Here is a 57,671-nt window from a genome sequence, read left to right on the forward strand (position 1 = left end):
GGGCTGGGGCTATGCCGTGTTCGGCAAGGTCATCAAGGGAACCGACGTGGTGGACAAGATCGCTGGCGTGAGCACCGGTCGTCGCGGCTTCCATGATGATGTGCCCAAGGAAGACGTGGTGATCGAGAAGGCTGTGCTGCTGTAAACAGCCCTCCGCTCTCCCATCCAGCCATGCCGCTTGCCTGCGCGTCATGGCTTTTTTGTTGTGCATTCCGCCAGCGCATGTCGCCGCTGTCCCCATGCACAGGACTCCTCCCCGGATCGCTCCCATGGCTCCTCTCGACCTGATCTCCGCTCCTGCCACCTGGAATACAGTGGACTTCGTCTCCGACCTGCATCTGCAGCAGGAAGACGCCACGGCACTGGCCTTTCGCCGCTACCTGACAGAAAGCCCCGCCGATGCGATCTTTCTGCTCGGCGACATCTTCGAGATGTGGGTGGGAGACGACGTGCTCGGCACTCCCGACCACCGGTTCGAGACGGACATGGCCGCCTGCCTGCGCGCACGCACAGGGCGTTCTCCGGTGTACTTCATGCCCGGCAACCGCGATTTCCTGGTGGGTACGGCCTTCTGCGAGGCAGCGGGCGTCCAGATGCTGGCAGACCCCTGTGTGCTCGACACCTATCCCCAGTCCCCCCATCCGGCCACGCGCATTCTCCTGAGCCATGGCGATGCGCTGTGCATCGACGACCGGGAATACATGCAGTTCCGCACCCAGGTGCGCAGCCCCGCATGGCAAGCCGGCATTCTGGCCCGGCCACTGGCCGAACGCGTGGCTCTGGGCCGACAGCTCCGCGAGCAGAGCGCGTCCCGCAAGAATGCACTGGGAGTGGAAGGCTATGCCGATGTCGACCACCCACTGGCCCTGGAGTGGCTGGCACACCATGATTGCGCCACCCTGCTGCACGGGCACACGCACAAACCAGGCCAGCACCAGATGCAGGAAGGAGCTCGTCAGGGCTTGCGGCTGGTGCTCTCCGACTGGGATCTGACAGATACGGCACGGCCGCGTGGCGATATTCTGCGCTGTCACCTCTCGCCCACCCATGCTCCGACATGGGACCGTGTGGCGGCCCTGCATGCCTGAATCAGTTCTCGTCGACATGCTCTCTCTCCTGGCAGCACGCAGGAGACATCGAGCCCACCGGCGGCCTGTCAGGATATGAACGACATCATGAAAAAAGCCACCTGAAACAGGTGGCTTTTTGTGCTTGCGAAGCAGAAGCGCGGGGCTTCTGCCTGCTGCGCGAGTGCTTACTTGGAAGCAGCGTCGGAAGCAGCGGAAGCAGCGGTGTCAGCAGCGGAAGCAGCGTCAGAAGCGGCAGCAGCAGCAGCGGAAGCGCCGGTGTCAGCAGCGGAAGCAGCGGAAGCGGACATGTCAGCAGCGGAAGCAGCAGCGGAGGCAGCGGAAGCAGCGTTGGCAGCGTCATCCTTCTTGCCGCAAGCAACCAGAGCAGCAGCAGCGATCACGGAAGCCAGAACGAGAGACTTTTTCATTTTCAAAATTCCTAACAGGTGGAGAAAAACAATTTCCGGAAACTGTTTTTTGCATTGAGCCAAAAACAAGAAGGAAAGGACTCGAGCTCTTTCCTTCGCTGCCTATTGTAGGGACAAACCAGCAAAAGCTGACGAAAGCTGACAATGCCCCCGCCTTTTTCTCGGAAATTTACAGCGTAGTGTCAGGAAACTGTTGCCATTTGGGAACGCCCATCCTGTCTCAGGCGGCGTCCATGGGCTCCAGCCAGCCTTCCTCGATCCAGGCATGCAGCAGCTCGCGGGCTCCCTTGCTGGCCCGGCGTACCTGCACAGCCGGCAAGCTGCGGGCATCGGCCAGGACGCGCATGAGCTCGGCATCGACACCGGCGGCTCGGTAGCTCTCGCCATTGAGATAGACATGGCTCGCGTCATAGAGCATGCGGGACCTGCGGTGCAGCCGCACGGCACCCAGAATCTCCGGCAGCGTCTCGGGCGCATCGAACCAGACATTGGCCTTGGGCTCCGTGAGGTATTCGCCCAGGGCGCAGGCCAAGCTGCCCTCATCCTGCAGGGCAGCATGGACTGCCTGCTGCGCAAAGGCTGCGAGCGCGGCCGGAATGGCGGCTGGCGATTCGACGGCGGGCTGGGAGGCGTCGCGATAGAGTCTTTCACCGAGCGACTCGGCCGCCCCATCGGCCATGCGCAGAAGCATTTCACGGGCGAGATCGCCCTTCTGCGGCACCCGGAAGCCGATCGAGTAGGTCATGCAGTCGTTGCCCATGGCCACGCCGTCATGCGCCCATCCGGGCGGCAGGTACAGCAGGTCGCCCGGCTCCATGAGGTATTCCTCCTCGGGCTGGAAATCGGCCAGAATGCGCACCGGAAGCCCAGGCACAAGCGTGCGGTCCTTCTGCCGACCGATGCGCCAGCGCCGGGTGCCGTGGGCCTGCAGAAGAAAGACGTCATAGCTGTCGAAATGCGGCCCCACGCCTCCGCCATCGGTGGCATAGCTGATCATGACATCGTCGAGCCGCGCATCGGGAATGAAACGGAACTGCTCCATGAGCTCTCGCACCGCATCGTCATGCAGGTCGACTCCCTGCACCAGCAGCGTCCACTGGGATTGCTTGAAGGGAGGAATGCGCGATCGCGAAAAAGGCCCTCTTGCAAAGGTCCAGCCCTTGGCGGTGCCGGAGGTGATGAGCCGTGATTCCACCTCGTCGCGCGCAGCCAGCGCCACGAGGGCACTGCGGCTGAGCAGCGGGCCGAAGCCAGGAATGGCCTGCCGCACGACCAGGGGAGCACGCTGCCAGTGGCGGCGCATGAATTGCCGGGGACTCAGATACCCCAGCAGTGGCAACGGATAATCGATGTTCATGGGAGAATTGTGCAATGGAAAATGCACAGGAAAAGGCACTGGTGACAGACCAGACCGTGGTGGCTCTGACATGGGTCATGAAAGACATGCTGGGCGAGGTGCTCGACGAGCTGACCGAGCCGGTGGAGTTTCTGGTGGGGGGAGACGATCTGCTGGATGCGATCGACAAGGCCCTCATCGGCCGCCGGGTGGGCGAGTCGTTTTCGCTGCATCTGGAGCCCGAGCAGGCCTTTGGAGACTATGACGAGGACAAGGTGTTCCTGGAAGAGCGCCGCAATTTCCCCGCCGAAACCGAGGAAGGCATGGTGTTCGATGGCCATGCACTGCCTGCAGGCTGCAGCAGTGCGCTGCCTCCGGATGAGCTCTACATCGTGACGGATCTGTACCCCGAGCATGTGGTGCTCGACGGCAACCATCCACTGGCCGGCATTGGACTCGATCTGCGCCTGAAGGTGCACGGTGTCCGGGAGGCCACACCCGATGAGATCGGTTCCGGCACTGCAGGCACAGGCTTCTTCCGCATCGAGCCGGGCACGCATCTCCTGCCGGGCAACGACACGGTGCACTGATCCACACCGGGTCGATCGACCTGGTCTTTCTTCTTTCCCATACCGCAAACACAAAAGGGGCTCCGCATGCACGGAGCCCCTTTTTTGCGAGGAAGATTTCTGCGGAAGGCTGACGCGGCGATCAGGAACGGTAGTCGGCGTTGATGGTCACGTACTCGTGGCTGAGATCGCAGGTCCAGATGGTGTCGCATGCATCGCCGCGACCAAGCTGTACGCGCACGAGGATCTCGGGCTTGCGCATGACGCGCTGGCCATCCTCCTCGCGGTAGGCCGGGTTGCGCCCTCCTCCTGCAACCACATGCACCTCGTCGAGATAGAGCTCGATGAGGGTCTGGTCCAGGTCGGCAATGCCGGCATACCCCACGGCAGCCAGGATACGGCCCAGGTTGGGGTCGCTGGCGAAGAAGGCGGTCTTGACGAGGGGCGAGTGGGCAATGGCATAGGCTACCTGCCGGCATTCGGCTGCGGTACGTCCCCCTTCGACAGTGAGAGTGATGAACTTGGTGGCGCCTTCGCCATCGCGCACGATGGCCTGTGCCAGGTGCAGGGCGACCTGCCGCATGGCAGCGCGCAGGGCCTGACCTTCCGGGCTATCGAGATCGGTGATTTCGGAGTGTTCCGCCCGGTTGGTGGCAATGACGACGAAGGAATCGTTGGTGGAGGTGTCGCCGTCGATCGTGACGCGGTTGAACGATCCTTCGGCGAGCTCGCGGGCCAGGGTCTGCATGAGGGACGGGCTCACGCGGGCATCCGTGGCCAGGAACCCGAGCATGGTGGCCATATTGGGCCGGATCATGCCTGCCCCCTTGCTCATGCCGGTCACCGTGACCTGGGCACCGCCGACGGTGGCCTGCACGCTGAAGGCCTTGGGCACCGTGTCGGTGGTCATGATGGCCTCGGCGGCTTCGGCCCAGCCGTCCGCCCGGGCCCGGGCCGTGGCGGCCGGCAGACCTGCCACGATGCGATCGACCGGCAGCGGCTCCATGATGACACCGGTCGAGAAAGGCAGCACCTGTTCGGCCTGCACGCCCAGGGTTGCGGCCATGGCGGCGCAGGTCTGGAGGGCGGCATCGAGTCCCGGCTGGCCCGTGCCGGCATTGGCATTGCCCGTGTTGATGACCAGGGCACGGATGTCCGGGTGCCCGGCCGACAGATGGGTTCGGCAGACCTGCACCGGAGCGGCACAGTAGCGGTTCTGCGTGAAGACTCCCCCGATGCTGGCACCTTCATCGAGCAGGATGACGGTCAGGTCGCGGCGTCCGGCCTTGCGCACCCCGGCTTCGGTCACACCGAGTCGCAGGCCTCGCACGGCATGCAGGGCCTCGGGTGGGGTGGCTTGCAGATTGACGGACATGGCATGACTCCTGGAAGAATGAAGTTCCGAAAGGGGGGGTGAAAAACGGGATGGAAAAAGACGGGCACGGGCCCGTCTGGAAGAGATGCGCGGCTCAGCTCAGCTTGCCGTGGCATTGCTTGTATTTCTTGCCGCTGCCGCAGGGGCAGGGATCGTTGCGCCCAACCCCGACGAAGCTCTCGGGATTGAGATTGCCTGCCGCCGTGGCTGCCCCTGCGGCCACGGCATCGAGCACCGGGGCAGGAGCGGCGCCATCGGCACCGGCTTCCTCGGGAGTGGCCGGGACCGTGTCGTCCGGGGTGCGGTAGGTGATGTTGATGTAGCCGCCGCCCTCGCCGCCGTAATCCTGCATGTCCTCTGCAGCCTCGTCGAGCTCCTCGCCCGAAGCGACGTTGACGGTCATGAGGATGCGGGTGACGTCGTTCTTGATGGCGTCGAGCATCTGGCCGAACAGCTCGAAGGCTTCGCGCTTGTATTCCTGCTTGGGTTGCTTCTGGGCATAGCCACGGAGGTGAATGCCCTGGCGCAGGTAATCGAGCGCGCTCAGGTGCTCGCGCCAGTGGGTGTCCATGCTCTGCAGGAGCACGGCCCGCTCGAAGTTGAGGAAATGGTCCTCGCCCACGACGGCCAGCTTGTCGTTGAATGCTTCGTCGGCCTTCTTGGTGACCACATCGAGCAGGTCTTCGTCGGTCACGCTGCTCGACGCCTCCACCATGTGGCGCAGGTCGAGCTCGACTCCCCAGTCCTGGGACAGGGTCTTTTCCAGCCCGGCCAGATCCCACTGTTCTTCCATGGAGCCCGGAGGAACGTAGGCGTGGACCAGGTCGGCAAAGCAGCTGTGGCGCAGGCCGTCGATCTGTTCCTGCAGCCCGTTGGATTCGAGCACCTCATTGCGCTGCTGGTAGATGACCTTGCGCTGTTCGTTGGCCACGTCGTCGTATTCGAGCAGCTGCTTGCGGATGTCGAAGTTGCGGGCTTCGACCTTGCGCTGGGCGCTCTCGATCGACCGGGTGACCATGCGGGCCTCGATGGCCTCGCCTTCGGGCATCTTGAGGCGGTCCATGATGGCGCGCACGCGCTCGCCCGCGAAGATGCGCATGAGCGGATCGTCGAGGCTGAGGTAGAAGCGCGAGGAGCCCGGATCGCCCTGGCGTCCCGAACGGCCGCGCAGCTGGTTGTCGATGCGGCGCGATTCATGGCGCTCGGTGGCAATGATGCGCAGGCCACCCAGGGCCTTGACCTTGTCGTGGTCTGCCTTCCAGTTGGCGCGGAGCTCGTCGATGCGGGCCTGGCGAGTGGCTTCGTCGAGGGTGTCGTCTGCCTCGATGGCCGCCACCATTTTCTCAAGGCTGCCCCCGAGCATGATGTCGGTGCCGCGGCCGGCCATGTTGGTAGCAATGGTGATCATGCCGGGACGACCGGCCTGCACCACGATTTCGGCCTCGCGCTCGTGCTGCTTGGCGTTGAGCACCTGGTGGGGCAGTTTTTCCTTTTGCAGGAGGTTGGAGATGATCTCGGAGTTCTCGATCGAGGTGGTCCCGACGAGCACCGGCTGGCCGCGCTCGTAGCAGTCCCGAATGTCGGCAATGGCGGCGCGGTACTTTTCGTCGGTGGTCTTGTAGACGCGATCGAGCTCGTCCTTGCGCAGACTGGGACGGTTGGGCGGGATGACGACGGTTTCGAGGCCGTAGATTTCCTGGAACTCGTAGGCTTCGGTATCGGCCGTGCCGGTCATGCCGGAGAGCTTCTTGTAGAGGCGGAAGTAGTTCTGGAAGGTGATGGACGCGAGGGTCTGGTTCTCGGCCTGGATGGGCACGCCTTCCTTGGCTTCGACGGCCTGGTGCAGCCCGTCGCTCCAGCGACGGCCAGCCATGAGACGGCCGGTGAATTCGTCGACGATGACGATCTCGGGGCCGTTCTCGCCCTGCTGCACCACGTAATGCTGGTCACGGTGGTAGAGATGGTGGGCCCGCAGTGCTGCATACAGATGGTGGATGAGCATGATGTTGGCCGGATCGTAGAGGCTGGCCCCCTCGGGCAGGAGGCCCAGCTTCTGGAGGATGTCCTCGGCATGCTCGTGACCCTGCTCGGTCAGGTAGACCTGATGGGCCTTTTCGTCGATGGTGAAATCGCCCGGCTTGATGACGCCCTCGCCGGTGAGGGGGTTCTCCTCGCCCTCCTGCCGGGTGAGATAGGGCACCACCTTGTTCATGGCGATGTAGAGATCGGTCTGGTCCTCGGCCTGGCCGCTGATGATGAGCGGGGTACGCGCCTCGTCGATCAGGATGGAGTCCACCTCGTCGACAATGGCGAAATTGAGCTGGCGCTGCACGCGTTCGCGCACATCGTAGACCATGTTGTCGCGCAGGTAGTCGAAGCCGAATTCGTTGTTGGTGCCGTAGGTGATGTCGGCGGCATAGGCCTGCTGCTTGAGCTCGCGCGACATCTGCGGCAGGTTGACCCCCACGGTGAGCCCAAGGAAGTTGTAGAGGCGCCCCATCCACTGGGCATCGCGGTTGGCGAGATAGTCGTTGACGGTGACGACGTGCACGCCGTTGCCGGAAAGCGCATTGAGGTACACGGGCAGCGTGGCAGTGAGGGTCTTGCCCTCGCCGGTACGCATTTCAGCGATCTTGCCCTCGTGCAGCGCGAGGCCGCCAACCATCTGCACGTCGAAGTGCCGCATCTTCATGATGCGCTTGCTGGCCTCCCGGACCAGGGCGAAGGCCTCGGGCAGGAGGCTGTCGAGCGTGGCGCCGTCAGCGACCCGCTGGCGGAATTCTGCGGTCTTGGCGGGAATCTGCTCGTCGGTGAGCTTTTCGAAATCCTTTTCCAGCGCATTGATGCGCGCAACGTTTCTGCGATAGCCGGTGATGAGGCGCTCGTTGCGGCTGCCAAAGATTCTGGTCAAAAAATTAGCCATGCGATCAGATGGCTTCCGGACCACACCGCGGCAGAACGCCTCCTGGAGGAGGGACGGCGGTCGGGAACGGAAGCTTCTTCCTTGTGTTGATTGCGAAAAGGTGTTGCGGCAGATGGGGGCACTCGGGCCCGTATCAACTCCGCACGCGCAGGCACGGCCTCCTGCAGGCCGTGTCCGCATCTGTGTCAGGACAGGTTAACGGGGCATTTTACCCTTGGGGGTTTCCCAGGGCTTCATGCAGGCGTGTACTTTTTGGGCATGTGTGTATCGGCATGCAGCGCAGAGGGTGCCCGATAATGCGGACATGACGCTGCGCCACCACCAAGCCATTCCCCTGAGTCAGGCCGCCGAGGAAGCCCCCGTGCTGGGGAGCCTGATGGCGCGGGTGCGGCTGTCCCAGTCGTGCGGAGAGGCCATCCGCAAACTCATTCCGGTCCCGATGCGCAGGCATATCGCGTTCGGCGCGGTGGAGGAAGGCGAGTGGTGCCTGATTGTCTCGAACAACGCAGCAGCCGCCAAGGCACGTCATCTGCTGCCGGTCTGGGTAGCGAGCCTGCAGCGCCAGGGGCTGCCGGTGAACCGCATCCGGCTGCATCTGAACGGCAACGACTGGGGCCGATAGCCCGGCGCCCCTGCTGCCACCCTGCCCTGCGGCAGCTCCGTGGAGGGCGCTCTTTGCTGCTCAGCAGCGGGAAGCAAGCAGAGGAAAACGCGACGCAAGGGCGGCAGTTCCCTTGCGCCATGCGCCGTGCACCCTGGAGTGCCTGCCGAGTCACTGGAACTGCAGGAATTCCTCGCTGACGGCGAGGCCCACGGCGTGGACCCGTTCGAGGAAGTGCGTGAGATAGGCATGCAGGCCGGTAGCCAGGATTTCCTGGATGTCCCCATATTGCAGGTCGGCCTGCAGGCGCCCGGCCAGACGACGGGAGTGGCTGGCATCGACGCTCGCGCCGATGCGTTCCAGATTGGCCACCACCTCGTTCATGCAGGCCAGCAGCGAGCGGGGCATGTCGTGCCGGAGCATGAGCAGCTCGGCCACCCGGGGCGGAGTGATGACGTCGCGGTAGACGCGGCGATAGATCTCGAAGGCCGAGACGCTGCGCAGGATGGCACTCCAGTGGTAGAAGTCCAGCTCCTCCTGGGTGTTGGCGGCCTCGGGGTCGGCCGCGAAGAACTCGGGGGAGAGATGGGCATGGAACTTGACGTCGAGCAGGCGTGCGGTGTTGTCGGCCCGCTCCAGGAAGGTGCCCAGGCGCATGAAAAAGACCGACTGGTCGAGCAGCATGGTGCCGAGGATCACGCCCCGCGCCAGGTGGGAGTGGAGCTTGACCCACTCGAAGAAGGCGCTGGGATCGGTCTGCAGGATGCCCTCGCGCAGCTGGCGCCGGGCTTCGAGCCAGATCTGGTTGTAGGTCTCCCACACCTCGGTGGTGAGGCTGCCGCGCACGGCCCGGGCATTCTCGCGCGAGGCCTGGATGCAGGCGATGATGGAGGAAGGGTTGTCGGCATCGGCCGCCATGAAAGTGATGACCTTGTCCGGCTGGATGTCGCCATACTTGACGCGATAGGCAGGGAGCAGCTCGCAGATCGAGAGCATGCCTGCCCAGCCCTGCTCGGCCTGCAGCGCGGACTGGGGCAGCATGCTGGTCTGGTAGTTGACGTCGAGCATGCGGGCGGTGTTTTCGGCCCGCTCGATGTAGCGGGACATCCAGAGAAGGTGGTCGGCAGTACGGGAAAGCATGATATGTGGCGATGTAATGGTCTGTCTGCCTGTATCGGTCCGCGCCATGGGAGACGGCACGTCCGGCATCCGGTGGAAAGCCCTGCTCGGCAGCATCCGCAGGGCTCCCTGAAAGGGGATGGAGCGCCCGCGGCTCAGACCACCCAGGTGTCCTTGGTTCCCCCGCCCTGCGACGAGTTGACGACGAGCGAGCCTTCCTTGAGCGCCACGCGGGTGAGGCCACCCGCCACCATCTGCACGGTCTTGCCGCTGAGCACGAAGGGGCGCAGATCGATGTGGCGGGGTGCCACGCCCGCATCGACCAGCGTGGGACAGCTCGACAGGCTGAGGGTAGGCTGCGCAATGTAGCCCTCGGGACGGGCCTTGAGCACGGCCCGGAATTCCTCGATTTCGGCCTTGCTGGCCGTGGGGCCGATGAGCATGCCGTAGCCGCCGGCACCGTGCACTTCCTTGACGACCAGCTCCTCCAGGTGCGCGAGCACGTAGGCGAGGTCGTCGGGCTTGCGGCACATCCAGGTGGGTACGTTGTGCAGAATGGGCTTTTCACCGAGGTAGAACTCGATCATGCGGGGCACATAGGGGTAGATGGACTTGTCGTCCGCAATGCCGGTGCCGACTGCGTTGCAGATGGTGACACGGCCGGCGCGGTACACGTCGAGCAAGCCTGCACAGCCGAGTGCGGAGTCGGGCCGGAAGACCTTGGGATCGAGGAAGTCGTCATCCACACGGCGGTAGATCACATCGACACGCTCGGGTCCCCGGGTGGTGCGCATGTAGAGGAAGCCGTCCTTGACGAAAAGGTCCTGCCCCTCGACGAGCTCCACCCCCATCTGCTGGGCCAGGAAGGCATGCTCGAAGTAGGCGCTGTTGTACATGCCGGGAGTGAGGACCACCACCACCGGGTCGGGCACGCCGGTGGGGGCGCTTGCCCGCAGGGTTTCGAGCAGCAGGTCGGCATAGTGGGCCACGGGGGCCACCTGGTAGCTGCGGAAGAGCTCGGGGAAGAGCCGCATCATCATCTTGCGGTTTTCCAGCATGTAGCTCACGCCGCTGGGCACGCGCAGGTTGTCTTCGAGGACGTAGTACTCCCCTACCCCTGCGGCATCAGGAGCCCGCACGATGTCGATGCCGCTGATATGCGAATAGACCTGGTTGGGAACATCGACGCCGACCATTTCCTTGCGGAACTGCGAGTTGTGCAGGATCTGCTCGGCTGGCACGACGCCGGCACGGACGATTTCCTGGTCATGGTAGATGTCGTGCAGGAAGCGGTTGAGCGCCGTGACACGCTGCGTCAGGCCGCGTTCGAGCAGATCCCACTCGGAATGGGGAATGATGCGGGGAATGAGATCGAACGGGATGAGACGTTCGGTGCCCGATCCATCGGCATCCTTGTCGCCGTAGACGGCGAAGGTGATGCCGACGCGACGGAAGATGAACTCGGCTTCCTCCCGCCGGTGGAGCATGGTCTGCATGGGCTGATGGGACAGCCATTGCGCGTAGCGCTGGTATTGCTGCCTGGTCGGGGCATCCGCATATGGGACCGAGGCATACATTTCGTCGAATGCGAGCATGAACCAATCTCCTGTAGTTGTCCGCAGGTCCGTGACGGAGGGTGTGGCTCGGGCGCCCCAGACTGCCCACGCACCTGTTTGTGGGCAGTGCAGCAAGTTTGATGCCGACTTGCAGAGCCCATGCCGAAAAGACATGCACACGACAGGAAAATGCAGGGGGCGCCCACACCGTTTGCTCTGCTCCAGAGACAGGAGACCCCGGACGGGACGGCTCCATTTTCGCGCGGACACAGGCCGGTACAGCGGCCCTGCGCAGGAATCTGCAGGGTTTCAGGGAGGCGTGGGCACCTCGTGCTGCCAGTAGTGCCGGTGGACTTCCCTCTCGCAGCGGATGGCATTGGTGGCCGAACTCCACCACCCCGCACCACATTGGTCCGTCTGCACCACGATGGTGCCCACGCTGTGCAGGCGCGCCAGCACCTGCGGATGGGGATGGTGATAGGTGTTGCGGTAGCCATGCTGGATGAGGGTCCAGTGCGGCGCCACGGCCTGCAGCCAGGGCTGGCTGCTGGACGTTTTGCTGCCATGATGCCCCGCCACGAGCACATCGGCCCGCAGCCATTCAGGGGGCGTGCGGGCCAGCATGGCGGCTTCCTGGGGCGCTTCGGCATCTCCGGTGAGCAGCACGGTGCGGCGTCCGTTGCTCACACGCAGCACGCAGCTCATGGCGTTGGTCTTGGCCTGGGGCACATAGTCGGTTTCGAGCGGGTGCAGGAACCGGAAGTCCACCCCTTCCCACTGCCAATCCTGACCCACGCTGCAGGGTTCGACGGCCCGCAGCTGCTGCAGGGGGTGGTCCGGGGCGATGGATCCGAGCAGGGGCAGGTGCGGATAGGCCTGCAGCAGCGGCTCGATGCCCGCGATGTGATCGGTGTCGGAATGGCTGAGCACGGCCACGTCGGGGGTCTCGTCGAGCGCGCGGAACAGCGGCAGCAGCACGCGGTCGCCCGCATTGCTGTGCGCGCCATAGCGGGGGCCCGCGTCGTAGAGCAGGGTGTGCCGTGCCGTGCGTACCACCAGCGCGCTGCCCTGCCCGATGTCGGTCATGAGGACCTCGAACTCCCCTGCATCCGGCCGTGGGGCCTGCCAGGCCAGCACGGGCACCATCATCAGCGCTCCCGGCCATCGCAAGGGCCAGGGCCCGCGCATGCACAGCAGCACCCCTCCGGCCACGCCCAGCACACCGGCCCACCAGGGCGCCTGTGCAGCCTGGTACTGCGCCCACGGCCACGATGCCAGCCAGCCCAGCAGCGCCATGAGCTGCTGCACGCACCAGGCTGCCGCCAGCCACAGGGGCGAGCACAGCGCCCCGAGCATGGCCAGCGGAGTGACGAGCAAGGTTACGACGGGCACGGCCACCAGGTTGGCCAGGGTACCCACGAGCGAAACCTGCCCGAAGATCATCAGCGTCAGCGGTGTCAGGGCCGCCAGCACCAGCATTTGCTCGCGTCCGAATCCGGCCAGAGTGTGCATGATGCGGGCCCGCCAGCCATCTGCCGGCGCCGTCTGCTCCTGCCCCGCTGCGAACAGAATGCCGACGGCCACGAAGCTGAGCCAGAACCCCGCCTGCAGAAGCGCCCAGGGGTCCCAGGCCACCACGGCGGCAGCGGCCACGGCCCACAGGGCCGGCCAGGGCCATTGCCGCCCGCCGGACCGCAGGACTGCCAGGACCACCAGCATGCACACGGTGCGCTGGGCCGGCACCCCCCAGCCGCTGAACAGCGCATACAGCCATGCCAGCAGCACTCCGCCCCACAGAGCTGCGCGCGGTGCCGGAATGGCCAGGCACAGCGGCCACTTCCAGCGCGCCGTGCGGCGCCAGCCCCAGCCGACCAGCCCCGAGGCCAGCCAGGCGAACATGGTGATGTGGAGCCCGGAAATGCTCATGAGGTGCGCCACGCCGGTGATGCGGAAGATGTCCCAGTCGTCCCGATCGATGGCCGACTGGTCCCCCATGACCAGCGCAGCCAGCACCCCGGCCACCCGCGCCCGCCCTGCACCACCTCCCGCCGGGGGTGCGGCGGCAGCCCGGCCCTGCTCCCAGGGAACGACGCCGGGTGCTACGACCTGGTAGATGCGGGTGCGGACGGCGACACGGGCACGGTCGATCCAGGCGGCAGCATCAAGGGGACGCGCATCGGCCAACCGCTCAGCCGGTGCGCCGGAGCGCCCGCCGCGCACGTAGCCCGTGGCGCCCAGCCCCTGGTCCCACATCCAGAGTTCGCTGTCGAAGGCCCAGGGATTGCGGTTGCCGTGCGGCTGCTTGAGGCGCACGGTCATGCGCCACTGCTCGCCCGGCATGACGCACATGCGGCAGGGCTCGGAAGGGGCTGAGGCGAGTTCCTCGGATACCGGGGCAGCACCTTCGGGTTGCACCTCGCGCCCCCGCCAGGAGCGAAGACGGTACCAGCCCAGTGCCAGCCGTGGCGGGAGCTGCACTGCCGTGCCCTCCTGCAGGGCAGACTCCACCTGCAAGGCAAGGCGCGTGCCGTCCTCCCCCCATTGAGGCAGTCCCACCACACGGCCCACCACGACCAGATCGCGTCCCTGCAGATCCCGGTCCAGTGCCTGCGAGGCCACCTGCACCGCACGCAGACCCGTCAGACTCCACCCCAGCACCGCCAGAGCCAGATACAGCCATAGCGCGGGCAGACGCCTGCGACGCAGCCAGAGCAGCGCCAGCAGCAGGGCTGCGCCTGCACTGCTTGCGTAGGACACCCCCGTCCACAGCCTGGCCTGCTGCAGCTGCACGGCCACCCCCGCGAGCCAGCACAGAGCGGCAGGAGTGACGGAAAAACGGCGCCAAGCCTGTGGCCACCCCAGCGAGCGAAAAGACATGTGTGCACCAGCCATGCACCAAGGACCTCATCGATAGAAAATGGAAAGTACCAAAGTACGCATGCGCATCATGCCATGCGCCCTCTGCCTGTCCGTGGCATGGGCGCATCGTGCAGGGTCTTGCGACATAAAAAAGCGTGCGTATTTGTCGGGCATGCGACAGGCTGTGTGCCATGCGGCCTGCAGGCAGGGCCGGCTGTCGCTAGACTAGCTCCATGAATGCACCCCAAGCCTCTCTCGACGCCGCACCGGTTGCACCTGGAGGTGATGCCGGCTGGACGCTTCCGGGACTCGACGTGCCGTCCACCGCCGGGCACTACAGCGAACTGCTCGGCCGTTCCGTGCCTGAAAGCGCCGGTCCCCTGTCGCCCGCCGACATGGCCCCGCACTGGCGCACCTTCTTCGATGCACTGGCCCGCAAGACGCCGGACGATCTCACCCAGCGGCTGCTGCGCCTGCGGCGCATGGTGCTGGGCAACGGCATCAGCTACAACGTCTATTCCGACAGCCAGGGCGCCCAGCGCCCGTGGGAAGTCGATCTCCTGCCCCTGTTGATTCCCCCCGCCGAATGGGCCACGCTCTCGGCCGGCATCCTGGAGCGCGCGGAGCTGCTGGAGCGCATTCTGCAGGACATCTACGGCCGACAGGAGCTGCTGCGCGACGGTCTGCTGCCCTCGGCCCTGGTGCAGGGCCATCCAGGCTACCTCCGCGCCATGCACGGCATCGCGCAGCGGCATTACCTGCATCTGGTGGCCTTCGATCTCGTCCGGGGTCCTGCGGGGGGCTGGCACCTCATGACCCAGCGCACCCAGGCCCCTTCGGGGCTGGGTTATCTGCTGGAAAACCGCCACCTCGTGCGGCAGCAGTTTCCGGACACCTTCGAGCAGCTCGGAGTGCCCAAGCTGATCCATGCCTATCAGGCCCTGCTTAAGAGCCTGCGTGCCCACTGTCAGCCGCTGGTGGGCGCCGGCGAAACGCCCACGCTGGTGCTGCTCACCCCGGGGCAGATGAACGAAACATGGTTCGAGCAGGCCTATCTGGCCCGTTTTCTGGGCATTCCCCTGGTCGAAGGCGGCGACCTGCGCGTTCACCAGGAAAAGCTCTACCTCAAAACCACCCAGGGGCTGGTGCGCGTGCACGGGCTCCTGCGCCGCGTGGACGACGACTGGATGGACCCGCTGGAGCTGCGCCCCGAATCGGCGCTCGGTGTGGCCGGGCTGCTGCAGGTCCTGCGCGCAGGCAACGTGGTGGTGGCCAACAGCCCCGGCAGCGGATTTCTGGAATCCCCGGCCGTGCTGGGCTTTCTGCCGGCCATTGCCGAACACCTGCTGGGCGCCCCCCTGCAGCTGCCGGCACTGGCAACCTGGTGGTGCGGCGAAGAGGCCGTGCTGCCACAGGCCCTCCCGCGCCTGACCCAGATGGCCATCAAGCCCACCTATGCTGGCAGCGACCTGTACCACGGCTTTGCCTCGGAGCTGGGCGCCCATCTGCGCCCCGATCAGCTGCAGGACATGGAATCGCGCATCCACCAGCATGGAGGAGACTACACCCTTCAGCAGTACATGCCGCTGTCCGAAACCGCCTGCTGGCGGCAGGATGGCGCGAGCGGTGCCGCGCAACTCACCTCGCGTCCCGTCGTGCTCAGGGTCTTTGCCATCCGGGATGGCGACGGCTGGATGGCCCTGCCAGGCGGCATGGCACGACTGGCCATGGGCGATACCGAAATCGCCTCGATGCAGCGTGGCGGCAGCAGCGTGGACGTGTGGATCCTGCCGGAGTCCACAGCCAGCGCTGCCGACCTGCCTGCGCGGGCCCCTGCCGCCGCCGCCCCTGCTCCGGCCCCTTCGGCATCCACCCCGCGCCCCCATGCACGCCACCACGCACCCGAACTGCTCATCAGCCGCATGGCCGAGAACCTGTTCTGGCTCGGGCGCTACACCGAACGCAGCGAAAACACCGTCCGCCTCTCGATCATGGCCTTCGACAGGCTCAGCCATCAGGATGCCCCCGGCCCCGTGCTGCTCGACTGGCTCTGGCGGGTCAGCCTCGACCAGGAACTGCTCGCCCCCGACGCGCCACACCAGGGCACGGCCGCCGCCCTCGAAGCGGCCCTGACCACCTCGCTGTGCCAGGACCACACCGGGCTGGCCGGCACGATCCTGCCCATGCAGAACGTCACCTCCATGCTGCGCAGCTACCTTTCGCACCAGCACTGGCAGCTGGTGCAGGAAGTGCGCCACGGCTTCGACACCCTGCACGACACCGTATCGCCCGCCCCTGCCCCCGACGGCAGCCTCCCTCCGCTGCCGGCCGCGCAGGATGTGGTGAGCCAGCTCGTCGATCTCAGCCATGCCCTCGCAGCGGTGACCGGCGTGCAGTTCGACCGCCTGCCGCGCGGCATCGGCTGGCAGATGCTGATGCTCGGGCGCATGGTCGAGCGCCTGGCCTGCGTGGCCAACACCCTGCAGCATGCGCTCGAACAGGGTGTCCACCACGACGCGCAGGCAAGCATCGCCCTGCTGTCGCTGTTCGACAACCGCCAGCCCCAGCCCCGACTGCATACCGAAGTGCTCCCCACGCTGGAGACCTGGCGGCCCCTCATCGCCAATCCCCGCCACCCGCGCTCCCTGCACTGGACACTCGGCGAACTGCGCGACCTGCTGCACCACCTGCCCGTGACTTCGGGAACGGCCCATCAGCCACCCGCATCGGCACAGGAGCCGCCGGTCACGCCGGCTCCCTCCGCCCTCCAGGACGATGCCATGCACTGGCCCGCGCTGCAGGCCATCTGGCCCGACCTGTCGGCATGGGAACACGCCACCCCCGACACTGCCACCGAGCTCACTCCGGACACCCTGCCAGACAGCACGAGCCTGCAGGCCCTGCTGCAGCAATGCCAGATCGTGGCCGACGCCATCAACACCGCCGTCTCGCAGACGTATTTCTACCCGGCGGCAGACGCCATCAGCCAGAGCATCGGCACCTGATCCCCCCGGAACCGCTGCCCCTGCTGCCCCTGGCCTGACCTCCTTCCCGATTCCGATTTCCGCCCTCTCCGCCATGCATCTGCGCGTCACCCACCAAACCACCTACCTCTACAGCCAGACCGTGCAGTCGGCCCAGCACATGGCCTGGCTGCGTCCGGTGGACACCCTGCACCAGAAAGTGCTCTCGCACAGCCTGGTGATCACGCCCGAGCCAGCCTCCCTGTCCACCTCCCAGGATGTGTACGGCAACCAGCGCAGCTACTTCAGCGTGGCCGCTGCACACCAGCAGCTGCAGGTCACCGCCTGCACCGAAATCGAGACCGTCACGCCCGCCATCGGCTACAGCTATGCCCCCTGGGAACAGGTCCGCGAGCGGTTTGCCTACCGGGCTGGACAGCCGTTCGACGTGGCGGCCGAATTCATCTACCCCTCGCCCTACGTCCCCCGGCACAGCGACTTCAGCGAATACGCCGAACCCAGCTTCACGCCCGGACGCGGGCTGTTCGAGGCCTGCATCGACCTCACCGAACGCATCCACACGGAATGCCGCTACGCCCCGGCCAGCACCGACCTGCAGACCCCGGCACGCACCGCGCTCGCGCAGCGCCAGGGCGTCTGCCAGGACTTTGCGCACATCATGATCGGCTGCCTGCGCTCCCTCGGCCTGCCCGCACGGTACGTCAGCGGCTACCTGCTCACCACCCCGCCGCCCGGTCAGCCCCGCCTCATCGGCGCCGATGCCTCCCATGCCTGGGTTTCGGTCTATCTGCCCGATGCCGAAGTCGACCTGCAGCTCTCCTCCACCCCGCTCAACGATGCCCAGGCCCTGCCCTTCCGGCCCGCCAGCGGCATCACGCGCGGCTACTGGTGCGACTTCGATCCCACCAACAACCGCTTCGGCTGGGGCACTCCAGGAGCCGACTACATCGTGGTGGCCACAGGACGTGACTTCGGCGATGTCACCCCTCTGCGCGGCGTGCTCACGGGGGGCGCCTCGCACTCGCTGCAGGTGGGCGTCACGGTGGAACCCGTCGACAACCCGGCGCAGCCTGCCCCTGCCGCGCCTGCGGTTCCCGCGCCCTGACGACGGCCCTCGGATTTAAGAATGGGCCCTGGGCAGTGCACGATGCCCCCATGGCCACTGTCCACGCCACCCGCTCCTGCCAATCCTCCTACAATGATTCCGCTGCACTGCGCGCCTGTGTGGCGCCTGTGTGGCGCCTGTCTGCACGGTGGCTCCAGCAGGGCCAGCGACACCGCCAGAGGCCCACTCTCCAGCCGTGCCGAGGGGCCCTCCCTGCTGCGGATGCAGAAGGGTGTGGTGCTCTGTGTGTTCTGCGTGTGCTCTGCACACCCCCCCTTTCGTCTGTCTTTTCATCGATCCCCGAGGAGAATCATCCATGTCCGATATCTACGCCCAGCTCGAGCAGATGGGCATTGCCCTGCCCCCCGTTGCCGTGCCCGCCGCCGCCTACGTGCCCTTTGTGCAAAGTGGCAACCAGGTCTACCTCAGCGGCCACATCGCCAAGCGTGACGGCAAGGTCTGGGTCGGACAGCTCGGCAAGGACATGGACACCGCCACTGGTGCCCAGGCAGCGCAGGCCATTGCCGTGGATCTGCTGGGAACGCTGCATGCTGCCGTGGGAGATCTCAACCGCATCCGGCGCATCGTCAAGGTGGTGAGCCTGGTCAACTCCGCTCCCGACTTCACCGAACAGCACCTTGTGACCAACGGCTGCAGCGAACTGCTCGGCAAGGTCTTCGGTGCCGAGAAGGGCGCCCATGCCCGCAGCGCCTTCGGCGTGGCACAGCTGCCCATGGGGTCGTGCGTCGAGATCGAACTGATCGCCGAAATCTGATCCCCTGCCGACGACACCCCTTCCTTCGGGAAGGGGCCCCTCAGCCGGCCTCCACCGGCGCAGGCTCCCCGCCGCCCACGGCCAGCACATAAAGCCCGTAGAACGGCACCCCGGTCCAGAACCGGAACCCCGCACATCCCAGTGCGCTGCTCCAGTCGTATCCTGCCATCACGTCGAACTGTCCTGCCAGCTTCAGGCGCTGATGCGGCGTCTGCAGATCCTCCTGGCGATGCAGCCCCCAGCGGATGCATGCCCCGGTGTGCCGCAGCGACCGATGCCACTGGGTCGGCCCGCGCGCCACCTCCGACAGGGCATCGAGCACCAGCATCGATCCGCCCGGCGCCCGCTCCCCCACCGTGCGCAGCAGTGCCCGTACCTGGGCACGATCCAGATACATGCTCACGCCTTCGAGCAGAATGAAAAGGGGTACCTCCCCGCCCGCGTCCACCCCGGCGGCCTCCCACCATCCCGGCTGGGACAGATCCCTGGCCACCATGCGGTGGCGGTCATTGAGCGGAGGCAGCAGACGCTGCCGCAGCGCCATGACCTCCGGCATGTCGATCTCGGTCATGCGCGCACGGCCATTGTCGAGCCACTGAAAGTACTGGCTCAGGCCACACCCCAGATTCAGCACATGCCCCTGAGGATGCCGCTCCAGAAACGCACGGGCCAGTGTACGCACATACTGCGTGCGCACCAGAGTGCCCCATACACTGGCACGATCCTCCAGCCAGCGCTGTCCATCCTCTCCCAGTGCTTCCAGGGTGCGACGGGCATAGACATCGTCCACCGCCAGCGCCGGATAGAGCGCATCCCCAAACGCCCGCCCCGCAAGCGGAATCAGCAGGGTGGAGGGCACGCACGAGAGCGATGCACACACCCCGCTGCGCCCCTGCCCTGCAGCAGCTTCATCGGCACCGCGCAAGGCAGCAGGGGACTGGGAAAAAGGAGGACCTTCGGCAGACTGCATGGGAGCTCCCCGTAGACAGGCAGGACATGGAACAGCGCAGCAGGAATCCATCACTCGACGGCACCTGCAACCTGTTCCATTCTGGCGCACCTTTGCCCCCTCTGACAAGCCCGTACCGGGCCCGCCAGGCGGCCTGTCCGGCTCCTCACCAGAGCTGCCGTATCAGCCCCGAAATCACCTTGCGGATATGCAGGGGGTAAGTACCCTCCCCCATGAACACATCCATGGTTCGCCCCGCCAGCCGGGGACCAAAGTGCCGCAGCAGGGCATCGCGGATGCGGGGCTGGCCATAGCACCAGCTCGCCAGAGTGCGCGCGGCCCGGTACTGCGGCATGAAGTGCTCCTCCAGATGGGCCTGGTAGAGCCGCTCGGTCTGCGCCGCATCACCCGCCCCCTGCACAAGGGCCTCCGCCGCCCAGATGCCACTCTGCAGCGCCTGCGAGATCCCTTCTGCCGTAAGGGGATCTGCCAGCCCTGCGGCATCGCCGGTCAGCAGCACCCGCTGGCGCGCCAGCACCGGCATGGGCCCCACCGGAATCACATAGCCATGCATCTGCTGCAGATCCATGTCCTTCACCCCCAGCACCTGCGCATAGCGCAGGCAGTGCTGCTTGAGCCCCGGCGAGCCCCCCCGCTTCTGGAACACTCCGACACCGATCGACAGATGCCCCTGCTTGGGAAAGTTCCATCCATACCCATGCGGAATGCTGTCGAAATCGAAGCGCAGCTCCCCGGACAGACGCGCGAAATCGGCGTCCGGCACGCGCACCTCGCATTCGATGGCCGGCAGGAGCGTGCGTGACTCGCTCCACCCCGCCCAGCGGGCAGTCGGCCCGCGCGCCCCGTCGGCCGCCACCACATGGCGCGTCTCCATCACCCCGGCCGTCGTATGCAGGCGGTGCCACTCCGACCCGAGCTCCAGCCCTTCGAGCGCACATCCATCGCGCAGCACCGCCCCGGCCCGAACGGCTTCCCGGGCCAGCAGGTGATCGAACGCATCGCGCATCACCAGCGTCACCGCAGGCGCGTCACGCTGTGCCTCAAGCCGCCCCCGATACTGGTCGTAATACATGGCGATATGGCCAAACTCGCGTTCCACCGCCGGCGTGATGTCGAAGGGCAGCAGCCGACGGCCCCGGTACACCAGCCCTCCGCCGCACACCTTGCTGCGCGGCAGCCGTTCCTTCTCGATCAGTGCCACCCGCATTCCGGCCTCTGCCAGCCGATGCGCGGCCATGGTTCCTGCCGGCCCGGCCCCCACCACCACGGCATCCCATTTCTCCACCATGTCTGTCCCCTTTGTGCTGCCCCTGCATCCATGCAAAACGGGGCACGGCCCGCCCGGTGCGGCCCATGCCCCAGTCCTGGAGTCCGGATCAGGACTCCCTGTTCCGGTATCCGCTCACTTGAGCGCCTTGTAGCGCACGCGCCGGGGCTTGGCACCCTCCTCGCCGAGCCGCTTGATCTTGTCGGCCTCGTACTCCTGGTAGTTGCCGTCGAAGAACACCCACTGGCTGTCCCCTTCGGCGGCCAGGATGTGGGTACAGATGCGGTCCAGGAACCAGCGGTCATGGCTGATCACCATCACGCTGCCCGCGAACTCCAGCAGCGCGTCCTCCAGGGCGCGCAGGGTTTCGACGTCGAGGTCGTTGGAGGGCTCATCGAGCAGCAGCACATTGCCACCCTGCATCAGCGTCTTGGCCAGGTGCAGGCGCCCGCGTTCACCACCGGAGAGCAATCCCACCTTCTTCTGCTGGTCGCCCCCGTTGAAGTTGAAACGACCGCAATAGGCACGGCTGGGCATCTGGAACTTGCCCACGGTGATGATGTCGAGCCCGCCGGAAATGTCCTCCCACACTGTCTTGTCGTTGGCCAGGCTGTCGCGGGTCTGGTCGACGAAGGCCATCTGCACGGTCTTGCCGACCTGCACCTCGCCACTGTCGGGCTGCTCGATGCCCGCCACCATCTTGAACAGCGTGGACTTGCCCGCCCCGTTCGGCCCGATGATGCCCACGATGGCCCCTGCCGGCACCTTGAAACTCAGGTTGTCGATCAGCAGACGGTCGCCAAAGGACTTGGTGACGTTCCTGAACTCGATCACCTCCGTGCCCAGTCGCTCGGCCACGGGGATGAAGATTTCCTGTGTCTCGTTGCGCTTCTGGTATTCGTAATCCGACAGCTCCTCGAAGCGGGCCAGACGGGCCTTGCTCTTGGCCTGACGCCCCTTGGGGTTCTGCCGCGCCCACTCCAGCTCCTTCTTCATGGCCTTCATGCGGGCGTCCTCGCTCTTCTGTTCCTGCTCCAGGCGCGCCTCCTTCTGCTCCAGCCAGGTGCTGTAGTTGCCCTTCCAGGGAATGCCGTGGCCCCGGTCCAGTTCCAGAATCCACTCGGCCGCGTTGTCCAGGAAATACCGGTCGTGGGTAATGGCCACCACCGTCCCGCCGAAGTGGTGCAGGAACTGTTCGAGCCACTCCACCGATTCGGCATCCAGGTGGTTGGTGGGCTCGTCGAGCAGCAGCATGTCGGGCTTGGACAGAAGCAGGCGGCACAGTGCCACGCGCCGCTTCTCGCCCCCCGAGAGATTCTTGATGACGGCATCCCAGGCGGGCAGGCGCAGCGCATCGGCCGCGATTTCGAGCTGGTGCTCGCTGTCCGTGCCGGCCGCAGCGATCACCGCCTCCAGCTCGCCCTGCTCGGCGGCCAGTGCATCGAAATCGGCATCCGGTTCGGCATAGGCCGCATAGATTTCATCGAGCCGATTCTTGGCGGCCAGCACCTCGCCCATGCCGCCTTCCACGGCCTGGCGCACGGTTTCCTCGGGATCGAGCTGCGGCTCCTGGGGCAGATAGCCGACCTTGATGCCGGGCATGGGCAGGGCTTCGCCCTCGATTTCCTTGTCGATGCCGGCCATGATCTTCAGCAGCGTGGACTTGCCCGCGCCATTGAGACCCAGCACGCCGATCTTGGCGCCCGGAAAGAAGGAAAGAGAAATGTCCTTCAGGATCTGCCGCTTCGGCGGCACGATCTTGCTGACATGGTTCATGGTGTAGACGTATTGGGCCATGCGATGTGTTCCTTGTGCCGGCGCGTGCGCGGCATGCTGATAAGGGAGAAAGGGGAAAAACGGGAAGAATGTGCCGTATGTGGCAAGACTGCCACCCGCAGACGGAAAAAACGCTTTTTGCGGGCAGTTGCGACGTGTATTATCCCAGCATGCGACAATACGCGGCGTTGCCAGCCACCAGTATCTGGCAATCAAGCCCGGGGCTCTGAGCCTTCGGGCAGGTCGCATGCGGGCCATGCCCCCGATGCCTTCGGGACGCAAGCATGCCCGCTCCCAGTCTGCCCTTCACTGGTAAGCGCTCCTCGCGCAAAAGGCAGCCCTTGACTGACCCAGCGCCTCCAAGGCGCCCCCAACCATGACATTTGAAGAACTACAACTGGCGCCAGCCATTGTGCAAGCCGTGCAGGAACTCGGCTATACCGCCCCCACCCCCATCCAGCAGCAGGCCATTCCGCTCATCCTCGCGGGCAACGACCTGCTCGGCGGCGCACAGACCGGCACCGGCAAGACGGCTGCCTTCACGCTGCCCATGCTGCAGCTGCTCAGCCAGCGCCCGGCACGTGCCCCCGGCGCCGTGCGCGCGCTCGTGCTCACCCCCACCCGCGAACTGGCAGCCCAGGTCGAGGAATCGGTGCGCGACTATGGCAAGCACCTCTCGCTGTCCTCCACCGTGATCTTCGGCGGCGTCGGCATGAATCCGCAGATCCAGCGCATTCAGCAGGGCGTGGACATTCTGGTGGCCACTCCGGGCCGCCTGCTCGACCTCGAAGGCCAGGGCGTCCTGGACCTGAGCCATGTCGAAATCCTCGTGCTGGACGAAGCCGACCGCATGCTCGACATGGGGTTCATCCATGACGTCAAGAAGGTCCTCCGGCTCCTGCCCCAGGACAAGCAGAGCCTGCTGTTCTCCGCCACCTTCAGCGACGACATCCGCGACCTCGCTGACAGCCTGCTGCACTCGCCCCAGCACGTCCAGGTCACGCCCCGCAACACCACGGTGCAGCGCATCCGCCAGGTCATCCATCCGGTCGGCCGCAACCGCAAGAAGGCCCTGCTCGCCCACATCATCGAGCAGAACCACTGGAACCAGGTGCTCGTGTTCACCCGCACCAAGTTCGGTGCGAACCATGTGGCCGAATTCCTCAACAAGAACGGCATCAGCGCCATGGCCCTGCATGGCAACAAGAGCCAGACCGCACGCACGCAGGCCCTTGCCGGCTTCAAGAGCGGAGAACTCCGCGCCCTGGTGGCCACCGACATCGCAGCCCGCGGCATCGACATCGATGATCTGCCGCATGTCGTGAACTACGAAATCCCCAACGTGTCCGAAGACTACGTGCACCGCATCGGACGCACGGGCCGCGCCGGCGCCGAAGGCCATGCGGTGAGCTTCGTCTGCCTCGACGAGGAAGGCTTCATGCACGCCATCGAGAAGTTCACCCACCAGCAGATCCCGGTGGAATTCGTCGAAGGCTACGGCCCCGAGGAAGGCGAGCGTGCCGAACCCATCGCCATGGGCCGCCAGACCCTCTGGGGAGGTGCCGGCAAGCCTCCGAGCCGCGAGGTGATGGCGGCCGCTGCCAAGGCAGCCCGCCAGGAAATGATGCAGCGCATCCGTGAGAACAAGGCTCCCAAGCCCGCCCGTACCGACGCCGCTCCCCGCCGCGCTTCCGGCCGGCATGGGGCAGACGCCGACATGGGCCACAAGAACTTTGCCACCGCTGCACGTCCAGCCACGAATCCAGCGCCCTACTCCGGCGGACAGGGCGCCGACAACGGTGCCGAACCGCATGCAGGCCGTCGCCGCAACCGCTTCCGCAGCGATGGTGGCAGCAACGGCAACAATGCCGGGCCACGCAATTCGCAGCCACATGCCGGCGGCGAGCAGCGCCCCTACGCCGACAACCGCGCTCCCGGCCAGCAGCCCGGCCGGCCTCCCCGGAACGCCGCAGGCAACCGCCACCCCGCTGCAGCTCCGCAGCGTCGCCCGCGCCCTGCAGCCGACGAGTTCCAGCCCCGCAGCCACGAGAGCGCACTGTTCAAGAGCTCCTACGATGCCTCCCGCAAGAGCACCGGCAACGGCGGCCAGCCCGACCCCCTGCGCACCAGCGTGGACAGCATGCGCCGCAACAACCGTGGCGGTGGAAACCGCAAGGGCGGAAATTCCGGCGGTTTCGGCTGGCAGTGAGCCCCATCTCAGTCCGGGCAGCCATCGCCCGGGCTGTAGCCACCCCAAAGGAAGCCTTCCTGCTGCTGCAGACCCGTGGGCTTCCACAAAAAAACCGACCTTGTGGTCGGCTTTTTGGGGTGTGGAGGGTGCGTGTTCACCCACCCGGCATCTCTCCTCGTGCCGGCGGTGTCTCTCCGCTCAGCACAGATCCTGCATGCAGTAGAGCCGGTAGAGCGTCTCCAGCAGCTTTTGCGCATGCGCATCGGCCACCCGGTAGATGATCTGCTTGCCCTCGCGGCGGGTCTCGACGAGGTTTTCTGCACGCAGCACACCGAGCTGCTGCGACAGGGTGGGCTGCCGGATGCCGAGCAGCTGCTCAAGCTCCCCGACCGATTTTTCTCCCTGGCTCAGCTGGCACAGCAGAAGCAGGCGGTTTTCATTGGCCAGGACCCGCAGGAGGTTCGATGCCTCGTGAGCAGCGGACCGCATGCTGGTGATGTCGATGGTGATGGCGTCCATAAATAGGTGGAAACTGGCTGAGTGGTGGTTTTGACGGGGGCGATTATTATGCGGATCGGCGTGGCTGCAAAATGACGGGCGGCAATGGTTGACTGCATCCCCCGGCTCCAGCCAGCCAACGCCTGGGGTCGAATGCCCGGCAGAGACTGCTGCGCAAACCCGTTGCCGCTGTCTGGATGACCACGAGGAGCTGCGTCACTGCGCGTTCCGCACCATGGCATGGCCTTCACTCAGGCACAGCCCCTGCGGACAAGTGGACGCATTGTTCCACATCCCTCCGGCATCCAGCGCAAGCAATGCTGACCACACCATGACGAATTCTTGATACAGGAGTGATTTTTCCCATGCGCATCCTTCATACCATGCTTCGCGTTGGCAATCTGCAACGCTCGATCGACTTCTACACCGGCGTGCTCGGCATGCACCTGCTGCGCACCAGCGACAACCCCGAATACCGCTACACCCTCGCCTTTCTCGGCTATGAAGCCAATCCGGCCCAGGCAGAGCTGGAGCTCACCTACAACTACGGAGTGGAGCAGTATGACCTGGGCTCCGCCTACGGGCACATTGCCATCGGAGTCCCTGATGCCCGCGCCGCCGTCGAGCGCATCCGCGCGGCAGGCGGAACAGTCACCCGGGAAGCAGGCCCCGTCAAGGGCGGCAGCACCGTCATCGCCTTTGTCGAGGACCCGGATGGCTACAAGATCGAGCTGATCGAGCGCGCCGAACACGACACCATGCACGCCCTCTGAGCACGTGCCGTCCTGTCCGCCGAAGGGATGGACATGCGTTGCAGCAGCGACACCCACCGCCGTGCGGATGCTTGTGTGCCGGTTTTTCCTGCCCTTATAATGTCTGGCTTGCTGGCAAACCCCGTCGGCCTGATCACCTGTAGACGGGGACAATTGTGCGGGCTGTCCCGCAGGCCCGATCTTCCTGCGGCAATCACCTGCAATCATTCGGAAACCATTAGCTAATGACCACCATCCGCGTAAAAGAAAACGAACCCTTCGAGGTTGCCCTGCGCCGCTTCAAGCGCACCATCGAAAAACTGGGCCTGCTCACCGAGCTGCGCGCCCGTGAGTTCTACGAGAAGCCCACGGCCGAACGCAAGCGCAAGAAGGCTGCTGCCGTCAAGCGTCACTACAAGCGCGTGCGCTCCATGCAGCTGCCCAAGAAACTGTACTGATCAGTTTCGCGCTCCGACACGAAAAACCCGCCTCGGGACGCCGATGCGGGTTTTTTCATGGCCGCGCGACGGTGCGTGCCCCGCTGCGGCACCGTCGCGAAGCAGGAGCCCAATCATCCCCTCTTTCATTTTTCCACCAAGCAAGGAGAACATTCCACCATGTCCCTCAAGGAACGCATCACCGAAGACATGAAGACCGCCATGCGCGCCAAGGACACCGAGCGTCTGGGCACCATCCGTCTGCTGCAGGCAGCCATCAAGCAGCGTGAGGTCGACGAACGCATCACCCTCGACGACCCGGCCATCGTGGCCGTGGTGGACAAGCTCATCAAGCAGCGCAAGGACAGCGTGGCGGCCTTCGAGCAGGCCCAGCGTCAGGACCTGGCCGACAAGGAAAAGGCCGAAATGCAGGTGCTGCAGGTCTATCTGCCGGCCCGCATGGGTGCAGAAGAGATCGCTACCGCCGTCCGCGCCATTGCGGAAGCCTTCGAAGCCGACAACGGACACCGCCCTACAGCCCAGGACATGGGCAAGCTCATGGGCGCAGCCAAGAAAATGCTCGCCGGCAAGGCCGACATGGGAGAGGTGTCTGCCGCCATCAAGGCCGTGCTGGCATCCTGAGGCTTCTCAGGACCCTGTCACGCCTTCTGTGCCGGAAGGGGGCGGGGCATGGCGGGTTCCCGCCTCGATGCGGGCCGCCTCCACCAGCTCCTGCAGAACGGGGCATTCGCTGCTCAGGTGTCGTCCGGCGTGTTCCCCCTCCTGACAGCAGCCCTGCAGGGCCTGCAGCTGCCTTTCGAGCGCATGAAGGCTGGCCAGACGGGCGCGCACCCGGTCGAGCTGGGCCTGCACCAGGGCGTCGACCCCTGCCCCGTCTGCCATGGGATTGGCCATGAGGTCCAGCAGGTGGCGAATGTCTGCCACGGACATGTCCAGCGCGCGGCAGTGCCGAATGAAGGCCAGGCGCTCCAGATGGGACGCTCCATAGGCCCGATAGCCGTTGCCCCACCGCGCGGGCGCAGGCAGCAGGCCGATGCGCTCGTAATAGCGGATGGTCTCTACTTCCACCCCAGCCAGTCGCCCCAGCGCCCCGATGCGCCAGGGACCGGCCTCGGGAGTGCCATCAGCAGCAGAATCGGAAGAAGGGATGCGCGACAGAGTCATGCCCCTGATTGTGACAGGGTTCCCCTCTTGACCCTGTAGCTGCTGCAGGGTTTGTAATAGCGGAATGTCCTGCTCCGACTCTTCCCCATCTTCCTGCTCCTGTTCCTGCTGCCACGACGATGAGGCAGCCCCGGCATCCATACGTCCGGCTCCGCCTCCTGCACAGGCCGTGGCCTGTACCGACACCGGGTGCGGATGCGGCCATGGGAACAGCTGCAACACCCCTGCCTCTGCTCCATCGGCTCCGCCCGACGCACCTGCGCCCACGGCCGCAAGCGCCGCATGGCCCCAGCACAGCCTGCACATCCCGGACATGGACTGCGCCGCCGAGGAAAGCGACATCCGCCATGCCTTGCGCCCTCTGGGGGACGACGTGCAGGAGCTGCAGTTCCGCCTGCCCCACCGTGAACTCCGGTTCCGGGCCGAGATGCCGGTGCTGGCACGCGTGCAGCAGGCCATTCATGCCGCGGGCTATCGCACCACGGTGACACCCTTGCGCGACGATGCGCCTTCTGCATCGGCCACCGATGCCCCACAGACCTGTGCTGCCTGTGCGGGCTGGGAGGCCGATGCGTCGACAGCGGAAGCGGGAGCGGACGTCCATGCTTCCGCCTCTGCGGCCGAACTTCCTGCCACCCGCCGGTTCGGCGAAGGGCTGAAGCCCATCGTGGCCGCACTGGTACTGGCCGCAGGAGCCGAGTGGCTCCATGCCGTGCTGGGTGGCACCACGGCCGGTCGTCTGGCCGGCATGGCCGTGGCCGTACTGGCCATTGCGCTCTCCGGTCTGTCCACCTACCGCAAGGGACTGGCCGCCCTGCGCAAGGGCAGGCTCAACATCAACGCCCTGATGACGGTGGCCGTCACGGGGGCCTTCGTGCTCGGCCAATGGCCCGAAGCTGCCATGGTGATGGCACTCTACGCCCTGGCAGAGTGGCTGGAAGCACGGTCGACGGCCCGTGCCCGACAGGCCATCGACCAGCTGCTGCGCCTGGCTCCCGAGACAGCACAGGTTCGGCAGAACGATGGCTCCTGGGCGACGGTGCCTGCCCGCACCGTCGCCACGGGCTCGGTGGTGCGCACACGGGCTGGCGAGCGCATCGCCCTCGATGGCGTCGTGCTGCAGGGGCGCGGCAGCGTCAACCAGGCACCGGTGACAGGAGAAAGCATTCCGGTCGACAAGACCACCGGGGATCCGGTGTATGCCGGGACCATCAATCTCGACGGTGTACTCGAATGGCGTGCCACCGCCCCCGCCAGCCAGAGCCTGCTGGCACGCATCATCGCAGCCGTGGAAGAAGCCCAGGAAAGCCGGGCCCCCACACAGACATTCATCGACCGGTTCGCGGCCCTCTACACACCGGCCATTTTCTTCATCGCCCTGGCGGTGACCCTGGCCGGGCCGCTGCTGCTGGGATGGACGTGGTGGCGCGGCATCTACACCGGGCTGGTGCTGCTGGTCATCGGCTGCCCCTGCGCCCTGGTGATTGCCACGCCTGTCACGGTGGTGAGCGCCCTCACGTCGGCAGCCCGACGCGGCATGCTGTTCAAAGGCGGGGCTGCCCTGGAAAAAGCCGGCACGCTGCGCGCCGTGGCCTTCGACAAGACAGGAACCCTCACCCATGGCTCACCCCGGCTGGTGGACATGGGCGTGGCCGCGGAGCCCGGTGCCCTGCTGCCGACGACCGAGCTGCTGGCACTGGCAGCGGGTCTGGCAGAAGCCTCGGACCATCCGGTGTCCCGCGCCATTGCTGCCGGCCTGCAGGCCCGACAGGTGCCACCTGTGTGCATTCCCTCCGACACCGTGCGCAATCTGCCGGGGCACGGCATGGTGGGGCAGTGGCAGAGCCACTCCCTCGCACTGGGGAGCCTGCGCTGGCTGCAGGGCACATCGATTCCTGCCGCACAGGCCCTGACCATGGCCATGGACCACGAAGCAGCCGAAGGACGCAGCGTGACGGTGCTGGCCGTCGATGGCACTCCCCAGGCGTGGTTCTCGGTCGCCGATCCGGTTCGGCCGCAGGCCATGGACGCCATCGATGCGCTGCACGGTCTCGGCCTGCACACCGTCATGCTGAGCGGAGATCATGCGGCGGCCGTGCAATCGGTGGCCCGGCAGACCGGGCTGGAGGAGGCGCGCGGCGAGCTCCTGCCCGAACACAAGCTCACGGCCATCCGTGACCTGCAGCAGTCGCACGGGCTGACCGCCATGGTGGGAGATGGCATCAACGATGCCCCGGCCCTCGCCCGTGCCGATCTGGGATTTGCCATGGGGCGTGCCGGCACCGATATCGCGCTCGAAACCGCCGATGTGGTCGTCATGAACGACGACCTGCGGCGCATCCCCGAGGCCATCCGGCTCTCGCGCCACATGCACGGGCTGCTGTGGCAGAACATTGCCATCGCGCTCGGCATCAAGCTGGCAGTGCTGGGCTGGGCGCTGGCCGGGCATGCCTCGATGTGGATGGCCGTGTTTGCCGATATGGGTGCCAGCCTGCTCGTCGTAGCCAATGGCCTGCGCATGCTGCGCTGGAAGCCGGCTGAATCCCCTGCCCGAAATTAGGAAAGGTGGGGACAGACACACCACCATGCCCCCAGCGGCGGCCAGACAGAAAAGCGCCCCGCATCGGACGCTGGGCGCGTGGTGTGCCCGGGGACGTCAGGCACCCGGCCGGTGCTGCGGGAATTCATCAGGCAGGGCCCGCGGTGCATGGAACCAGTCCCAGCACCACAGGGTCAGGAACAGGACCAGCCAGAGCCCACCGAAGGTCATCGCATTCGGAGGCAGGGCCACCAGGGGCGCACCACAGCTCACCGCACTGGTGCTCTGCAGAGCCATGCGAATCAGCACCGGGAACGGCATGATCGAGATCGACCCGCACGCCAGAATCGCCGGCGACAGCAGAAAAGCGGCCGCCAGGGACCGCACCAGCGCACGCAGCCACGCGCTGCGATGGCGGGTGATCCACCACACCACGGCCAGCACCACCAGGGCACCCGCGCCATAGACCCACAGCAGAGGCGAATGGCTCCACTGTTCGTTGGCCAGGTGAATGGCCCAGTCCGGTGCCTGCCCCTGTGCCACTACCATGCCCCCAGCGGTGAGGGCGCTGTCCACTGCCATGTCCGTTACCTCGTGTGAACCGGAGAGGGGCTCATTCGCCCGCCACCTTCATGCGGTCGATGAGAATCGACCCGGTCGTCTTGGAACCCAGCGTGTAGGCATCCGCCCCGATGGCCTGGATACCCGCGAACATCTCGCGCAGATTGCCTGCGATGGTGATTTCCTGCACCGGAAAGGCAATCTGCCCGTTCTCGACCCAGAACCCGCTCGCCCCCCGCGAATAGTCGCCGGTGACGTAGTTGACGCCCTGCCCCATCAGCTCGATGACGAAGAGCCCCGTGCCCAGCCTGCGCAGCATGCCGTCGAGATCATCCTCGGGACGGGTCAGGCTGCTGGCGAGTGTCAGGTTGTGACTGCCCCCGGCGTTGCCGGTGGTAGGCATGCCCAGCTTGCGGGCGGTGTAGGCGCTCAGGAAGTAGCCTTCGACCCGGCCATCCGCCACGACCTGCCGGGGCCGCACTCGCACGCCCTCATCGTCGAACGGACAGCTGCCCTTGCCCCGGCGCACAAAAGGATCCTCGGCAATCTGCACATGCCCGGGAAACACCTGCTTGCCGAGACTGTCGAGCAAGAACGTGCTCTTGCGGTACAGGGCTCCGCCACTGACGGCCTGCACGAAGCCGCCCAGCAGCCCCGCCGCCAGCGGGGACTCGAACAGCACTGGACACTGCGTCGTCGGAATCTTGCGCGCCCCCAGCCGGCTCAGCGCCCGGTCGGCGGCGTATTCGCCAATGCGGCGCGGATCCGCCAGCTCGCGTGCATCGCGCATGGAGCTGTACCAGTAGTCACGCTGCATGGCGCTTCCGCTGCCTGCGATCGGGGCCACGCCCATGCTGTGGCGCGAGCTGGCATAGCCGCCACGAAAGCCATGCGTATGCGCGCTGAAGAAATGGCTCTGCTGCGCGGACACGCTGGCGCCTTCGCTGTTGGTGATGCGGGCATCACGCGAGAGCGCAGCCTGCTCGCACTCGCGCGCGATGCGGGCCGCCTCGGCACTGTCGATGTCCCAGGGGTGGAACAGATCGAGCTCGGGCTGCTCCCCCGGCTGTGCAATATCGGCCTCGTCGGGCAGGCCTGCCGCCGGATCATTGGCCGTGAAGCGCGCCACATCGTAGGCAGCCTGCACCGTCTGCTCGATGGCCTTGCGGGAAAAGTCGGACGTGCTGGCGTTGCCGCGGCGCTGTCCCAGGTACACCGTCACACCAAGGGACTTGTCGCGGTTGCGCTCGACCTGTTCGATCTCGCCCTTGCGCACCGACACCGACAGGCCGCAGCCCTCGGACGCCTCGGCCCCCACATCGGTGGCTCCGAGCCGGCGGGCATGCGCCATGGCCATGTCGACAAGCTCTTCGAAAAAGGCTCGGCTGTAGCTGAAGCCAGACTCGGGCGCGTCCTGCGACGCCGCCGCGCGACCGGCCTTCTTGCGGGAAGTGGTTTTCTTCATAGGACAAGTATGATACTTGCCTATCGATGCGCCCGGGGCACGGCAGGTTGCCAGTGCCCGGCTCCTGTCCGACTGCGCGACTGCCACCGACAGGGGCGCCCTTCACCGTTTCCTGCATTCCCTCCCTCCATGTCACGCAAACCCAAACGCGGCTACTTCGTGCGCGGCCATTTCGTCGCCGAAGGCAGCGAACTCGATCTCGAACTCAAGCGCCAGAGCAAGGGCGATACCGACACCAGCAAGTCCGACCTCAAACGCGAGAGCGAAGCCCTGCAGACGCTGGGCAAGGATCTGCTGACCCTGCGTGCGGGCCTGCTCTCGCCCCTGCAGCTGCCGGACCGCCTGCTCGAAGCGCTCGACACCCTGCGGCGCATCACCGACTTCGAGGGGCGGCGACGCCAGCTCCAGTTCGTTGGCAAGCTCATGCGCCAGCTCGATGAGAATACGGTGACCGTCATTCGGGGAGCGCTGCAGCTCCAGCGCGACGGAAGCGCAGCCGACCAGGCTTCCCTGCACGAAGCAGAGCAGTGGCGCACCCGGCTGATCGACGCAGACCAGCACGATGCGGCCCTGGGCGAATGGCTCGCCCGTTTTCCCGATACCGACATCCAGCAGCTGCGCGCCCTGGTGCGCCAGGCCCGCAAGGATGCCCAGGCGCAGCCGGCCGATCGACCGGGCGCTGCCAGCCGGCATGGGCGCGCCTACCGTGAACTCTTCCAGCTGATCCGTGCTGCACTGGCGCCCGATGCCTCGGACACCGACGACGAAGCCGATCCACAGGACACCCTGGCCTGACCGCTGCCCATCCGGTCGCCACAACGGCAGTGCACGGCCTGCCGCTGTGGCCGGAACCCGACGTCTGCCCCATGACAGCCATGTACATATTGGCAACATGTGTGTCGAGTGGCGACAATACGCCCCTGCATTGCCCTTTTTTCACTCGTTCTGCAAAAGGGCAGCATGGTTCGCGGGCCTTGCTCCATCGGGGGGCAGGGCCATGACCCGCTTCGGTGATGTCCCTGCCGCGCGGCCCTGCTTCAGCCGCAGTGTGGGGAATTGCCTTTCCTGCCACTTCCTGCACTCCCCTGCCCCATGATCGCGTTCCCCTCCTCCCTGTCTGCACGCCCGGCTGCCGCCGGACGCCTGTCGTGCCTGCGCCCCATGCGCCCCCTGATCGTGGCAGCCTGCTGCCTGGCCTGTGCGCCCTCCTCCTGGGCCGCTGGTGCGGCAGGCGCCGCCGTTCCTCCCGCTGCCGCCATTCAGTACATGGTGCGGGCCGGTGACAGTGCCGCCTCGATCAGCCACGCCCTCAAGCTCAGCGGCACCCAATGGCAGGAAGTGGCCCAGTACAACCAGCTCGATCCGCACAAACCGCTCACGGTGGGCAGCACGGTGCGCATTCCGCTGTCCGTGCTCAAGTTCCGCGCCGAAACCTCGCGTCTCATCCAGACCACCGGCGGAGTGAAGGTCAATGGCCAGGCCTCCCGTTCGGGGGTCTACCTCAACGAGAATTCCCGCATCGCCACCGATGCCGGCAGCTCGGCCGTGGTCGAGCTGCCCGACGGCTCCCGCGTCAAGGTGCTGCCGCATTCGGTGGCCGATATTTCCCAGAGCCGCTACTACCAGGCCCCCCAGGGCAGCGTGACCGGCAAGGTGGCCGACTGGTTTGCAGGCTCGCTCAAGCTGGTGCAGGGGGCCCTGGAAACTGCTGCCCACAAGCTGGTGCAGCGCGCCAAGCCCCTGGAGGTCGAGACCACCACCTCCATCATCGGCGTGCGGGGCACCGAGTTCCGTGTGGCCAGCGCGGACCAGACCGTGCACAAGGATCGCGCCGAAGTGCTGGAAGGCGTGGTGAACAACGCCAACACCTGGAAGCACACCGACATCACCCTGCATCAGGGACAGGGTGCAGTGGTGGACCCGAACGTGGCCGAAATGCAGGCCGTGACCCTGCTGCCTGCGCCCAAGGTCCCGGCCCCGGGCCAGGTGCTGCGCCTGCCCGAGGCACGCTGGTCCTTCCAGTCCCAGTCCGGTGCCGTGGCCTACCGCATCGTGGCGGCCATGGATCCGAAATTCGAGAGCATTGCCTACAGCGAGAAGATGAGCACGCCGCTCGCCGACTTCAGTGCCCTGCCCCCGGGCAAGTGGTACATCCATGCGCGCGGGGTGGACCAGTACGGCCTCGAAGGCATGGACGCCACGACCATGGTGGTGCTCAAGAACGCCGACTGGATCCTGCAGAACGCAGCCATTCAGGCCACAGACGGCAAGCCGACCCTCGGCTGGTCGGGTCTCTCCTACGGCAATGGCCGCCCCATCCCGGGCACGGCAACGGTGCAGGTGGAAGTTTCTCCGGTGGCAGACTTCAGCCGCCAGGTGGCCCGTGCCGAAAGCGCCCCCGATGCCCGCACACTGGTGCTGCCCGAGGTGCATGCCAATGCCAGCTACTACCTCAGGGTGCATGTGCGCAACGAGGCCCTGGCCAAGGCGGCGGACAATGTCTACCGCTTCACCATGCCGCTCGACATCGGCAACAAGGCCTACAGCGTCCTGCTCGACAAGATGCCCGAGCCGCCCGAACCGATGGAAGCAGCGGCTGTGCACTGAGGCAGAACGCGCAAGAAGGGGCACCCTCTCCGGCACCGCAGCCGGAGATGTGCCCCTGGTTTCCCCTGTCACGCGTAGCCAGCCCCTGACCGGAAAATCCCGGCACGCCACAACACCAGCTCTGCGAAGCGCCCGGCACCGACAGGGCGCACGTCACTTGCCCATCATGCGCCGCAGGGCTTCCTTGGAGAAGTTTTCCTCGAGTGCGGCCTCACGGGGCATGCAGTCACTGTCCTGCAGATGCTGGGAGAGCTTTTCGAGCGCACGCCACAGCAGGGCGATCTGGTGCTCGTGCGTGGCGGCATTGTCGATCAGGCCCCGCATGGCCTGCCCCAGGGGATCGTCGCCCTGGGTGACGGCATAGGCCGAAAAGCCCATGTGGGCGGCCGCCTGCTCGCGCTTGTCTTCTTCCTGCGACAGAAGAATGCGCGCGGGGTTGCCCACGGCCGTGGCGCCCGGCGGAACGGGCTTGGTCACGATGGCTCCGCTGCCCACGCGGGCACCGGCCCCCACCGTGAAGCCGCCCAGAATACAGGCATTGGCTCCCACGATCACGCCCTCTTCCAGCGTGGGATGGCGCTTGATGCCCTTGGCCAGCGATGTCCCGCCCAGCGTGACACCCTGGTAAATGGTGCAGTCGTTGCCGACCTCTGCCATCTCGCCGATCACCACCCCCATGCCATGGTCGATGAACACCCGTTCGCCGAGCGTGGCCCCCGGATGGATCTCGATGCCGGTGAGCCAGCGGGACCAGTGGGAAATCCAGCGACCAAGCCAGGTCCACCCCCGCTGCCAACAGCCATGGGCGACGCGATGGATGACCACGGCATGAAAGCCGGGGTACGAGAACACCACGTCCCATTTGCTGCGTGCAGCCGGGTCACGGTCGAGAATGCACTGGATGTCGGATCGGAGGCGCTTGAACATGGCGCAAGTGTACCTGCAGCCCACCCAGACCATGGGGAGAGAATGGGCTCAATTCCCCTTTGCCTGTCGGGCCGTCCGCTGCATGGCCTTGGCGATGCCGCGGAGGATATGGATTTCCTCTTCGTGCAGGTCGGTGCGCAGCCACATCTGGCGCAGCCGGGGCATGAGTTTCTTGGGCGCTGCAGGGTCGAGATAGCCCACGTCCTCCAGGGCCTGCTGCCAGTGCGCGAGCATGCCCTCGATCTGTGCCGCGTCGGCCAGGTGGGCGGCCTGTACCGAGGGCGTCTGAGCCACATGGAATCCCCCGATGGCCTGCCGCCACTCATAGGCGATCACCTGCACGGCCGCTGCCAGGTTGAGCGAGCCATAGGCCGGATCGGTGGGAATGCTCAGGCAGACATGGCAGCGATAGACGTCCTCGTTGCGCATGCCGTAGCGTTCGCTGCCGAACAAGAAGCCGACGCTGCGCTGCTGCGGCAAGGGCTGCGGCAGGGCGGCGCGTCCTTCGTCCGCGCTGGGTTGTCCCGGCCGCCAATGCGGGGCAGGCGGATGCATGCGCCGTGCGAGTCGCGCCAGATGGTCGCGCGGAGTGAAGGTGGGCGGACCAAAATCGCGCGGCGTCATCGCCGTGGCACAGAGGTGCTCGATGCCCTCCACCGCCTCCTCCCAGGTATCGACCCGGCGCGCCTTGCGCAGGATGTCGTCGGCGCCACTGGCGCGTTCGATGGCTTCCTCGCGCTGCAGCACATCGTCCCAGCGGGGCTGCACCAGCACCAGGTCGTCGAAGCCCATGACTTTCATGGCGCGGGCGGCTGCGCCCACATTGCCGGAATGGCTGGTGTGCAGAAGGATGAATCGGGTATGCATGATGCGCCGCTCAGGTCATGGCCCAGGCGATGGCGGCCCGGGTATAGAACACATGCAGACCTTCCTGGCCGATGCGCTGCAGGAGGGTCTCGGCCCGGTCCGCCGGCAATGCCATGCTCACGATCTGGGGCTCGTCGGCGAGCTCGAAGAAGTGGCTTGCATGCATGCGGTCGTCATGCCCGAACCCTTCGGCCCCGGCCAGCAGCGTGGCTCCGGGTGCTCCGAGCTCGCGTGCCAGCTCCATGAGCCAGCGTGCCACCGGCGTGCCGTGGTGCATGCGGCTCGCCGTGGTGTAGAACTGCAGTTGATAGCCTTCTTGCATCTCTTGTCTCCTTGGAAAGGCAGGCTTGCTGCATCCGTCGGGGCTCGCCTGTGAAGCGGCAGCAAAGCCCCGGCGGGACCATGCCCCTGCACTCCCATCTGTCCATGCGGGATTCATTCAATGCGCCTGCAGGGCCCGCACGGTCATCAGGCCGAGCACGGTCATGCACAGGGAGCCGCTCACGTGCACCAGCACATGCAGCAGGGCCCAGCCATAGCGCTGCCCCTGCAGCAGGGTCACGGCTTCGGCGGAAAAGGTGGAAAAAGTGGTCAATCCGCCCAGGAAGCCCGTCATGATCAGAAGCCGCCACTCGGGGGGAATCTGTGGCAGGAGTGAAAACACGCCCACGGCCACGCCCATCAGGTAGCCCCCGAGCAGATTGGCCGCCAGGGTGCCGAGTGGCAATTCGACCAGCACTCCGTTGAGCGCCAGTCCCAGCCACCAGCGCAGCAGTGCACCGGCCGCGGCTCCGCCGCCAATGGCCCATACCGAATATCCCATGCCTTCGTCCTCGTGCGATCCGGCAGAGAGCCTGTCTCCACCGTCTGGTGGCCATTATAGGAAGCCCGTGTCTCTTCGCCCGAGCGGGAGCCTCATGGGCGAGGCGCGCTGCCTTCGCACAGGGCCTTGAGCCGATAGAGTGCCTCCAGGGCCTCGCGTGGGCTGAGTCCGTCGGGATCGAGCGCCTGGAGCGCCTCCTCCACGGGAGAGGGGCCTGTGTCGTCCGGGGCAGGCTCGGCGAGCGCAGGCGCAGAGAACAGGTCGATCTGGCGCTGCTGGCGATCCTGCTGGGCTTCGAGCGCCTGCAGCGCATGGCGGGCATGGTGGATGACCGAGGAGGGCATGCCGGCGAGCCGGGCCACCTGGATGCCATAGCTGCGGTTGGCGGGCCCGGGCTGAATCGTGTGCAGGAACACGATGTCATGCCCCGATTCGGCCGCGCCCACGTGCACGTTGATGGCGGCGTGGTGCTGCGCAGGGAATTCGGTGAGCTCGAAGTAATGGGTGGCAAAGAGCGTGAGCGCCTCGCTGCGGTCGTGCAGATGGGTGGCAATGCCACTGGCCAGAGCCAGCCCGTCGAAGGTGCTGGTGCCCCGGCCGATCTCGTCCATGAGCACGAGGCTGTGGGGCGTGGCGGCATGCAGGATCTGTGCGGCCTCGGTCATTTCGAGCATGAAGGTGGACTGCGCATTGGCCAGGTCGTCGGCTGCGCCGATGCGGGTCAGGATGGCATCGATCGGGCCGATGCGCGCAGCCTGCGCCGGCACATGGCTGCCCATGCCGGCCAGGAGCACGATCAGGGCGACCTGGCGCATGTAGGTCGACTTGCCGCCCATGTTGGGTCCGGTGATGACCTGCATGCGCTGGCGGGGATGCAGCACGGTGTCGTTGGCCATGAAGGCACTGCCCGTGGTTTCGCGCAGCCGCGCCTCCACCACAGGGTGGCGGCCCGCCGTGATCTCGATGCAGGGCTCCACGGCGAAGGCCGGGGCACACCAGCCCAGGGTAAGACTGCGCTCGGCCAGCGTGCACAGCACGTCCAGGGTTGCCATGGCTTCGGCCAGGGTCTGCAGGTTCGCCACATGGGGCTGCAGCTCCTCGATCAGGGTGTCATAGAGCCATTTTTCGCGCGCCAGTGCGCGATCCTGGGCCGACAGGGCCTTGTCCTCGAAGGCCTTGAGTTCGGGGGTCACAAAGCGCTCGGCATTCTTCATGGTCTGGCGCCGGCGATAGTCGGCTGGCACCTTGTCGAGCTGGCTCGCGGTGACCTCGATGAAGTAGCCGTGCACCCGGTTGAACTGCACGCGCAGGTTGGCAATGCCGGTGCGCTCGCGCTCCCTGCCTTCCATGGCCAGCAGATAGTCCGCGCTGTGGGTCTGGATGCCGCGCAGCTCGTCGAGCTCGGCATCGAAGCCATCGGCAATCACGCCCCCATCGCGCACATTGACGGACGGCTCCGCATGCAGGGTAGCCTGCAGGCGTTCCACCACAGCCTGAGGCGGCGTGAGCGCAGCGGCCACGCGTTCGAGCAGGGCAGGAAGCGACGAAGCTGACTCGGCACGCTCGTCCTGCTGCAGACTGCACACACAGGACCGCAGCTGCTCGGCCTGTCCCAGCGTGCGCAGCAGCCCCGCGAGCTCGCGCGGCCTGCTCTGGCGCAGTGCCAGCCGGGCGCTGATGCGCTCCACATCGCTGATGCCGTGCAGCACGGCGCGCAGATCCTGCAGCCCCCGGTCGCGCAGCACGGCGATGGCGGCCAGCCGTTCACGCGCTGCCGCTCGGTCGCGTGCAGGATGCAGCATCCAGTGGCGCAGCAGGCGGCTGCCCATGCCGCTCTCGCAGGTATCGAGCAGACTCAGCAGCGTCGGACTCGATTCTCCGCGCAGGGTCTGCGTCAGCTCCAGATTGCGCTGCGTGGTGAGCGGCAGATGCACCAGGCTGTCGTCACGCTGCACCTGCAGGGCATGCAGATGGGTCATGGCCCGGCCCTGGGTATGCTCCGCATAGGCCAGCAGGGCTGCGGCGGCGGCATGGGCCTGGGGCAAGTCATCGGCCTGCCACGCGGCCAGATGCGGGGTGTGCAGCTGGTCGGTCAGCATGCGCAGCCCCAGCCCTGCGTCGAAGGTAAAGGCCGGCCGCTCGGTGATGATGAAGTGCTGCAGGGCGCCCTGCTGCTGCCACTGCACCAGCTGCGCCCGCCGGGTCGGCGCCAGATCGGCGCTGCAAAGCACCTCGACCGGCTGGATGCGGCTGATCCACTCGCCCAGCGTCTCGGGAGTGCATTCGGCCAGCTGCATGCAGCCCTGGGTCAGCCCCATCCAGGCCAGCCCCACCCCCTCGGAACGTCCGCGCCCGGAGGCATGGATGGCCAGCAGGACCGCATCCTGCCGGTCCCCGAGCAGGGCCATGTCGGTGAGCGTGCCGGGCGTCACCACCCGCACGACCTTGCGCTCCACCGGTCCCTTGGCTGCCGCCACGTCTCCCACCTGCTCTGCAATCGCCACCGACTGCCCCATCTGGATCAGCTTGGCCAGATAGGTTTCCACAGCATGCACCGGTACCCCGGCCATCACCACCGGCTCTCCGGCCGACTGCCCCCGCTGCGTCAGCGTGATGCCCAGCAGCCGGGCGGCCAGCATGGCATCCTCATAGAACAGCTCGTAGAAATCCCCCATGCGGTAAAACAGCAGCGTATGGGGATGCTGGGCCTTGATCTGCAGGTACTGCTGCATCATGGGCGTATGGCCCGAAAGATCCTGCCCCTCGGCAGACGCAGAGGCAAGCGATACGCGGTTGTCGGAAGAAGAAGCCATCTTGCTCGGTTGATCCATGGGGGACCCGGTCATGGAGCCGGGAGCAGGCCCGATCGGCAGGGCCCGGCACCGCAGTGCGGCGTCCCGTGCGCCCATGCCAGGCCAGCCTGCATTCTAGTAAGGGATGATGCAGGGGTGCGCTGCTGCCGGGCTTCCAGGGGAAAGGAGCCTCGTGCGCGACAGCGCCTGCGTTGTCGTCGACCTGTCGGTATGCCGGAATGTCGACGGGCCGGAGCACCAGCTGCACAGGCACAGACAGTCAGGCATGAAAATGAAAAACCCTGTCCGCAGGGACAGGGTTTGGGCAGTGAGCGAAAAACCGGTGTCTCAGGCTTCCGGGTCGGCGTCTTCTGCCGGAGATTCGGGCTGCGCTTCGGCAGCCGCTGCGGCCTCTTCGGCCAGGGCCTGTTCGCCATAGCGGCTGTACTTGGCGAGCATCTTGACCATGAGGCCATAGATCTTGGGATTGGCTGCGAGGCATTCCTGTGCATACAGGTAGTCGGCTTCGCCGGTGAAGTTGCCCACCAGACCTCCGGCTTCCTGCACCAGCAGCCCACCGGCGGCCACGTCCCAGGCGCTCAGGCCGGTTTCAAAGAAGCCGTCGCTGAATCCGGCAGCCACATAGGCCAGATCCAGCGCAGCCGACCCGGGGCGGCGCACGGCGGAGGTCTTCTTCATGATGTCGGAGAACATCTTCATGAACTGCGCAAAGTCCTGCCCCGGACGGAACGGAAAGCCCGTGGTGATGAGGCAGTCGGCCATGCGGTTGCGACGTCCCACACGGATGCGGCGCTCGTTCATGTAGGCGCCCCGGCCGCGCGTGGCCGTGAAGAGGTCGTTGCGGGTCGGGTCATAGATGACGGCCTGTTCCACCTTGCCGCGCACGGCCAGGGCAATGCTCACGCAATAGACGGGGAAGCCATGGATGAAGTTGGTGGTGCCATCGAGCGGGTCGATGATCCACATGAATTCACTGTCCTTGTTCCCATGCTGCTGGCCGGATTCCTCGGCCAGGATGCCGTGGCCGGGATAGGCGGTGAGCAGCGTCTCGATGATGCAGGCCTCGGAGGCCTGATCCACCTCGGTCACGTAGTCGTTCACCTGCTTTTGCGACACACGCACGGCGTCGAGGTCGAAGGAGGCGCGGTTGATGATGGCGCCAGCGGCACGAGCGGCCTTGACGGCCATGTTGAGCATGGGATGCAGAGCGGAGGACATGGTGAATTGTGGAAAAGAGCGAAACGGGCCGGAACGTCGATGCGGAGCCGGAAAGGGAATGCCGCATTCTAAGCCGTCGCCCCGATTCATGCACTCTTTTCAGGCATGGGCGACAGGGACCCCAGCCGTTTGTGGCCTGCCGGCCACCCTGCTGGCGCAGTGCCCGCCCGGAGCGCAAACATTTGCGCCCCCGCAGCCGAGAGGGTGCGACTTGGCATGAAAATAGCTTTTTCACATTGCCTTTTCTGCACAGCTCATCGAGCTTCTTTCCGAGTTTCGCACCCATCATGACTTATTGCGTCGCCATCAAACTCCGCTCCGGCCTGGTCTTTCTCTCCGACTCGCGCACCAACGCAGGCCTCGACCAGATCAGCACCTTCCGCAAGATGATGGTGTACGAACGCCCCGGCGACCGCTTCATGACCCTGCTGTCGGCGGGCAACCTGAGCATCGCGCAGTCGGTGCGCGAGATCCTGCAGTCCGAGGTGCTGCGCGAAGACACCCCCGAAGGCACCCCCCAGGGCCTCACCATCTGGAACGCCACCAGCATGTTCGACGCCGCGCGTGTGCTGGGCGCGGCCATCCGCCACGTCCACAAGCGTGACGGTGCTGCCCTCAAGGCTGCAGGGGTGGACTTCAATGTCTCGCTCATCTTCGGTGGCCAGATCAAGGGCGAAGGCATGCGCCTGTTCCAGATCTACTCGGCGGGCAACTTCATCGAGGCCACCATGGAAACGCCGTATTTCCAGATCGGCGAATCCAAGTACGGCAAGCCGGTGCTCGACCGCGTCATCACGCCCGACACCCCGCTCGACGAGGCTGCCAAGTGTGCCCTGGTGTCGATGGATTCCACGCTCAAGTCCAACCTGTCGGTCGGCCTGCCGCTCGACATGGCGGTGTACGAGGCCGACAGCCTGGAGTGCAACAAGCTGGTGTGCATCGACGCCGGCAATCCCTACTTTCACATGCTCCACAGCCAGTGGGGCGAGAAACTGCGCGAGGTGTTCGACAGCATCGAGGATCCCATGTGGAACGGCGGAGCCACCGAAGTGCCCCTGCTGACCAACGACGGGCACTATCCCGTGCTGCGCAAGATCCAGTCGCCGAGCGAACGCCTGATCTGACCTTGCACGCGCCTGCCGCTCAGACCATGATGCCCTCCTGCTCCCCGCACGCACAGATCATCTTCTCGCATGGCAACAGCTTCCCGGCAGGCACCTACGGCGTGCTGCTGCGGGCCCTGGAAGCCAAGGGCTACGCCGTGCACGCGCTGGACCGCTTCGGCCACGACCGGCGCTACCCGGTGGTGGACAACTGGGCGCCACTGGTCGATGAACTCATGCAGTTCTGCCATGCCGTGCCACACGCCCCTGCAGTGCCGCGCTACCTTGTCGGGCATTCCATGGGAGGGCTGCTGAGTCTGCTGGCCGCCTCGCGTGACCCCGCACTGGCCAGCGCCGTGGTGCTGCTCGATCCACCCCTGGTCACCGGCTGGCGGGCCATGCTGCTCAAGGCCGGCAAGCGCACTGCACTGGCACACCGCCTGTCACCGGGCGCCACCAGCCACCGGCGACGACAGGAATGGCCCAGCGTAGAGGCGGTGCTGCAGCATTTTTCGAGCAAGCCTGTCTTTGCCCGCTGGCATCCGGAGGCGCTGCACGACTATGCCCAGCATGGCACCCGGCCAGCCCCCACCGCAGAAGCGCCCTCCCGGCGCCTGCTGGCCTTCGACCGGGACATCGAGACCCGCATCTACACCACCCTGCCGGACCACATCGGCGGCTGGCTGCGCCGTCACCCCCTGCAGTGCCCTGTCTCGTTCATCGGTGGCAGCGAATCGCGCGAAACCCGCATGACGGGGCTCTCTGCCATGCGGCGCCTGACGCACGGGCACATGACCATGGTGTCCGGCGGAAGCCACCTCTTTCCCATGGAAATGCCCCAGCTCACGGCCGACCTCATCGACCAGCAGCTGCGGGAAGCGCCCAACCAGTCCCGAAGCGCACCCTGAATCCTGCCCCGCTCGCTGCGGGCAGGGTGGTCGCTTTCCATCCGTATGGACGTATGGACGTATGGAAGGCGGCACCTACTTGGAGGGCTGCAGCACCCCCGTGCGTGCATCGAACCGCAGCACCCGCACCTGACCATTCATCCCTGGGAAGCGGTCGAACGCAGCTTCCATAAGGAGCGGCATGAGGGCCGGCAGGCTTGCCGGGGCCCCCTCATACTCGGCCCGGGATTCGAACACCTGCGGTGCCGGATGCCCGGCCTGCTGCTGCCCCCGATCCGCGATGCGAACGGTCAGGGTGTCGTGCTGCACGGGCTGCAGCACGGTACGGTCGACCAGACACATGCGTCCCCCGGCCCATCCCCTGTCGTCACACAGGTAGGCACTGTCCCAATCCCAGCGTGTCCAGGCCACGGTGTAGGCCGGCACATAGGTGGGCACCGTGACGGGCACCATGGTGCGCTGGCGGCGCAGCTCCCATTGCGCCACGAGGCGGGCCGTGGCATCCGATGCCGCAGGCTTGAGCCCGAGCCGGGTCAGGTGCGTCGTGAGGCTGGCGTCATAGGTGCGGCGTTCGAGATCCGAGACCTCCACCATGCGTCCTTCGGTCGCAGGGACAGCGGTCGAGACTGCTGCGACCTGGGATGCAGCAGGCGCTGTCCCCGATGCAGCGGCAGACGCTGCCACGGCAAAGGTGGCGCCTTCGACCTGGGCCGGCCACTGCGCAAAAGTGGTCACCCGCACGGCCACGGTCTCGGCACAGCCGCCCAGGGCTCCGATCACTCCCAGGGCAGCCCCCCAGAGTGCCGCACGGCACCACCGCGCAGCCGGAGGCGATCCCGCTCCGGTTTGTGTGACTCGCACGCAATCGATCATGTCCGCCCCCTTGTGGTTCAGCCGTTCGCCCCGGGACTCCCCAGGCTCGGAAAACGCATCCGTATCCGCGTCCGCCTCAGTCTCACTCCGCCCAGACGACGGCTCCCGTCCACCAGGTCAGCAGCACCACCACCCCAAAGGCGATGCGATACCAGGCAAAGGGCACGAAGCTGTGCGAGGAAATGAACTTGAGCAGCCAGCGCACACACACCCACGCCGCCAGAAAGGACACCACCAGCCCCACCAGGAACATGGGCAGGTCGCTCATGTGCAGGGCTGCGCGCTCCTTGTAGAGGCTGTAGGCGCCCGCGCCGATGAGAGTGGGAATGGCCAGGTAAAAGGAAAAGTCGGTGGCGACCTTGCGGTCGAGTCCCAGCAGCATGCCGCCGATGATGGTGGAGCCGCTGCGACTGGTACCGGGAATCATGGCAAAGCACTGCACGATGCCCACCTTGAGTGCGTCCCAGGCACTCATGTCCTCGACGCGGTGAATGCGCGCCTCACGCTGGCGCCGTTCGGCCCAGAGAATGATGAACGCCCCAAGGATGAAGGTGGTGGCCACCACCGGTGCGTTGAACAGATGCTCCTTGATCACCTTGCCGAACAGCAGGCCAAGCACCACGGCCGGCAGGAAGGCGATGAACACATTGAGCACGAAGCGGCGCGAGGTCGCCGACTGGGGCAGCGTGACCAGCGTCTCGCGAATGCGCTGCCAGTACACCAGGATGACCGCGAAGATGGCACCGGTCTGAATGGCAATGTCGAAGACCTTGGCCTTTTCGTCGGCAAAGTGCAGCAGCGAACCGGCCAGAATCAGATGCCCGGTCGAGGAAATCGGCAGGAACTCGGTCAGGCCTTCCACCACGCCCATGAGGGCAGCCTTGATCAGCAGCAGGGTATCCACACAAATCCTTGAAACGTGAAGCGCAGAGGATCTCCGCATCCCTCGGACGAGGGAGAAGGAACCACGCGTAAAACAATGCCCTGCAGGAGGGTCCTGCCTGCATTATGCCTGCCGCTTCTGAAGGCAGGCTTCAGATTTCCATGCGCGCTGCGGCTGGATGCAGAACGAAAAAAACCGGGCCTGAGCCCGGTGTGAGGGCCAGGGCACAGGGCCCTGGCATGGCGCATGGTGTGGATGTGCGTGCTCAGTGGCTGGAAGCCTTGGCCGCACCCAGCCCGGTTTCGGAACGCACCTGCTGGGCTTCGAAGGCGGCACGCTCACGACCCGCCTGGGCACTGCGGTCCATGATGGAGAACAGCCAGATCCCGATGAAACCCACCGCCATCGAGAACAGAGCCGGCGAGGTGTAGGGGAAGGGAGAGGATCCCTTGGCATGGCCCAGCACGGCTTCCCACACGGAAGGCGAGAGGATGGTCAGCGCCACGGAGGTGCCCAGCCCCAGGAAACCGCCGATCACGGCGCCGCGGGTAGTGCAGTTCTTCCACAGCACGCTCATGAAGAGCACCGGGAAGTTGGCCGAGGCGGCAATCGCGAAGGCCAGCGACACCATGAAGGCGATGTTCTGCTTCTCGAACAGGATGCCGAGCAGCACGGCGATCACGCCCAGGCTCACGGTGGTGACGCGGGAGACCTTGAGTTCGGCTGCGCTGTCGGCCTTGCCCTGCTTGAACACGGTGGCGTACAGGTCATGCGACACGGCGGAGGCGCCCGACAGGGTCAGACCTGCCACCACGGCCAGGATGGTTGCGAAAGCCACTGCCGAGATGAAGCCGAAGAACACATCGCCGCCGACCATCTTGGCCACCAGCACGGCTGCCATGTTGGCCGTGCCACCGCCGCCCCGGATGACGCCCTTGACGGTGTCGGACATTTCGGGGTTGGTCAGCACCATGGTGATGGCACCAAAGCCGATGATGAAGATCAGGATGTAGAAGTAGCCGATCCAGGTGGTAGCCCAGGCGACCGACTTGCGGGCTTCCTTGGCGTTGGGCACGGTGAAGAAGCGCATGAGCACGTGGGGCAGACCGGCAGTGCCGAACATCAGCGCCATGCCGAAGCTGATGGCGGAGATCGGGTCCTTGATGAAACCGCCGGGGCCCATGATCGACAGGCCCATCTTGGTGGGGTCCATCTTCTGCGCCTTGGCCAGTGCGGACGCGGCGCTGGCTGCAGCCTCAGGCGTCGAGGCCGCGGCACTCGCAGCCGTGGCAGCTGCAATGGCAGCCTCCTTGGCATGCTGGGCGATGGCAGTCTTCACGACCACGCCGTTGGCGAACAGTGCCTCGGGGCTGAAACCATAGTGCGCCATGACCATGAAGGCCATGAAGGTCACACCGGCAAGCAGCAGGCAGGCCTTGATGATCTGCACCCAGGTGGTGGCCGTCATGCCACCGAAGAGCACGTACACCATCATCAGCACGCCCACGATGATGACCGCGTAGATGTAGTCCAGCCCGAACAGCAGCTTGATGAGCTGGCCCGCACCGACCATCTGGGCGATCAGGTAGAACGCCACCACCACCAGCGTGCCGCAGGCGGCAAAGGCGCGGATGGGGGTCTGCTTGAAGCGGTAGCCCGCCACGTCGGCAAACGTGAACTTGCCCAGGTTGCGCAGGCGCTCGGCCATCAGGAAGGTGATGATCGGCCAGCCCACCAGGAAGCCGATGGAGTAGATCAGCCCGTCGAACCCGCTGGCCATGACGGCAGCGGAAATCCCGAGGAAGGACGCGGCGGACATGTAGTCGCCGGCAATGGCCAGACCGTTCTGGAAACCGGTGATGCCGCCGCCGGCCGTGTAGAAGTCGGCCGCCGACTTGGTCTTGGCTGCAGCCCACTTGGTGATCCACAGTGTGCCCATGACGAACAGGCCAAACATCACGATGGCCGTCCAGTTGGTGGCCTGCTTGGCCGTCTGGCCCACGTCGCCACCGGCCGCGAGAGCTGCGCCGGCCCCCAGCAGGGCGGGCAGCGCGATCAGGAAAGAGAGCTTTTTCATTGTGCGGCGTCCTTGAGAATCTGCTGGTTGAGCGCGTCGAACTCGGTGTTGGCGCGACGGACGTACATCACGGTGATGAGGATGGTGAACACGATCACCGCCAGGCCGATCGGGATGCCGAGGGTGGTGACGCCATCGCCCATCGGCTGGGCAAGGAATGCCTTGTCGAAGGCAATGAGGGCGATGAAGCCGTAGTACACGACCATCATCAGGATGGTCAGGATCCATCCATAGCGGTTGCGCCGGGCACGCAGCTCCTGGTATTTCGGATTCGACCGGATCTTGTCTACGACGGGATCAGTCATGGTTGCCTCCTTCTCGTTGGAATAGTGGTTGACGCAGGCATGGTTTCGCCGCAACCCTGCGCCTAACTTACAGAAAGTGCCTCCCGCCCCCATCCTTGCGGGTTCCCCATCATGTCGAAAACCCTGCCCCTGCACGTCAGCACATCGCAAGTGCCTCGGGGCAGACTGCAGGGCATCCCGATCCCGCCGCACCAGCGCCTCCCGGACACGTCCCGCCATGCCCAACGCCTTCCACTTCGACGCCTCCCCCTTCGACAGCCTCAGCAAGCAGGAGCAGACGCTGGTGCGCGACAGCGTGGACATCGCCTACTTCCGCAAGGACGAGGTGATTCTCGATGTGGGCGACGTGCCGCGGCACCTGTACGTCATCATCAAGGGCCATGTCGCCCAGATGGAAGGCAGCGAACTGCTGCACCTCTACGGCCCCGACGACACATTCGACGGACGCGGGCTTGTGGCCGGACGCAGCAGCCACCGCTTCATCGCGCAGGACGAGGTGCTGGCCTACGAGCTCGCGCACGAGGCGGTCATGTCGCTCATCGCCAGCAACACCACCTTCAGCGCTCTGCTCTTTTCCAACCTGGGAGACAAGCTCAGCGCCCTGGGCCGGCGCCACAGCGAACGCGAGATGCAGTCGCTCACCCTGGCCAGGCTCGACGAGGCGGTGCTGCACCCCCCGCACTACGTCGATGCCGACACCGACATCCTGGCCGTGGCCCGCATCTTCGAGCAAGCCCGAACCACCCATGTGCTGGTCCGGGACGACACCGGCACCCTGCCCCGGCTCGGCATCTTCTCCAGCACGGCCCTGCCGCGAGCCATCCTGGACGGTCGCCCCCTGGACGACCTGCCCGTAGGCGATCTGGCCACCTACGAGCTCGTCACCCTGCGGCCGGACGACCTCATGGGCGAGGCCCTCACCATGATGCTGCGCCACCGCATCCACCGCATCGTGGTCGCCGACGGGGACGAAGTCCTCGGGGTGCTGGAATCGCTCGACGTGTTCAGCTTCCTGTCCAACCACTCGCACCTCATCCTTACCCGCATCGACCAGGCCACCAGCCTGCAGGCACTGGCGGACGCCTCGGCCCAGACGCCGCGCATGGTGCAGCAGCTCCACGCCAGTGGCACCGATGTCGGCCTGATCGGAGATTTGGTGCAGGAAATCAACGCACGCCTGTTCGAGCGGGCCTGGCAGCTCATTGCCCCGCCCGAGCTGGTACACAACAGCTGCCTCATCGTCATGGGCAGCGAGGGGCGGGGCGAGCAGCTCCTCAAGACCGACCAGGACAATGGCCTCATCCTGCGCGACGGCTACACCCCGCCGGAGAACCTCGCAGCGCTGTGCGACCGCTTCAGCGCCGCCCTGGCGCAGTTCGGCTATCCCCCCTGCCCCGGCCGCATCATGGTCGACAACCCGGAGTGGCGCGGCAGCGCCGCCGAATGGAGCACCCGCACCCGCACCTGGCTCATGGGCGGACAGCCTCCCCAGCTCATGAACCTGGCCATCTTCCTCGATGCGCACCCTGTCTGCGGCGACGAGCGCCTGCTCGACCAGGTCCGCGAACGGCTCAGGGAAGTCGCCACCGACAACGATGCCACCCTCAGCCGCTTCGCATCGGCCATCGACGCCTTCGGCACCAGCAGCCACTGGCTCGGACGGCTCTTCGGCCTGGGCGAAGACACCGACGAGGCACTGCACATCAAGAAGCACGGCATCTTTCCCATCGTCCACGGCGTGCGCAGCCTTGCGCTGGCCGAGCACATCGAATCCACCGGCACCGTGGAGCGCATCCGTGCCCTGGTGCAGCTCGGCGTGCTCAAGCCTTCCTGGGGCGACAGCCTCATCCACAGCCTGCATTTCTTCATGGGACTGCGCCTCAAGGCAGCGCTTGCCGAAATGGAAACGGGCCGCCCCGTCAGCGGCACCGTGGTGGCCAGCCAGCTCAGCAGCCTCGACCGCAGCCTGCTCAAGGACAGCCTCGGCATCGTCAAGCGCTTCAAGGCCATGCTGCACCAGCGCTTCCGCCTCGACGCCATGTAAGAAGACAGCCCCCCATGCCCATGGCCCTGCCCTCCCCCCCTCTCCACGCCCTGTGGCAGCGCACGCGCCAGCGCTGGGCACGGCGCCAGCTCAGCGATCCCGCCTACGCGTTCCTGTTCGATCCGCCGCCCCCGGACGAATACGTCGCCCTCGACTGCGAAACGACCGGCCTCAACACCCGCACCGACGACATCATCTCCATCGGTGCCGTGCGCATCCGGGGCCGCCGCATCCTCACGAGCGAACGGCTCGAACTGCTGGTGCAGCCACAGTGCCAGGTTCCGGCCGAAAGCATCCGCGTCCACCGCCTGCGCACCATGGATGTGGCCCATGGCCTCCCGGTGCAGGAGGCCATGCACCGGCTGCTGCACTTCATCGGCAGCCGGCCTCTGGTGGGGTACTACCTCGAATTCGATGTGGCCATGCTCAACCGTGCCGTGCGCCCCCTCATCGGCATCCGACTTCCGCAGCCACAGATCGAAGTCTCCCGGCTGTATTACGACTACCGCTTCCGCCAGCTTCCGCCCTACCAGCAGCACGACAACGCAGACATCGACCTGCGTTTCGACACCCTCATGGCCGACCTCGACCTGCCCGTGCGCGAAGCGCACGATGCGCTCAACGATGCCGTCATGGCCGCCATGGCGTTCATCCGGCTGCGCGAGCTGCAAGGCTGACCAGGGTGCCTATCTCTCGCCCACCGGTCCCGCCCTGCACGGGCACTGTCTGATCCACGCTGCCGGTCACTCCCCGTTCGCACCCCTGTGCCCGAGACGGCGGCAACAGGTTCTAAAATCCGTGCATGAACACCCACCATACGCCCACCCAACCCAGCCATGCTGCCAGCGAAGCAGCCGAAGAACCGACCCGCGCCAGCAACTTCCTGCGCCAGATCATCGAAAACGACCTGAGCCAGGGCGCCTACGCCGGCCGCAAATGGTCCGGCACACCGGGAGACGCCGCCCACCAGGCCCATGGGGAGCCCGATCCCGCCCGCATCCGCACCCGTTTTCCCCCCGAGCCCAACGGCTACCTCCACATCGGCCATGCCAAGAGCATCTGCCTGAACTTCGGCCTGGCCCAGGAGTACCAGGGCATCTGCCACCTGCGCTTCGACGACACCAACCCCGAGAAGGAAAGCGTCGAGTATGTCCACAGCATCACGGACGCCGTGCAGTGGCTCGTCGGCCCAGCCTGGATCCATGACGACGTGGGCGGGCACGACGTTCATCTCTACTACGCCAGCCATTACTTCGACGCCATGCACCGCGCCGCGCTCTACCTCATCGAGCACGGACTGGCCTACGTCGACGAACAGAGCCCCGAGGACATGCGGCGCAACCGTGGAGACTTCACCCACCCCGGCGTGGACAGCCCCTTCCGCGCGCGCACCCCGGCCGAGAACCTGGCCCGCTTCGAGGACATGCGCCTCGGCAAGCTGGCCGACGGCGCCGCCGTGCTGCGCGCCAGAATCGACATGGCGCACCCCAACATCAACATGCGGGATCCGGCCATCTACCGCATCCGCCGCGCGCACCACCACAACACCGGCGACACCTGGTGCATCTACCCGATGTACACCTTCGCCCACCCCATCGAGGACGCCCTCGAAAACATCACCCACAGCATCTGCACCCTGGAATTCGAGGACCAGCGCCCGTTCTACGACTGGCTCATGACCACTCTCAGTGCCGGCGGCATCGTCAACGCCCCGCCCCCCCACCAGTACGAATTTGCCCGGCTCAACCTCACCTACGTCATCACCAGCAAGCGCAAGCTCAAGCAGCTCGTCGACGACAGCCACGTCGAAGGCTGGGACGATCCCCGCATGCCCACCATCGTCGGCCTGCGCCGCCGCGGCTACCCCCCCGAGGCCCTGCGTCTGTTCTGCGACCGCATCGGCGTCTCCAAGGCCGACAGCTGGATCGACTACAGCGTGCTCGAAGGTGCCCTGCGCGACACCCTCGACCCTGTGGCCCCCCGTGCCATGGCCGTGCTCGACCCCATCCGTCTCACCCTGACCAACTGGGAAGAGCTCATGGGCGCCGGCACGCTCGACACCTGCCACGCCCCCGTGCACCCCCACCACCCCGAAATGGGCCAGCGCACCATGCACATGGGTTCGCACCTGTGGATCGAGCGCGAAGACTTCATGGAAATCCCCGAAAAGGGCTACCGCCGGCTCTATCCGCCCCACACCAACGCCGCCGGCCAGCCGGTTGACGGCAACAAGGTGCGCCTCAAGTACGGACACATCATCGAGTGCACCGGCTTCGAGAAGGACGCCTCGGGCCGCGTCACCGAGGTCTTTGCCCAGCTCCTGCCCGACACCAAGAGCGGCACCCCTGGAGCCGACCGCATCAAGGTCAAGGGCGTCATCGGCTGGGTCGGCGCCGAAGACGGCGTCCAGGCCGAAGTGCGCCTGTACGACCGGCTCTTCACCGAATCCCAGCCTGACGCGGGCGGCAAGGACTTTCTGGCAGCCCTCAACCCGGACAGTCTGCGCACGGTCACGGCCTGGGTCGAGCCCTCCGTGTCCGGTACGGGCAGCCACTTCCAGTTCGAGCGGCTCGGCTATTTCGCCACCGACCGCGTCCTGTCCCGCGACGGCGAGCTGGTGCTCAACCGCATCACGGGACTCAAGGACACCTGGGGCAAGTAAGGTCGCGCTCCTCCCCCCACCACGCACCGCCCGCCACACTGGGGCACACGGCAATCCGTGCCTCCGTGCGGCGGTGGCGCCCCTCTCCCCGGCACACCACCGGGGAGCACACAGCCCCTCTGACGCCCTTTCCTGCACCGCAGACTGACTGCTTCATGGCCCTCTTTCCCCAGATCTTCGGACGCATCGAGCGCCACTGCAGCAACACCGGCGAGCGCAAGGTGCTGCAGCAGCTGAAGCGCTGCCTGTCGGACGACTACATCGTCTGGCACAACATCCCCATCGGAGACCGGCAGCGCGAGCCCGACTTCGTCATCCTCAATCCCCGCCGGGGAGTGCTGGTGCTGGAAGTGAAGGACTGGAAATTCTCCACCCTGCTGGAGCTCGACCGCGACAAGATCACCCTGCAGACGGAACACGGCCCCACCACCTGCGACCACCCCGACCGGCAGGCCATGCGCTATGCCCGTGAAATCCATGCCGTGCTGGAGCGTGACCCCCAGCTGCAGCAGCAGGGCCCCCTCCACCGCGGGCGCTGCATCGTGCCCTACGGCTGGGGCGTCGCACTCAGCGGCATACGCAGCCGCGACGCCGGCGCAGTGACCGACTTTGCCGAGATCTTTTCCCCCCACAAAACCCTGCTGGCCGATGATCTGGCGGAATCCGTGCACCCCGAGCAGTTCGAGGAACGCCTCTGGGCCATGTTCGTGGTCGCTTTTCCCGTCACGCTGACGCTGCCGCAGCAGGACCGGGTGCGCTGGCACCTGTTCCCCGACCTGCGCATCACCATGGGCACCCCCTCCTCGGCAGGCACCTCCGGCAGCACGGAAAGCGGCAGCGGCATGCTGACCATTCCCGACCTGATCCAGGTCATGGACCTGCAGCAGGAAACCACCGCCCGCACCCTCGGCACCGGCCACCGCATCATCCACGGCCCTGCAGGATCAGGCAAAACCATGGTGCTCATTTTCCGGGCCCAGCAGCTCGCGGCCCAGGCTGCCCCGGGCAGTCCTCCCATTCTGGTCACGTGCTACAACCGCCCACTTGCCGACCGGCTGCGCCAGATGCTCGCCGAGCGCGGCGTCTCTCCCCAGCGGGTCCAGGTCCAGACCTTCCACCAGTGGTGCAGCGAGATGGTGCGCAGCTACCAGCTGCCGATTCCCCGCGGACTTTCCACGTCGGAGAGTCTCGATGAGCAGGTTCGCGTCGTGGAGCGCCATCTGGCCAGCGGCATGGTGCCGCAGGGCCAGTACAGCGCCCTGCTGATCGACGAAGCACATGACTTCGATGCCACCTGGCTGCGCATGGCAGCCCAGCTCGTGACCCCCGAGACCAAGTCCCTGCTCATCCTGTATGACGATGCCCAGGCCATCAACCGCAGGGCAGAGCGCCGCAGGTTCAGCTTCGCGAGTGTCGGCATCGAGGCCCAGGGACGCACCAGCATCTTCAAGTTCAACTACCGCAACACCACCGAAATCCTCGCGGTGGCCCTGCACCTTGCGGACAGCCTGCTGACCGAACGCGAGGAAAACGACGACCACGTGGCCCGCATCCATCCCGAAACGGCCGGCAGACGCGGCCCGGTCCCGGTGCTGATCAAGGCCCGCGACGGCTGGGAAGAAGCCAGGCACGTCGTCGACCGCATCGCCGCGCAGCTGCGTGAAGGCGTTCCTCTCGACGACATCGCCATCCTCTCCACCGGATACCGTCTCAACGCCATGGAGCAGTGCCTCACCCAACGGGGCATCCCCTGGCAACGCCACCGATCGGGCATCAGCCGCATCGACTGGTCGCTTCCCAGCGTCAAACTGCTGGGCATGTCCACGAGCAAGGGGCTGGAATTCCCCCACGTCTACGTGGCCCATATCGACGGCCTGCCAGAACGGGCAGACCAGGACACCGACGACGCCCTGCGCATCCTGTACGTGGCCATGACGCGCGCCACCCAGACCCTCACCCTCTCGGCCGCAGCCATCACGCCCCTAGTGCAGCGGGTGGAACAGTCCGTCGCTGCCGTGCGCCAGGAGTTCGGCGGCTGAAGATGCGGCTTCCCCGTCAACTCTCTCGCCTCCTTCCCTGATACGCCTGCCCTGCGCAGCTGACCATTCCCCAACGGCATCTCCTTGACGCACATCAAGGGATGTTTCCCTCTGTACGATCGTCCAATGCAGCCCCCTATAATTTTCCGTCATGTAACGTAACTCATCACCCTCTGAATGCGGAAGGAATGCTCCAGGGGCAAGAGAAATTCAAGGACTTACGCATGGCGCACATTGAATGGACCCCCGAGCTGAACCTGGGCATTGCAGAGATCGATGATCAGCATCGTCGCATCGTCGACTACCTCAACGAGCTCTACCAGGCACAGCTCAGGCAGGACCGCAACATGCTCAAGGAGATCATCGACGACGTCATGGACTACACGCTGTCCCACCTCGGCTTCGAGGAAGTCATGATGCGCGATGCAGGCTACGAATTCTTCAACGCCCACAAGTGGGTGCACGATGCCTTCGTCGACCGCGTCTCCGGTCTGCACAAGCGCTTCGACGAAGGCGAAGATGTCGCAGCCGAGCTCCACGCCCTGCTGGCGCGGTGGCTGGTCAATCACATCCTCAAGCAGGACAAGCACTACGTGGACGTGGTCAAGGCCCACGCCAGCCAGAATGCCCTGCACACCCAGTCCAAGCGCATGAACTGGCTCTCCCAGTTCTTCGGAGGAAAATGAACAGCCGCTTGAACGGTGGAAGCTGCGGCGTGCACTGACCGCCGTGCATCCAGCCGGGTTCTCAGGCCTGGCAGAACACGCAGCGGCCAGTCCCTCTAGTTCTGCGCCTGCCCACCATCGGCTTCCTCATCCCACTTCCGCAGCTGTGCGAGCTTGTCGGCGATCTTGAGCTCAAGCCCTCGGGGCACGGGGCGATACCAGCCCGGTTCCGGCATGTCTTCCGGCAGATAGGTCTCCCCTGCCGCATAGGCATGGAGCTCGTCATGGGCATAGCGGTAGTCATGCCCGTAGCCGAGTTCCTTCATGAGCTTGGTGGGCGCATTGCGAAGATGCACCGGGACTTCCCGGCTGCGGTCCTTGCGGATGAAGGCCCGTGCCTGGTTGTAGGCCATGTACCCCGCATTGCTCTTGGGCGCCACGGCCAGGTACAGCACCGCCTGCGCCAGTGCCAGTTCTCCTTCGGGGCTGCCAAGACGTTCGTAGGTGCTGGCCGCCTCATTGGCGATCTGCATGGCGCGCGGATCGGCCAGTCCTATGTCCTCCCAGGCCATGCGCACGATGCGCCGCGCCAGGTAGCGGGGATCGGCCCCTCCGTCGAGCATGCGGCAGAGCCAGTACAGGGCTGCATCGGGGTGCGATCCACGCACCGACTTGTGCAGGGCGGAAATCTGATCGTAGAACGCATCGCCCCCCTTGTCGAACCGCCTGCTGTTCAGGGTCAGCGCGTTGTCGATGAAAGCCGCATCGATGTGCGTGACCCCCGACGTCTGTGCCGCCGACATGCACTGTTCGAGCAGGTTGAGGAACCGGCGTGCATCTCCGTCGGCATACCCAATCAGGGTATCGACCGCCACATCCTCCCATGTGAGAGTGCCCTGCAGCGTTCCACGCGCCCGCTCGAACAGCTGCCGCAGCTCGGCTTCGGACAGGGGCTGCAGCACGTAGACCTGCGCCCTCGACAGCAGGGCCGAATTGACCTCGAAGGAGGGATTCTCGGTAGTGGCACCGATGAACGTCACCAGTCCGCTTTCCACATAGGGCAGCAGGGCATCCTGCTGGGCCTTGTTGAAGCGGTGAATCTCATCCACGAACAGAATGGTGTGCCGCCCCTGGGCGAGATTCTGGCGGGCACGGTCCATGGCTGCCCGGATGTCCTTGACGCCGGAGAACACCGCAGACAAGGCGATGAAATCGCAATCGAAGGCGGTGGCGGTCAGCCGTGCGAGCGTCGTCTTGCCGACCCCTGGCGGCCCCCAGAAGATCATGGAATGGGGCTTGCCGGACTGAAACGCGAGCCGCAGGGGCTTGCCGGCATCCAGCAGGTGCGTCTGCCCGACCACGTCGTCCAGCGTGCGGGGCCGGAGCAGTTCCGCAAGCGGCGCATCCGGCTCGTGTGCAAAGAGATCATCCATGCGTCTATTGGACCAGAAAGTGCGTCTCTGACTGCACGCAGGGGATGTCCCTGCTGCACTGTCTTGTCCCTGCCTTTATGCAAGGCAGCAGCATGCCGGCGCCATGACGCCGGCACTGGCGTCTGTCCCCGTGGTTCGCCGTCTCACTGCTTGAGCACATCGGCCCCTTTGGGAGGCACGAAGCTGAACTTCATCCCTGCCGGCACCGTGCTGCTGAACTTGCCAAAGGTCAGATCGGACCGCTGCCCGAACCCGTCGAGAATCACCAGCCGGCGAAGGTCATTGCCTTCGAATCCGATCATCACTTCCTTGACCTGCCCTTCCTTGCCCTTGGGGGTGGCCTTTACCCAAGTCAGGGAGCCGCTCCCCGTCGCATTTTCCAGCGTGAAGCGGGCCTTGAGCGCATCCAGGCTGGTGGCCGACGCCACCAGGGCGGCCGGGGTGGCGTCGAGCACCTTGCTCTGGCTGCGCTGCGTCACCTGACGCAATTCGGCGTCATACATCCACAGGTGCCGGCCATCCGCCACAATGGTCTGGACATAGGGCTTGCGATAGTCGAAGCGGAAGCGATTGGGCCGCTGGAAGGCAAAGGTGCCGCTGCTCTGCCGCGCCGCACCCGACTTGCCCACGGTGCTCACACTCTGGGTAAAGCTGGCTGCTCCCACATGCGTGTGCCGGATATAGGCATCGAGGGTAGACAGCCCGTCGGCATGGGCCTGCCCGATCCAGCCCGCCATGCCGAGCAGGGCCACGGCGAGTACCCGCCCGCCCTGCAAGGCGCGGAAACGCGGCATCTGCCCGGCTACGGGAGACAGAGAGGATACGGAACGGGACTCAAATGACTTCATGAACAACTCCTTGTGCGTGCGGGTCCAGCCCATGGCAGCAGAAAAGGCTATGGAGGCACTCGCAAGTCCCTGCCCTCTTCTGCATGCGGCCAGCCGGCATGTCGTAATGATGATTCGGCGCAAGGAAACCCACCTCCGCGAGGGTGCCACCCTGCCGAACCCAGGTTGTCCCACAGTGTAGGCGCTTGCCCGAGGTGCGGACGCCCAGGCTCTGGGGAAGATGCTACCAAGCAGC

47 protein-coding genes (1 of these 47 cut by a window edge) are annotated in these 57,671 nt (G+C 65.8%); 21 read left to right on the plus strand and 26 right to left on the minus strand.

Translation table 11 applies throughout. The features are described 5' to 3' along the window. Both ACP2WS_RS04485 and ACP2WS_RS04490 read left to right on the plus strand, forming a co-directional pair. A protein-coding gene (locus ACP2WS_RS04485; protein ID WP_374492380.1) for a peptidylprolyl isomerase crosses the window boundary here: on the plus strand, positions 1–145 show its 3' end. Its footprint begins 359 nt before the window's first position; only the last 145 of its 504 coding nucleotides appear in the window; its start codon lies off the left edge, out of view; its stop codon occupies positions 143–145. A gap of 124 nt (positions 146–269) precedes the next feature. Then, positions 270–1,088 (plus strand): UDP-2,3-diacylglucosamine diphosphatase, encoded by an 819-nt coding sequence (locus ACP2WS_RS04490; RefSeq protein WP_426459693.1) that lies wholly within the window; start codon positions 270–272, stop codon positions 1,086–1,088. Positions 1,089–1,255: 167 nt separating this feature from the next. On the opposite strand, the gene ACP2WS_RS04495 is transcribed toward ACP2WS_RS04490, so the two are convergent. Both ACP2WS_RS04495 and ACP2WS_RS04500 read right to left on the minus strand, forming a co-directional pair. Beyond that, complete coding sequence (locus ACP2WS_RS04495; RefSeq protein WP_374492383.1) at positions 1,256–1,498, minus strand: hypothetical protein; 243 nt, start codon at positions 1,496–1,498, stop codon at positions 1,256–1,258. 220 nt (positions 1,499–1,718) lie between these two features. After that, complete coding sequence (locus tag ACP2WS_RS04500) at positions 1,719–2,855, minus strand: JmjC domain-containing protein (protein ID WP_426459695.1); 1,137 nt, start codon at positions 2,853–2,855, stop codon at positions 1,719–1,721. 14 nt (positions 2,856–2,869) lie between these two features. On the opposite strand from ACP2WS_RS04500, the gene ACP2WS_RS04505 reads away from it, so the two are divergent. Beyond that, the gene (locus tag ACP2WS_RS04505) at positions 2,870–3,424 is read left to right on the plus strand and encodes an FKBP-type peptidyl-prolyl cis-trans isomerase (RefSeq protein WP_374492386.1); all 555 of its coding nucleotides are present in this window, start codon (positions 2,870–2,872) and stop codon (positions 3,422–3,424) included. A 121-nt stretch (positions 3,425–3,545) separates the two neighbouring features. Here ACP2WS_RS04505 and argJ read toward each other — a convergent pair whose 3' ends face one another. Continuing rightward, a complete protein-coding gene (argJ, locus tag ACP2WS_RS04510) occupies positions 3,546–4,778 on the minus strand; it encodes a bifunctional glutamate N-acetyltransferase/amino-acid acetyltransferase ArgJ (RefSeq protein ID WP_426459696.1) in 1,233 nt (410 codons plus the stop codon). Positions 4,779–4,872: 94 nt separating this feature from the next. After that, positions 4,873–7,701: a preprotein translocase subunit SecA gene (secA, locus tag ACP2WS_RS04515; RefSeq protein ID WP_426459698.1), complete on the minus strand. Its 2,829-nt coding sequence runs from the start codon at positions 7,699–7,701 to the stop codon at positions 4,873–4,875. A 304-nt stretch (positions 7,702–8,005) separates the two neighbouring features. Between secA and ACP2WS_RS04520 the strand changes: the two genes are divergently transcribed. Next, positions 8,006–8,323, plus strand: coding sequence for a hypothetical protein (locus tag ACP2WS_RS04520; RefSeq protein ID WP_426459699.1), 318 nt, complete (start codon positions 8,006–8,008; stop codon positions 8,321–8,323). 150 nt (positions 8,324–8,473) lie between these two features. Here ACP2WS_RS04520 and ACP2WS_RS04525 read toward each other — a convergent pair whose 3' ends face one another. The 3 genes from ACP2WS_RS04525 to ACP2WS_RS04535 all read right to left on the minus strand — a co-directional run bounded on the left by ACP2WS_RS04525 (position 8,474) and on the right by ACP2WS_RS04535 (position 13,854). Beyond that, positions 8,474–9,442 (minus strand): alpha-E domain-containing protein, encoded by a 969-nt coding sequence (locus ACP2WS_RS04525; protein ID WP_426459700.1) that lies wholly within the window; start codon positions 9,440–9,442, stop codon positions 8,474–8,476. A gap of 134 nt (positions 9,443–9,576) precedes the next feature. Beyond that, the gene (locus tag ACP2WS_RS04530) at positions 9,577–11,016 is read right to left on the minus strand and encodes a circularly permuted type 2 ATP-grasp protein (protein ID WP_374492396.1); all 1,440 of its coding nucleotides are present in this window, start codon (positions 11,014–11,016) and stop codon (positions 9,577–9,579) included. Between the two features lie 270 nt (positions 11,017–11,286). Then, positions 11,287–13,854 carry a DNA internalization-related competence protein ComEC/Rec2 gene (locus tag ACP2WS_RS04535; protein ID WP_426459701.1) on the minus strand — a complete coding sequence of 856 codons (2,568 nt, stop codon included), beginning with the start codon at positions 13,852–13,854 and terminating at the stop codon, positions 11,287–11,289. A 215-nt stretch (positions 13,855–14,069) separates the two neighbouring features. On the opposite strand from ACP2WS_RS04535, the gene ACP2WS_RS04540 reads away from it, so the two are divergent. The 3 genes from ACP2WS_RS04540 to ACP2WS_RS04550 all read left to right on the plus strand — a co-directional run bounded on the left by ACP2WS_RS04540 (position 14,070) and on the right by ACP2WS_RS04550 (position 18,700). Next, entirely contained in the window at positions 14,070–16,841 is a 2,772-nt protein-coding gene (locus ACP2WS_RS04540) for a circularly permuted type 2 ATP-grasp protein (protein WP_426459702.1), read from the plus strand. Between the two features lie 73 nt (positions 16,842–16,914). After that, positions 16,915–17,925 (plus strand): transglutaminase family protein, encoded by a 1,011-nt coding sequence (locus tag ACP2WS_RS04545; RefSeq protein ID WP_374492401.1) that lies wholly within the window; start codon positions 16,915–16,917, stop codon positions 17,923–17,925. Positions 17,926–18,241: 316 nt separating this feature from the next. Next, positions 18,242–18,700: a RidA family protein gene (locus ACP2WS_RS04550; RefSeq protein ID WP_374492402.1), complete on the plus strand. Its 459-nt coding sequence runs from the start codon at positions 18,242–18,244 to the stop codon at positions 18,698–18,700. 40 nt (positions 18,701–18,740) lie between these two features. Here ACP2WS_RS04550 and ACP2WS_RS04555 read toward each other — a convergent pair whose 3' ends face one another. The 3 genes from ACP2WS_RS04555 to ettA all read right to left on the minus strand — a co-directional run bounded on the left by ACP2WS_RS04555 (position 18,741) and on the right by ettA (position 22,734). Then, positions 18,741–19,670 carry a class I SAM-dependent methyltransferase gene (locus ACP2WS_RS04555; protein WP_426459703.1) on the minus strand — a complete coding sequence of 310 codons (930 nt, stop codon included), beginning with the start codon at positions 19,668–19,670 and terminating at the stop codon, positions 18,741–18,743. Between the two features lie 145 nt (positions 19,671–19,815). Beyond that, on the minus strand, positions 19,816–20,958 hold the full coding sequence (locus ACP2WS_RS04560) for a geranylgeranyl reductase family protein (RefSeq protein WP_426459704.1): 1,143 nt from the start codon (positions 20,956–20,958) through the stop codon (positions 19,816–19,818). Between the two features lie 114 nt (positions 20,959–21,072). After that, entirely contained in the window at positions 21,073–22,734 is a 1,662-nt protein-coding gene (gene ettA, locus ACP2WS_RS04565; RefSeq protein ID WP_426459706.1) for an energy-dependent translational throttle protein EttA, read from the minus strand. Positions 22,735–23,089: 355 nt separating this feature from the next. On the opposite strand from ettA, the gene ACP2WS_RS04570 reads away from it, so the two are divergent. Beyond that, the gene (locus ACP2WS_RS04570; RefSeq protein WP_426459707.1) at positions 23,090–24,922 is read left to right on the plus strand and encodes a DEAD/DEAH box helicase; all 1,833 of its coding nucleotides are present in this window, start codon (positions 23,090–23,092) and stop codon (positions 24,920–24,922) included. 180 nt (positions 24,923–25,102) lie between these two features. On the opposite strand, the gene ACP2WS_RS04575 is transcribed toward ACP2WS_RS04570, so the two are convergent. Continuing rightward, on the minus strand, positions 25,103–25,423 hold the full coding sequence (locus ACP2WS_RS04575) for an ArsR/SmtB family transcription factor (protein WP_426459708.1): 321 nt from the start codon (positions 25,421–25,423) through the stop codon (positions 25,103–25,105). Between the two features lie 344 nt (positions 25,424–25,767). Between ACP2WS_RS04575 and gloA the strand changes: the two genes are divergently transcribed. The 3 genes from gloA (at position 25,768) to ACP2WS_RS04590 (ending at position 27,233) form a co-directional block, all read left to right on the plus strand. Next, entirely contained in the window at positions 25,768–26,175 is a 408-nt protein-coding gene (gene gloA / locus ACP2WS_RS04580; RefSeq protein ID WP_374492414.1) for a lactoylglutathione lyase, read from the plus strand. Positions 26,176–26,399: 224 nt separating this feature from the next. Further along, a complete protein-coding gene (gene rpsU, locus ACP2WS_RS04585) occupies positions 26,400–26,612 on the plus strand; it encodes a 30S ribosomal protein S21 (RefSeq protein ID WP_374492415.1) in 213 nt (70 codons plus the stop codon). 159 nt (positions 26,613–26,771) lie between these two features. Further along, positions 26,772–27,233 carry a GatB/YqeY domain-containing protein gene (locus tag ACP2WS_RS04590; protein WP_426459709.1) on the plus strand — a complete coding sequence of 154 codons (462 nt, stop codon included), beginning with the start codon at positions 26,772–26,774 and terminating at the stop codon, positions 27,231–27,233. 6 nt (positions 27,234–27,239) lie between these two features. On the opposite strand, the gene ACP2WS_RS04595 is transcribed toward ACP2WS_RS04590, so the two are convergent. Next, positions 27,240–27,776, minus strand: coding sequence for a Cd(II)/Pb(II)-responsive transcriptional regulator (locus ACP2WS_RS04595; protein ID WP_426459710.1), 537 nt, complete (start codon positions 27,774–27,776; stop codon positions 27,240–27,242). 313 nt (positions 27,777–28,089) lie between these two features. Between ACP2WS_RS04595 and ACP2WS_RS04600 the strand changes: the two genes are divergently transcribed. Continuing rightward, a complete protein-coding gene (locus ACP2WS_RS04600; protein WP_426459778.1) occupies positions 28,090–30,336 on the plus strand; it encodes a heavy metal translocating P-type ATPase in 2,247 nt (748 codons plus the stop codon). Between the two features lie 96 nt (positions 30,337–30,432). Here the strand turns inward: ACP2WS_RS04600 and ACP2WS_RS04605 are convergent, their stop codons facing one another. Together ACP2WS_RS04605 and pmbA are read right to left on the minus strand one after the other, a co-directional pair. Then, positions 30,433–30,897: a hypothetical protein gene (locus ACP2WS_RS04605; RefSeq protein WP_426459711.1), complete on the minus strand. Its 465-nt coding sequence runs from the start codon at positions 30,895–30,897 to the stop codon at positions 30,433–30,435. A 31-nt stretch (positions 30,898–30,928) separates the two neighbouring features. Beyond that, positions 30,929–32,341: a metalloprotease PmbA gene (gene pmbA, locus ACP2WS_RS04610; RefSeq protein ID WP_426459712.1), complete on the minus strand. Its 1,413-nt coding sequence runs from the start codon at positions 32,339–32,341 to the stop codon at positions 30,929–30,931. Positions 32,342–32,470: 129 nt separating this feature from the next. Here pmbA and yjgA point away from each other — a divergent pair, with 129 nt between their 5' ends. Both yjgA and ACP2WS_RS04620 read left to right on the plus strand, forming a co-directional pair. Beyond that, positions 32,471–33,136 (plus strand): ribosome biogenesis factor YjgA, encoded by a 666-nt coding sequence (gene yjgA, locus ACP2WS_RS04615; protein WP_426459713.1) that lies wholly within the window; start codon positions 32,471–32,473, stop codon positions 33,134–33,136. Between the two features lie 297 nt (positions 33,137–33,433). Then, positions 33,434–34,948, plus strand: coding sequence for a FecR family protein (locus tag ACP2WS_RS04620; protein ID WP_426459714.1), 1,515 nt, complete (start codon positions 33,434–33,436; stop codon positions 34,946–34,948). Positions 34,949–35,101: 153 nt separating this feature from the next. Here ACP2WS_RS04620 and cysE read toward each other — a convergent pair whose 3' ends face one another. From cysE to ACP2WS_RS04650, 6 genes are all read right to left on the minus strand, one after another. After that, the gene (gene cysE, locus ACP2WS_RS04625; RefSeq protein WP_374492426.1) at positions 35,102–35,875 is read right to left on the minus strand and encodes a serine O-acetyltransferase; all 774 of its coding nucleotides are present in this window, start codon (positions 35,873–35,875) and stop codon (positions 35,102–35,104) included. A 48-nt stretch (positions 35,876–35,923) separates the two neighbouring features. Next, the gene (locus ACP2WS_RS04630) at positions 35,924–36,742 is read right to left on the minus strand and encodes an RNA methyltransferase (RefSeq protein WP_426459715.1); all 819 of its coding nucleotides are present in this window, start codon (positions 36,740–36,742) and stop codon (positions 35,924–35,926) included. A gap of 10 nt (positions 36,743–36,752) precedes the next feature. Further along, a complete protein-coding gene (locus ACP2WS_RS04635) occupies positions 36,753–37,064 on the minus strand; it encodes a DUF190 domain-containing protein (protein ID WP_426459717.1) in 312 nt (103 codons plus the stop codon). Positions 37,065–37,181: 117 nt separating this feature from the next. Further along, on the minus strand, positions 37,182–37,565 hold the full coding sequence (gene crcB, locus ACP2WS_RS04640; RefSeq protein WP_426459719.1) for a fluoride efflux transporter CrcB: 384 nt from the start codon (positions 37,563–37,565) through the stop codon (positions 37,182–37,184). 92 nt (positions 37,566–37,657) lie between these two features. Further along, complete coding sequence (gene mutS, locus ACP2WS_RS04645) at positions 37,658–40,300, minus strand: DNA mismatch repair protein MutS (protein ID WP_426459779.1); 2,643 nt, start codon at positions 40,298–40,300, stop codon at positions 37,658–37,660. A 405-nt stretch (positions 40,301–40,705) separates the two neighbouring features. Further along, complete coding sequence (locus ACP2WS_RS04650; protein ID WP_426459720.1) at positions 40,706–41,596, minus strand: inositol monophosphatase family protein; 891 nt, start codon at positions 41,594–41,596, stop codon at positions 40,706–40,708. 287 nt (positions 41,597–41,883) lie between these two features. Between ACP2WS_RS04650 and ACP2WS_RS04655 the strand changes: the two genes are divergently transcribed. Then, positions 41,884–42,720: a proteasome-type protease gene (locus ACP2WS_RS04655; protein ID WP_374492433.1), complete on the plus strand. Its 837-nt coding sequence runs from the start codon at positions 41,884–41,886 to the stop codon at positions 42,718–42,720. 26 nt (positions 42,721–42,746) lie between these two features. Further along, positions 42,747–43,607 (plus strand): alpha/beta fold hydrolase, encoded by an 861-nt coding sequence (locus ACP2WS_RS04660; protein WP_426459721.1) that lies wholly within the window; start codon positions 42,747–42,749, stop codon positions 43,605–43,607. Between the two features lie 75 nt (positions 43,608–43,682). On the opposite strand, the gene ACP2WS_RS04665 is transcribed toward ACP2WS_RS04660, so the two are convergent. From ACP2WS_RS04665 to ACP2WS_RS04680, 4 genes are all read right to left on the minus strand, one after another. Further along, positions 43,683–44,468 carry a DUF4136 domain-containing protein gene (locus ACP2WS_RS04665; RefSeq protein ID WP_426459722.1) on the minus strand — a complete coding sequence of 262 codons (786 nt, stop codon included), beginning with the start codon at positions 44,466–44,468 and terminating at the stop codon, positions 43,683–43,685. Positions 44,469–44,562: 94 nt separating this feature from the next. After that, positions 44,563–45,384, minus strand: a complete 822-nt coding sequence (locus tag ACP2WS_RS04670; protein ID WP_374492439.1) for an undecaprenyl-diphosphate phosphatase — start codon at positions 45,382–45,384, stop codon at positions 44,563–44,565. A 244-nt stretch (positions 45,385–45,628) separates the two neighbouring features. Beyond that, positions 45,629–47,440, minus strand: a complete 1,812-nt coding sequence (locus tag ACP2WS_RS04675) for a cation acetate symporter (RefSeq protein ID WP_374492440.1) — start codon at positions 47,438–47,440, stop codon at positions 45,629–45,631. Then, positions 47,437–47,745 carry a DUF485 domain-containing protein gene (locus ACP2WS_RS04680; RefSeq protein WP_426459723.1) on the minus strand — a complete coding sequence of 103 codons (309 nt, stop codon included), beginning with the start codon at positions 47,743–47,745 and terminating at the stop codon, positions 47,437–47,439. The genes ACP2WS_RS04675 and ACP2WS_RS04680 overlap by 4 nt, the downstream gene beginning before the upstream one ends. A 217-nt stretch (positions 47,746–47,962) precedes the next feature. On the opposite strand from ACP2WS_RS04680, the gene ACP2WS_RS04685 reads away from it, so the two are divergent. The 5 genes from ACP2WS_RS04685 (at position 47,963) to ACP2WS_RS04705 (ending at position 55,176) form a co-directional block, all read left to right on the plus strand. Beyond that, positions 47,963–49,789: a DUF294 nucleotidyltransferase-like domain-containing protein gene (locus ACP2WS_RS04685; RefSeq protein ID WP_374492443.1), complete on the plus strand. Its 1,827-nt coding sequence runs from the start codon at positions 47,963–47,965 to the stop codon at positions 49,787–49,789. Between the two features lie 20 nt (positions 49,790–49,809). Then, positions 49,810–50,466: a 3'-5' exonuclease gene (locus tag ACP2WS_RS04690; protein ID WP_374492445.1), complete on the plus strand. Its 657-nt coding sequence runs from the start codon at positions 49,810–49,812 to the stop codon at positions 50,464–50,466. A 125-nt stretch (positions 50,467–50,591) separates the two neighbouring features. Further along, positions 50,592–52,451 (plus strand): glutamine--tRNA ligase/YqeY domain fusion protein, encoded by a 1,860-nt coding sequence (locus ACP2WS_RS04695; protein WP_426459725.1) that lies wholly within the window; start codon positions 50,592–50,594, stop codon positions 52,449–52,451. A gap of 155 nt (positions 52,452–52,606) precedes the next feature. Next, complete coding sequence (locus tag ACP2WS_RS04700) at positions 52,607–54,490, plus strand: 3'-5' exonuclease (RefSeq protein WP_426459726.1); 1,884 nt, start codon at positions 52,607–52,609, stop codon at positions 54,488–54,490. A 224-nt stretch (positions 54,491–54,714) separates the two neighbouring features. Further along, positions 54,715–55,176 carry a bacteriohemerythrin gene (locus tag ACP2WS_RS04705; RefSeq protein ID WP_374492450.1) on the plus strand — a complete coding sequence of 154 codons (462 nt, stop codon included), beginning with the start codon at positions 54,715–54,717 and terminating at the stop codon, positions 55,174–55,176. A gap of 95 nt (positions 55,177–55,271) precedes the next feature. Here the strand turns inward: ACP2WS_RS04705 and ACP2WS_RS04710 are convergent, their stop codons facing one another. Beyond that, positions 55,272–56,588: a replication-associated recombination protein A gene (locus ACP2WS_RS04710; RefSeq protein WP_426459727.1), complete on the minus strand. Its 1,317-nt coding sequence runs from the start codon at positions 56,586–56,588 to the stop codon at positions 55,272–55,274. Positions 56,589–56,731: 143 nt separating this feature from the next. Then, positions 56,732–57,325, minus strand: coding sequence for an outer membrane lipoprotein periplasmic chaperone LolA (gene lolA / locus ACP2WS_RS04715; protein ID WP_465248520.1), 594 nt, complete (start codon positions 57,323–57,325; stop codon positions 56,732–56,734). Between the last annotated feature and the right edge of the window lie 346 nt (positions 57,326–57,671).

The sequence above is a fragment of the Brachymonas moutaii (nom. illeg.) genome, from assembly GCF_049977365.1.
Lineage (GTDB): Bacteria > Pseudomonadota > Gammaproteobacteria > Burkholderiales > Burkholderiaceae_C > Brachymonas.

Coding starts and splice junctions, on each gene's coding strand:
- ACP2WS_RS04495 (WP_374492383.1), bottom strand. CDS start 1,498: ATGAAAAAGTCTCTCGTTCTGGCTTCCGTGATCGCTGCTGCTGCTCTG.
- ACP2WS_RS04710 (WP_426459727.1), bottom strand. CDS start 56,588: ATGGATGATCTCTTTGCACACGAGCCGGATGCGCCGCTTGCGGAACTG.
- secA (WP_426459698.1), bottom strand. CDS start 7,701: ATGGCTAATTTTTTGACCAGAATCTTTGGCAGCCGCAACGAGCGCCTC.
- ACP2WS_RS04705 (WP_374492450.1), top strand. CDS start 54,715: ATGGCGCACATTGAATGGACCCCCGAGCTGAACCTGGGCATTGCAGAG.
- rpsU (WP_374492415.1), top strand. CDS start 26,400: ATGACCACCATCCGCGTAAAAGAAAACGAACCCTTCGAGGTTGCCCTG.
- ACP2WS_RS04505 (WP_374492386.1), top strand. CDS start 2,870: ATGGAAAATGCACAGGAAAAGGCACTGGTGACAGACCAGACCGTGGTG.
- ACP2WS_RS04535 (WP_426459701.1), bottom strand. CDS start 13,854: ATGTCTTTTCGCTCGCTGGGGTGGCCACAGGCTTGGCGCCGTTTTTCC.
- ACP2WS_RS04550 (WP_374492402.1), top strand. CDS start 18,242: ATGTCCGATATCTACGCCCAGCTCGAGCAGATGGGCATTGCCCTGCCC.
- ACP2WS_RS04600 (WP_426459778.1), top strand. CDS start 28,090: ATGGACTGCGCCGCCGAGGAAAGCGACATCCGCCATGCCTTGCGCCCT.
- argJ (WP_426459696.1), bottom strand. CDS start 4,778: ATGTCCGTCAATCTGCAAGCCACCCCACCCGAGGCCCTGCATGCCGTG.
- lolA (WP_465248520.1), bottom strand. CDS start 57,325: ATGGCGGGCTGGATCGGGCAGGCCCATGCCGACGGGCTGTCTACCCTC.
- ACP2WS_RS04660 (WP_426459721.1), top strand. CDS start 42,747: ATGATGCCCTCCTGCTCCCCGCACGCACAGATCATCTTCTCGCATGGC.
- ACP2WS_RS04630 (WP_426459715.1), bottom strand. CDS start 36,742: ATGCATACCCGATTCATCCTTCTGCACACCAGCCATTCCGGCAATGTG.
- ACP2WS_RS04540 (WP_426459702.1), top strand. CDS start 14,070: ATGAATGCACCCCAAGCCTCTCTCGACGCCGCACCGGTTGCACCTGGA.
- ACP2WS_RS04605 (WP_426459711.1), bottom strand. CDS start 30,897: ATGGCAGTGGACAGCGCCCTCACCGCTGGGGGCATGGTAGTGGCACAG.
- ACP2WS_RS04590 (WP_426459709.1), top strand. CDS start 26,772: ATGTCCCTCAAGGAACGCATCACCGAAGACATGAAGACCGCCATGCGC.
- crcB (WP_426459719.1), bottom strand. CDS start 37,565: ATGGGATATTCGGTATGGGCCATTGGCGGCGGAGCCGCGGCCGGTGCA.
- ACP2WS_RS04575 (WP_426459708.1), bottom strand. CDS start 25,423: ATGGACGCCATCACCATCGACATCACCAGCATGCGGTCCGCTGCTCAC.
- ACP2WS_RS04700 (WP_426459726.1), top strand. CDS start 52,607: ATGGCCCTCTTTCCCCAGATCTTCGGACGCATCGAGCGCCACTGCAGC.
- mutS (WP_426459779.1), bottom strand. CDS start 40,300: ATGATGCAGCAGTACCTGCAGATCAAGGCCCAGCATCCCCATACGCTG.
- ACP2WS_RS04570 (WP_426459707.1), top strand. CDS start 23,090: ATGACATTTGAAGAACTACAACTGGCGCCAGCCATTGTGCAAGCCGTG.
- ACP2WS_RS04500 (WP_426459695.1), bottom strand. CDS start 2,855: ATGAACATCGATTATCCGTTGCCACTGCTGGGGTATCTGAGTCCCCGG.
- ACP2WS_RS04685 (WP_374492443.1), top strand. CDS start 47,963: ATGCCCAACGCCTTCCACTTCGACGCCTCCCCCTTCGACAGCCTCAGC.
- ACP2WS_RS04555 (WP_426459703.1), bottom strand. CDS start 19,670: ATGCAGTCTGCCGAAGGTCCTCCTTTTTCCCAGTCCCCTGCTGCCTTG.
- ACP2WS_RS04675 (WP_374492440.1), bottom strand. CDS start 47,440: ATGAAAAAGCTCTCTTTCCTGATCGCGCTGCCCGCCCTGCTGGGGGCC.
- ACP2WS_RS04545 (WP_374492401.1), top strand. CDS start 16,915: ATGCATCTGCGCGTCACCCACCAAACCACCTACCTCTACAGCCAGACC.
- ACP2WS_RS04595 (WP_426459710.1), bottom strand. CDS start 27,776: ATGACTCTGTCGCGCATCCCTTCTTCCGATTCTGCTGCTGATGGCACT.
- ACP2WS_RS04620 (WP_426459714.1), top strand. CDS start 33,434: ATGATCGCGTTCCCCTCCTCCCTGTCTGCACGCCCGGCTGCCGCCGGA.
- yjgA (WP_426459713.1), top strand. CDS start 32,471: ATGTCACGCAAACCCAAACGCGGCTACTTCGTGCGCGGCCATTTCGTC.
- ACP2WS_RS04520 (WP_426459699.1), top strand. CDS start 8,006: ATGACGCTGCGCCACCACCAAGCCATTCCCCTGAGTCAGGCCGCCGAG.
- ACP2WS_RS04695 (WP_426459725.1), top strand. CDS start 50,592: ATGAACACCCACCATACGCCCACCCAACCCAGCCATGCTGCCAGCGAA.
- ACP2WS_RS04650 (WP_426459720.1), bottom strand. CDS start 41,596: ATGTCCTCCGCTCTGCATCCCATGCTCAACATGGCCGTCAAGGCCGCT.
- ACP2WS_RS04490 (WP_426459693.1), top strand. CDS start 270: ATGGCTCCTCTCGACCTGATCTCCGCTCCTGCCACCTGGAATACAGTG.
- cysE (WP_374492426.1), bottom strand. CDS start 35,875: ATGTTCAAGCGCCTCCGATCCGACATCCAGTGCATTCTCGACCGTGAC.
- ACP2WS_RS04635 (WP_426459717.1), bottom strand. CDS start 37,064: ATGCAAGAAGGCTATCAACTGCAGTTCTACACCACGGCGAGCCGCATG.
- ACP2WS_RS04530 (WP_374492396.1), bottom strand. CDS start 11,016: ATGCTCGCATTCGACGAAATGTATGCCTCGGTCCCATATGCGGATGCC.
- ACP2WS_RS04680 (WP_426459723.1), bottom strand. CDS start 47,745: ATGACTGATCCCGTCGTAGACAAGATCCGGTCGAATCCGAAATACCAG.
- ACP2WS_RS04560 (WP_426459704.1), bottom strand. CDS start 20,958: ATGGTGGAGAAATGGGATGCCGTGGTGGTGGGGGCCGGGCCGGCAGGA.
- pmbA (WP_426459712.1), bottom strand. CDS start 32,341: ATGAAGAAAACCACTTCCCGCAAGAAGGCCGGTCGCGCGGCGGCGTCG.
- ettA (WP_426459706.1), bottom strand. CDS start 22,734: ATGGCCCAATACGTCTACACCATGAACCATGTCAGCAAGATCGTGCCG.
- ACP2WS_RS04655 (WP_374492433.1), top strand. CDS start 41,884: ATGACTTATTGCGTCGCCATCAAACTCCGCTCCGGCCTGGTCTTTCTC.
- ACP2WS_RS04690 (WP_374492445.1), top strand. CDS start 49,810: ATGGCCCTGCCCTCCCCCCCTCTCCACGCCCTGTGGCAGCGCACGCGC.
- ACP2WS_RS04525 (WP_426459700.1), bottom strand. CDS start 9,442: ATGCTTTCCCGTACTGCCGACCACCTTCTCTGGATGTCCCGCTACATC.
- gloA (WP_374492414.1), top strand. CDS start 25,768: ATGCGCATCCTTCATACCATGCTTCGCGTTGGCAATCTGCAACGCTCG.